The 57,232-nt window shown below is 73.2% G+C and carries 47 protein-coding genes and 1 pseudogene (2 of these 48 only partly in view); 26 read left to right on the forward strand and 22 right to left on the reverse strand.

Annotated features, from left to right (window positions below; genetic code table 11):
• From ACZ4U1_RS36665 to ACZ4U1_RS36675, 3 genes are all read left to right on the forward strand, one after another.
• A protein-coding gene (locus tag ACZ4U1_RS36665; RefSeq protein ID WP_467908493.1) for a peptidase C39 family protein crosses the window boundary here: on the forward strand, positions 1-1,136 show its 3' portion. It extends 235 nt beyond the left edge of the window; 1,136 of the gene's 1,371 nt are visible here — the last part of the coding sequence; the start codon falls outside the window, past its left edge; its stop codon occupies positions 1,134-1,136.
• A gap of 131 nt (positions 1,137-1,267) precedes the next feature.
• The gene (locus ACZ4U1_RS36670) at positions 1,268-1,408 is read left to right on the forward strand and encodes an SCO1431 family membrane protein (RefSeq protein WP_467908494.1); all 141 of its coding nucleotides are present in this window, start codon (positions 1,268-1,270) and stop codon (positions 1,406-1,408) included.
• Positions 1,409-1,486: 78 nt separating this feature from the next.
• On the forward strand, positions 1,487-2,134 hold the full coding sequence (locus tag ACZ4U1_RS36675; protein WP_467908495.1) for a TetR/AcrR family transcriptional regulator: 648 nt from the start codon (positions 1,487-1,489) through the stop codon (positions 2,132-2,134).
• Between the two features lie 6 nt (positions 2,135-2,140).
• On the opposite strand, the gene ACZ4U1_RS36680 is transcribed toward ACZ4U1_RS36675, so the two are convergent.
• Positions 2,141-3,373 (reverse strand): glycoside hydrolase family 18 protein, encoded by a 1,233-nt coding sequence (locus ACZ4U1_RS36680; protein ID WP_467908496.1) that lies wholly within the window; start codon positions 3,371-3,373, stop codon positions 2,141-2,143.
• 331 nt (positions 3,374-3,704) lie between these two features.
• Between ACZ4U1_RS36680 and ACZ4U1_RS36685 the strand changes: the two genes are divergently transcribed.
• The 3 genes from ACZ4U1_RS36685 (at position 3,705) to ACZ4U1_RS36695 (ending at position 7,437) form a co-directional block, all read left to right on the forward strand.
• On the forward strand, positions 3,705-4,877 hold the full coding sequence (locus tag ACZ4U1_RS36685) for an acyl-CoA dehydrogenase (protein WP_467908497.1): 1,173 nt from the start codon (positions 3,705-3,707) through the stop codon (positions 4,875-4,877).
• 345 nt (positions 4,878-5,222) lie between these two features.
• Entirely contained in the window at positions 5,223-6,323 is a 1,101-nt protein-coding gene (locus tag ACZ4U1_RS36690) for an Rv3169 family protein (RefSeq protein ID WP_467908498.1), read from the forward strand.
• A 16-nt stretch (positions 6,324-6,339) separates the two neighbouring features.
• The gene (locus ACZ4U1_RS36695; protein WP_467908499.1) at positions 6,340-7,437 is read left to right on the forward strand and encodes a phosphotransferase family protein; all 1,098 of its coding nucleotides are present in this window, start codon (positions 6,340-6,342) and stop codon (positions 7,435-7,437) included.
• A 6-nt stretch (positions 7,438-7,443) separates the two neighbouring features.
• On the opposite strand, the gene ACZ4U1_RS36700 is transcribed toward ACZ4U1_RS36695, so the two are convergent.
• Positions 7,444-7,878: a hypothetical protein gene (locus ACZ4U1_RS36700; RefSeq protein WP_467908500.1), complete on the reverse strand. Its 435-nt coding sequence runs from the start codon at positions 7,876-7,878 to the stop codon at positions 7,444-7,446.
• Between the two features lie 245 nt (positions 7,879-8,123).
• Here ACZ4U1_RS36700 and ACZ4U1_RS36705 point away from each other — a divergent pair, with 245 nt between their 5' ends.
• The 4 genes from ACZ4U1_RS36705 (at position 8,124) to fxsA (ending at position 12,211) form a co-directional block, all read left to right on the forward strand.
• Positions 8,124-8,564 carry an Lrp/AsnC family transcriptional regulator gene (locus ACZ4U1_RS36705; protein WP_014671472.1) on the forward strand — a complete coding sequence of 147 codons (441 nt, stop codon included), beginning with the start codon at positions 8,124-8,126 and terminating at the stop codon, positions 8,562-8,564.
• Between the two features lie 65 nt (positions 8,565-8,629).
• Positions 8,630-10,237 carry an amidohydrolase gene (locus tag ACZ4U1_RS36710; RefSeq protein WP_467908501.1) on the forward strand — a complete coding sequence of 536 codons (1,608 nt, stop codon included), beginning with the start codon at positions 8,630-8,632 and terminating at the stop codon, positions 10,235-10,237.
• A 559-nt stretch (positions 10,238-10,796) separates the two neighbouring features.
• Positions 10,797-11,591: a polyprenol monophosphomannose synthase gene (locus ACZ4U1_RS36715; protein WP_467908502.1), complete on the forward strand. Its 795-nt coding sequence runs from the start codon at positions 10,797-10,799 to the stop codon at positions 11,589-11,591.
• A gap of 62 nt (positions 11,592-11,653) precedes the next feature.
• Positions 11,654-12,211, forward strand: a complete 558-nt coding sequence (gene fxsA, locus ACZ4U1_RS36720) for an FxsA family membrane protein (protein WP_467908503.1) — start codon at positions 11,654-11,656, stop codon at positions 12,209-12,211.
• Positions 12,212-12,338: 127 nt separating this feature from the next.
• Here fxsA and ACZ4U1_RS36725 read toward each other — a convergent pair whose 3' ends face one another.
• The 4 genes from ACZ4U1_RS36725 to yczE all read right to left on the reverse strand — a co-directional run bounded on the left by ACZ4U1_RS36725 (position 12,339) and on the right by yczE (position 15,946).
• Entirely contained in the window at positions 12,339-12,713 is a 375-nt protein-coding gene (locus tag ACZ4U1_RS36725) for an RNA polymerase-binding protein RbpA (protein WP_003977404.1), read from the reverse strand.
• Between the two features lie 278 nt (positions 12,714-12,991).
• Positions 12,992-14,344: an MFS transporter gene (locus tag ACZ4U1_RS36730; RefSeq protein WP_467908504.1), complete on the reverse strand. Its 1,353-nt coding sequence runs from the start codon at positions 14,342-14,344 to the stop codon at positions 12,992-12,994.
• Positions 14,345-14,399: 55 nt separating this feature from the next.
• Positions 14,400-15,176: a glycerophosphodiester phosphodiesterase gene (locus ACZ4U1_RS36735; protein ID WP_467908505.1), complete on the reverse strand. Its 777-nt coding sequence runs from the start codon at positions 15,174-15,176 to the stop codon at positions 14,400-14,402.
• Positions 15,173-15,946 carry a membrane protein YczE gene (gene yczE / locus ACZ4U1_RS36740; RefSeq protein ID WP_467908506.1) on the reverse strand — a complete coding sequence of 258 codons (774 nt, stop codon included), beginning with the start codon at positions 15,944-15,946 and terminating at the stop codon, positions 15,173-15,175. The genes ACZ4U1_RS36735 and yczE overlap by 4 nt, the downstream gene beginning before the upstream one ends.
• Positions 15,947-16,010: 64 nt before the next feature.
• Between yczE and ACZ4U1_RS36745 the strand changes: the two genes are divergently transcribed.
• On the forward strand, positions 16,011-17,519 hold the full coding sequence (locus ACZ4U1_RS36745) for an SCO1417 family PLP biosynthesis transcription factor (protein ID WP_467908507.1): 1,509 nt from the start codon (positions 16,011-16,013) through the stop codon (positions 17,517-17,519).
• Positions 17,520-17,645: 126 nt separating this feature from the next.
• Here ACZ4U1_RS36745 and ACZ4U1_RS36750 read toward each other — a convergent pair whose 3' ends face one another.
• Both ACZ4U1_RS36750 and ACZ4U1_RS36755 read right to left on the reverse strand, forming a co-directional pair.
• Positions 17,646-19,256, reverse strand: coding sequence for an ATP-binding cassette domain-containing protein (locus ACZ4U1_RS36750; protein ID WP_467908508.1), 1,611 nt, complete (start codon positions 19,254-19,256; stop codon positions 17,646-17,648).
• A 40-nt stretch (positions 19,257-19,296) separates the two neighbouring features.
• Positions 19,297-19,491: a hypothetical protein gene (locus tag ACZ4U1_RS36755; protein ID WP_030620070.1), complete on the reverse strand. Its 195-nt coding sequence runs from the start codon at positions 19,489-19,491 to the stop codon at positions 19,297-19,299.
• A 283-nt stretch (positions 19,492-19,774) separates the two neighbouring features.
• Here ACZ4U1_RS36755 and ACZ4U1_RS36760 point away from each other — a divergent pair, with 283 nt between their 5' ends.
• From ACZ4U1_RS36760 to ACZ4U1_RS36780, 5 genes and pseudogenes are all read left to right on the forward strand, one after another.
• Complete coding sequence (locus tag ACZ4U1_RS36760; protein WP_059248174.1) at positions 19,775-20,167, forward strand: ankyrin repeat domain-containing protein; 393 nt, start codon at positions 19,775-19,777, stop codon at positions 20,165-20,167.
• 300 nt (positions 20,168-20,467) lie between these two features.
• Positions 20,468-21,886 (forward strand): HEAT repeat domain-containing protein, encoded by a 1,419-nt coding sequence (locus ACZ4U1_RS36765; RefSeq protein WP_467908509.1) that lies wholly within the window; start codon positions 20,468-20,470, stop codon positions 21,884-21,886.
• Positions 21,887-22,085: 199 nt separating this feature from the next.
• Positions 22,086-23,213 carry a glycosyltransferase family 4 protein gene (locus ACZ4U1_RS36770; RefSeq protein ID WP_467908510.1) on the forward strand — a complete coding sequence of 376 codons (1,128 nt, stop codon included), beginning with the start codon at positions 22,086-22,088 and terminating at the stop codon, positions 23,211-23,213.
• On the forward strand, positions 23,210-24,385 hold the full coding sequence (locus ACZ4U1_RS36775) for a glycosyltransferase (RefSeq protein WP_467908511.1): 1,176 nt from the start codon (positions 23,210-23,212) through the stop codon (positions 24,383-24,385). Before ACZ4U1_RS36770 ends, ACZ4U1_RS36775 begins: the two co-directional genes overlap by 4 nt.
• Positions 24,382-25,242, forward strand: a pseudogene (locus ACZ4U1_RS36780) (SGNH/GDSL hydrolase family protein); the annotation flags it as partial. The gene ACZ4U1_RS36775 and the pseudogene ACZ4U1_RS36780, both read left to right, overlap by 4 nt.
• 365 nt (positions 25,243-25,607) lie before the next feature.
• Here the strand turns inward: ACZ4U1_RS36780 and ACZ4U1_RS36785 are convergent.
• From ACZ4U1_RS36785 to ACZ4U1_RS36805, 5 genes are all read right to left on the reverse strand, one after another.
• A complete protein-coding gene (locus ACZ4U1_RS36785) occupies positions 25,608-26,477 on the reverse strand; it encodes a 5-oxoprolinase subunit C family protein (protein WP_467908512.1) in 870 nt (289 codons plus the stop codon).
• Positions 26,478-26,538: 61 nt separating this feature from the next.
• Complete coding sequence (locus ACZ4U1_RS36790) at positions 26,539-27,156, reverse strand: 5-oxoprolinase subunit B family protein (protein WP_467908513.1); 618 nt, start codon at positions 27,154-27,156, stop codon at positions 26,539-26,541.
• The gene (locus tag ACZ4U1_RS36795) at positions 27,153-27,911 is read right to left on the reverse strand and encodes a LamB/YcsF family protein (protein ID WP_467908514.1); all 759 of its coding nucleotides are present in this window, start codon (positions 27,909-27,911) and stop codon (positions 27,153-27,155) included. The genes ACZ4U1_RS36790 and ACZ4U1_RS36795 overlap by 4 nt, the downstream gene beginning before the upstream one ends.
• Before the next feature lie 63 nt (positions 27,912-27,974).
• On the reverse strand, positions 27,975-28,814 hold the full coding sequence (locus ACZ4U1_RS36800; protein ID WP_467908515.1) for a putative hydro-lyase: 840 nt from the start codon (positions 28,812-28,814) through the stop codon (positions 27,975-27,977).
• Complete coding sequence (locus ACZ4U1_RS36805) at positions 28,811-30,133, reverse strand: MFS transporter (protein WP_467908516.1); 1,323 nt, start codon at positions 30,131-30,133, stop codon at positions 28,811-28,813. The genes ACZ4U1_RS36800 and ACZ4U1_RS36805 overlap by 4 nt, the downstream gene beginning before the upstream one ends.
• 126 nt (positions 30,134-30,259) lie before the next feature.
• On the opposite strand from ACZ4U1_RS36805, the gene ACZ4U1_RS36810 reads away from it, so the two are divergent.
• From ACZ4U1_RS36810 to ACZ4U1_RS36825, 4 genes are all read left to right on the forward strand, one after another.
• The gene (locus ACZ4U1_RS36810; protein WP_467908517.1) at positions 30,260-30,961 is read left to right on the forward strand and encodes a GntR family transcriptional regulator; all 702 of its coding nucleotides are present in this window, start codon (positions 30,260-30,262) and stop codon (positions 30,959-30,961) included.
• Between the two features lie 127 nt (positions 30,962-31,088).
• Entirely contained in the window at positions 31,089-32,618 is a 1,530-nt protein-coding gene (locus ACZ4U1_RS36815) for a hypothetical protein (RefSeq protein WP_467908518.1), read from the forward strand.
• 31 nt (positions 32,619-32,649) lie between these two features.
• Positions 32,650-33,528 carry a hypothetical protein gene (locus ACZ4U1_RS36820; RefSeq protein WP_467908519.1) on the forward strand — a complete coding sequence of 293 codons (879 nt, stop codon included), beginning with the start codon at positions 32,650-32,652 and terminating at the stop codon, positions 33,526-33,528.
• Positions 33,529-33,600: 72 nt separating this feature from the next.
• Entirely contained in the window at positions 33,601-38,235 is a 4,635-nt protein-coding gene (locus tag ACZ4U1_RS36825; RefSeq protein WP_467908520.1) for a coiled-coil domain-containing protein, read from the forward strand.
• A 24-nt stretch (positions 38,236-38,259) separates the two neighbouring features.
• On the opposite strand, the gene ACZ4U1_RS36830 is transcribed toward ACZ4U1_RS36825, so the two are convergent.
• The 8 genes from ACZ4U1_RS36830 to ACZ4U1_RS36865 form a co-directional block, all read right to left on the reverse strand.
• A complete protein-coding gene (locus ACZ4U1_RS36830) occupies positions 38,260-39,810 on the reverse strand; it encodes a GMC family oxidoreductase (protein WP_467908521.1) in 1,551 nt (516 codons plus the stop codon).
• Between the two features lie 51 nt (positions 39,811-39,861).
• Complete coding sequence (locus tag ACZ4U1_RS36835; RefSeq protein WP_467908522.1) at positions 39,862-41,433, reverse strand: APC family permease; 1,572 nt, start codon at positions 41,431-41,433, stop codon at positions 39,862-39,864.
• A gap of 19 nt (positions 41,434-41,452) precedes the next feature.
• Positions 41,453-42,919 carry an aldehyde dehydrogenase family protein gene (locus ACZ4U1_RS36840; protein WP_467908523.1) on the reverse strand — a complete coding sequence of 489 codons (1,467 nt, stop codon included), beginning with the start codon at positions 42,917-42,919 and terminating at the stop codon, positions 41,453-41,455.
• Complete coding sequence (locus ACZ4U1_RS36845) at positions 42,912-44,057, reverse strand: aromatic ring-hydroxylating oxygenase subunit alpha (protein ID WP_467908524.1); 1,146 nt, start codon at positions 44,055-44,057, stop codon at positions 42,912-42,914. The genes ACZ4U1_RS36840 and ACZ4U1_RS36845 overlap by 8 nt, the downstream gene beginning before the upstream one ends.
• Positions 44,058-44,127: 70 nt before the next feature.
• Positions 44,128-46,590, reverse strand: coding sequence for a GcvT family protein (locus ACZ4U1_RS36850; protein WP_467908525.1), 2,463 nt, complete (start codon positions 46,588-46,590; stop codon positions 44,128-44,130).
• Positions 46,591-46,660: 70 nt separating this feature from the next.
• Positions 46,661-47,287 (reverse strand): MBL fold metallo-hydrolase, encoded by a 627-nt coding sequence (locus ACZ4U1_RS36855; protein WP_467908526.1) that lies wholly within the window; start codon positions 47,285-47,287, stop codon positions 46,661-46,663.
• On the reverse strand, positions 47,284-48,369 hold the full coding sequence (locus ACZ4U1_RS36860) for an S-(hydroxymethyl)mycothiol dehydrogenase (protein ID WP_467908527.1): 1,086 nt from the start codon (positions 48,367-48,369) through the stop codon (positions 47,284-47,286). The genes ACZ4U1_RS36855 and ACZ4U1_RS36860 overlap by 4 nt, the downstream gene beginning before the upstream one ends.
• A 261-nt stretch (positions 48,370-48,630) precedes the next feature.
• Positions 48,631-49,470 (reverse strand): IclR family transcriptional regulator, encoded by an 840-nt coding sequence (locus ACZ4U1_RS36865; protein ID WP_467908528.1) that lies wholly within the window; start codon positions 49,468-49,470, stop codon positions 48,631-48,633.
• 301 nt (positions 49,471-49,771) lie between these two features.
• Between ACZ4U1_RS36865 and ACZ4U1_RS36870 the strand changes: the two genes are divergently transcribed.
• On the forward strand, positions 49,772-50,095 hold the full coding sequence (locus ACZ4U1_RS36870) for a bifunctional 3-phenylpropionate/cinnamic acid dioxygenase ferredoxin subunit (protein WP_467908529.1): 324 nt from the start codon (positions 49,772-49,774) through the stop codon (positions 50,093-50,095).
• A 115-nt stretch (positions 50,096-50,210) separates the two neighbouring features.
• Complete coding sequence (locus ACZ4U1_RS36875) at positions 50,211-51,416, forward strand: NAD(P)/FAD-dependent oxidoreductase (RefSeq protein WP_467908530.1); 1,206 nt, start codon at positions 50,211-50,213, stop codon at positions 51,414-51,416.
• A gap of 133 nt (positions 51,417-51,549) precedes the next feature.
• Here the strand turns inward: ACZ4U1_RS36875 and ACZ4U1_RS36880 are convergent, their stop codons facing one another.
• Complete coding sequence (locus tag ACZ4U1_RS36880) at positions 51,550-52,083, reverse strand: hypothetical protein (protein ID WP_467908531.1); 534 nt, start codon at positions 52,081-52,083, stop codon at positions 51,550-51,552.
• Positions 52,084-52,503: 420 nt separating this feature from the next.
• Between ACZ4U1_RS36880 and ACZ4U1_RS36885 the strand changes: the two genes are divergently transcribed.
• The 4 genes in view from ACZ4U1_RS36885 to ACZ4U1_RS36900 are tightly spaced (at most 24 nt apart) and all read left to right on the forward strand, a layout consistent with a single transcriptional unit that may run on beyond the window.
• Complete coding sequence (locus ACZ4U1_RS36885; protein ID WP_467908532.1) at positions 52,504-55,314, forward strand: sensor histidine kinase; 2,811 nt, start codon at positions 52,504-52,506, stop codon at positions 55,312-55,314.
• Positions 55,311-55,745 carry a roadblock/LC7 domain-containing protein gene (locus ACZ4U1_RS36890; RefSeq protein WP_467908533.1) on the forward strand — a complete coding sequence of 145 codons (435 nt, stop codon included), beginning with the start codon at positions 55,311-55,313 and terminating at the stop codon, positions 55,743-55,745. The genes ACZ4U1_RS36885 and ACZ4U1_RS36890 overlap by 4 nt, the downstream gene beginning before the upstream one ends.
• 9 nt (positions 55,746-55,754) lie before the next feature.
• Positions 55,755-56,150 carry a DUF742 domain-containing protein gene (locus ACZ4U1_RS36895; protein WP_467908534.1) on the forward strand — a complete coding sequence of 132 codons (396 nt, stop codon included), beginning with the start codon at positions 55,755-55,757 and terminating at the stop codon, positions 56,148-56,150.
• Positions 56,151-56,174: 24 nt separating this feature from the next.
• Positions 56,175-57,232: the 5' portion of a hydantoinase B/oxoprolinase family protein gene (locus ACZ4U1_RS36900; RefSeq protein WP_467908535.1), read on the forward strand. It continues 2,581 nt past the right edge of the window; only the first 1,058 of its 3,639 coding nucleotides appear in the window; it begins with the start codon at positions 56,175-56,177; the stop codon falls past the right edge of the window.

Here is a 57,232-nt window from a genome sequence, read left to right on the forward strand (position 1 = left end):
TCGTGATCGGCGCCCCCGTCGGCCGTACCGACTACCGGGACCCGCACACCGGCACCACCGCCACCTGGGAGTACGCCACCTGGACCTCCCCGGTGCACCGGCTCACCGTGCCCGCGACCGAGGTCATCGCCTCGTGGAACGCGCACACCCCCGACGGCACCTGGCTCCAGGCCGAGCTGCAGGGCACGTACTCCGACGGCACCGACACGCCCTGGTACGTGATGGGCCGCTGGGCGGCCGGCGACCAGGACATCAAGCGGACCTCGGTGGACGACCAGACCGACGGCAAGAGCACGATCTGGACGGACACCTTCGCCATCGACGACGCGAGCACCGGCCTGCGGCTGGCGTCCTACCGGCTGCGCCTCACCCTCTACCGCCGGCCCGGCACGCGGCTCACCCCGACCGTCTGGCGGCTCGGCGCGATGGGCTCCGACATCCCCGAGCGGTTCACCGTCCCGGCCTCCGCCCCCGGCCTCGCCCAGGAACTGGCCGTACCGCGCTACTCGCAGGAGATCCACAAGGGCCAGTACCCGGAGTACGACAACGGCGGCGAGGCCTGGTGCAGCCCCACCTCCTCGCAGATGATCATCGAGTACTGGGGCGGCCGGCTCACCCCCGAGCAGCTGTCCTGGGTGGACCCGTCCTACGCCGACCCGCAGGTGTGCCACGCGGCCCGCTTCACCTACGACCACCAGTACCAGGGCTGCGGCAACTGGCCCTTCAACGCCGCCTACGCGGCCACCTTCGAGGGCCTGCAGGGCGTGGTCACCCGGCTCGCCTCGCTCACCGACCTGGAGACGCTGATCGCGGCCGGCATCCCGGCCATAACGTCCCAGTCGTTCCTCAAGGACGAGCTGACGGGCGCCGGTTACGGCACCTCCGGCCACCTGATGACCGTCATCGGCTTCACCGCCGACGGGGACGTGATCGCGAACGATCCCGCCTCGCCGAGCGACGAGGCGGTGCGGCGCGTCTACAAGCGGCGCGAGTGGGAGAACATCTGGCTCAGGACCAAGCGGTACAACGCCTCCGGCAAGGTCGTCTCCGGCACCGGCGGGGTCTGCTACCTCTACTTCCCGGCCCACCCGACCCCGCACCAGCGCAAGGCGCTCGCCTCGGTGGGCGTGCACTGAGGTCGTGTGACGAAGGGTGTGACAGAGGCGTGTGACCAAGCTCATCACCGCACACGCCCGCGCGGGTGGCAAGGTGGACGAATGGGTGGGGGAGTTTCGTTTCCGTACGTCCGATCTCTGCGAGTGACAGCATGACCGCACACACCGCCACCGCCCCCCGCGTCCGCACCGGCGGCCCCCAGGAAGACGGCCCGAAGATCGTCGAGCACGTCATGGGCTGGGTCCTCGTCGCGGTGTTCGCGATGCTCGTGACCCAGCTCGGACTGCTCTGAACCGACCGCTCACGCGTGCGGCTTGTTCTGACATACTGCGGATGTCCCGTCGCGCCTAGACCAGGGTGGATCTTGAACATGCCGCAGCAGCGTGCCGCCACCCAGGTGCGGGGCACCGAGCGCTCCGTGGCGCGCCGCGCCGAACTCATCGCCATCGGGCGGAAGTTGTTCGCCGACACGTCCTACGACGCGCTGTCCATGGACGACATCGCCCGCCAGGCGCAGGTCGCCAAGGGACTGATCTACTACTACTTCCGGTCCAAGCGCGGCTACTACCTGGCGATCATCCAGGACTCCGTCGCCGACCTGGTCACCTCCGCCGCCGGCGGCCTCCGGCTGCCCGCCGTGGACCGCGTGCACCGCACGATCGACGGCTATCTGCGCTACGCCGAACACCACCAGGCCGCCTACCGCACCATCGTCAGCGGCGGCGTCGGCTTCGACACCGAGGTGCACGCGATCCGGGACGGCGTGCGCGAGGCGATCATCGCCACGATCGCCGAGGGGGCCTACGGCCGCGAGGACATCTCCCCGCTGGCCCGGATGGGCCTGCTGTCCTGGGTGTGCAGTGTGGAGGGCGCCACCCTGGACTGGATCGACCGCCCCCGGCTGTCCCGCGACACCATGCGCGAGCTGCTCGTGAAGACGCTCGGCGGGGCCCTGCGCGCCATCGAGGAGCTGGACCCCGCCCACCCCGCCCCGCCGCCCGCCCGCCGGGACGGCTGACCGGCGCTAGTTGATCGCCCTGATCAGCTCACCGTTCGTGGTGTCGCCGCTCAGCTCCCAGAAGAAGGTGCCGCCGAGGCCCTGCTGGTTCTTGTACGACATCTTCGTGGCGATGGTGGCAGGGGTGTCGTAACTCCACCAGTCACTGCCGCACTTGGCGTAGGCGGTGCCGCCGACGGTGCCGTTCGCCGGGCACTTGATCTTGAGCACCTTGTAGTCCTCGATGCCCTGCTCGTACGTTCCGGCAGCCGGACCCGTGGCCGTACCGCCGGGGGCCGTCTGGGTGACGCCGGTCCAGCCGCGGCCGTAGAAGCCGATGCCGAGCAGCAGCTTCGAGGCCGGGATGCCGAGGCCCTTGAGCTTGGCGATGGTCGCCGAGGTGTGGTAGTTGGCCTTGGGAATGCCCGAGTAGGAGTTCAGGGGGGAGTGCGGGGCGGTCGGGCCGGTCGTGTCCCAGGCGCCGAAGTAGTCGTAGGTCATCGGGTTGTACCAGTCGACGTACTGTGCGGCGCCCGCGTAGTCGGCGGCGTCGATCTTGCCGCCGCTGGTGGCGTCGGCGGTGATCGCGGCGGTCACCAGGTTCCCGGAACCGAACTTCGACCGCAGGGCCGCCACCAGGTTCCTGAACGCCTCCCGCCCGCTGGTGTCGCAGGTGTTGCCGCAGGCGTTCGGGTACTCCCAGTCGATGTCGATGCCGTCGAAGAGGCCCGCCCACTTGGAGTTCTTCACCAGGTCGTAGCAGGACTGGGCGAAGGCGGCCGGGTTCTTCGCGGCCTCGCCGAAGCCGCCGGACCAGGTCCAGCCGCCGAAGGACCACAGGATCTTCAGGCCGGGGTGCTTCTTCTTCAGCTTCAGCAGCTGGTTGAAGTTGCCCCGCAACGGCTGGTCCCAGGTGTCGGCGACTCCGTCGACGGACTCGGCGGCGGTGTAGGCCCGGTCGGTGGCCGCGTAGGAGTCGCCCATCGCGCACTTGCCGCCGGTGACGTTGCCGAAGGCGTAGTTGATGTGGGTCAGCTTGGCGCCGGAGCCCGAGGTCTCGATGTTCTTGACGTAGTACTTGCGGTCGTAGGTGCCCCATTCGGTGAAGTAGCCGACGACCTTGGAGCCGGCCGTCAGCTGCGGGGCGCCGGGTGCCGCCGCGGTCGCCGTGCCGGTGCCGGCCATGAGTCCGGCGCCCAGGGCGGCGGTACAGGCGGCCGAGACGAGCGCCCGGACGCGGGAGCGGTGGGGAGTGTGCATCGGGTGTCTCCTCGTGGGGGAGAGGGGATCGCGCGCCGATTGGCATGAACGCGGTAAAGCGTTGGTCATGCACAGTAGGAGGACTAGACCACTAGGTCAATGGTTCGGACCAATTCGAGGCCCCGGGGAAGCCTGGACTGGACTCCTGAAGTAAGCGGTCGTTAACTGGTGACGGGAGGTCGCTGATCGGGCATACTCACAGCGCATGCCGCAGGTCAGCAGCTTCCGAGACCCGGGAGCGGGTGCCTCCGGTCCAGCGCAACCATCAGGCGGAGCCGCCCCCCACCCCGGGCCGGACCGCCGGTGCCCGAACAGGGAGGAGCCCGACGCCATGTCCGACCGCGACCCGCAGCCGGTGGAGCGTCAACTGCCCACGGAAGAGGCGAGGGACCTGCTCGCCCTCGTCCGGGACATCGCCCAGCGCGAGATCGCGCCGAAGGCCTCGGAGGAGGAGGACGCGGGACGCTTCCCGCGCGAGATCTTCACCCTGCTCTCCGGGTCCGGCCTGCTGGGCCTGCCGTACTCCGTCGACTACGGCGGCGGCGAGCAGCCCTACGAGGTCTACCTCCAGGTCCTGGAGGAGCTGGCCACCGCCCGCCTCACCGTCGGCCTCGGCGTCAGCGTCCACACGCTCGCGTCCTACGCGCTCGCCTCCTACGGCACCAAGCAGCAGAAGGTCGAGCACCTGCCCGCCATGCTCGGCGGCGGCCTGCTCGGCGCGTACTGCCTGTCCGAGCCGTCCTCCGGCTCCGACGCGGCCTCCCTGCGCACCAAGGCCGTCCGGGAGGGCGACACCTGGGTGATCGACGGGACCAAGGCCTGGATCACGCACGGCGGGATCGCCGACTTCTACACCGTGATGGCCCGCACCGGCGAGGACGGCCCGCGCGGGATCACCGCCTTCCTCGTGCCCGGCGACGCGCCCGGTGTGAGCGGCGCGGCGCCCGAGAAGAAGATGGGCATGAAGGGCTCGCCCACCGCGCAGGTGCACTTCGACGGCGTCCGCGTCCCGGACGACCGGCGCCTCGGCGAGGAGGGCCAGGGCTTCTCCATCGCCCTGTCGGCGCTCGACTCCGGCCGGCTCGGCATCGCCGCCTGTGCCGTCGGCCTCGCCCAGGCCGCGCTGGACGAGGCGGTCCGCTACGCCACCCAGCGCCGCCAGTTCGGCCGGCCCATCGCCGACTTCCAGGGCCTGCGCTTCATGCTCGCCGACATGGCCACCCAGATCGAGGCGGGCCGTGCGCTGTACCTCGCCGCGGCCCGGCTGCGGGACGCGGGCCGGCCCTTCGCCAAGCAGGCCGCCATGGCCAAGCTGCACTGCACCGACACGGCCATGAAGGTCACCACGGACGCCGTGCAGATACTCGGCGGCTACGGCTACACCGCCGACTTCCCGGTCGAGCGCTATATGCGCGAGGCCAAGGTCCTGCAGATCGTCGAGGGCACCAACCAGATCCAGCGGATGGTCATCGCCCGTCACCTGGCCGGGCCAGAAGGTCGCTGAACTGGCCCGTGAGGACCGTCGGGGCCGCCAGCCTGACCCACTCCGGGTCGTGGCGGCCCGGCAGGGTGCGGCCCCGGTCGGCCCAGGTCCGCATGAGATCGCGGTAGATGGGCGGGTCCTGCGGCGGCGCGGCCGGCGGAACCGATTCTGCCGGGCGCGGGACGAAGATACGGCGCTGACGCCCGGTCGCCGAGTACGTGGGGGTCATACCCGGGCAACGCGGAGAGGGCGGGACAGGTCACCCCCCGGCGGATTCGAGCGTCAGTCCACTCCCGTCCCGTCACCGCTCTGGCCACCTCCGGCGGACTGACGTACCGTCAGCTGACCATCGCCCAGGGGGTGTCCGTGGCCGACGACCGTCCCGTACCGCTCGACGAGTACCCGGTGCACCAGGCGCCGCTCTCCATGAAGCACGTGGCGACCGGCGACCGGAACGCCTACGACCGCTGCATCTTCCACGTCTTCGACCACACCGGCCGCGCCCTGCTCATCCTCGGCCTCGGCGTCTACCCCAACCTGGGCGTGATCGACGCCTACGCCACCCTGCGCACCGGCGACACCCTGCACGCCGTGCGTGCCTCGGACGCCCTCGGCGAGGACCGGATGCGGCTCGCCGTCGGCCCGCTGCGCATCGAGGTGGTACGACCGCTCCAGCGCCTGCGCCTCGTCTGCACGGACGAACAGCTGTCGTACGACCTCACCTGGACCGCTGCCTTCCCGGCCCTGTGGGAGCCGCACCACCTCCAGCGCCGGGGCGACCGGCTCACCCTGGAGGGCCGCCGCTTCGTCCAGGCCGGGCGGGTGACGGGCGTGATCCGGGCGGCCGGCACGGAGTTCGCCGTCTCGGCGGAGGGCTGGACCGGCACCCGGGACCGCAGCTGGGGCGTGCGCCCGGTCCCCGGCGAGGACGGCGGCCGGCTCGCCGCCGACCACCCCACCGAGGGCTTCCACTGGATCTGGTGCCCGGTCCGCTTCGAGGACCGCTTCCTGATGGTCATCACCCAGGAGGACGCCGACGGCTACCGCTCCCTGAACGAGGCCACCCTGGTCCGCCCCGGCCACCGCGACCGCCAACTCGGCTGGCCGCGGGCCGAGATCGGCTACCGCTCCGGCAGCCGGCACCCCGAGCGGGCGGTCGTCCACCTCGGCGATCCGCGCAAGCCGGAGGAGCTGGAGGTGGAGATCCTGGCCTCCTCCCCGCTCGCCGTCGGCGCGGGCTACCCGCCGGCCGACGACTGGCAGCACGGGACCTGGCAGGGCAGGGGCTGGGTGGACCGCCGTACCTACGACCTGTCCGCACCGCACCCGCTCGCCGCCTACGGCGTCACCGACCACTCCGCACGCTTCCGCATGGACGGCCGGACCGGGTACGGCATCTTCGAGCACGGCTGCTTCGGCCGGCACGACCCGAGCGGCTTCACCGACTTCGACTCCACGGCGCCGTAAGGAGGCTGCCCGCGTCATGGCCACGGCACCGCGCCCCCGCACCACCACCCGCGACCCCGGGGAAGTCACCCGCCGCCTCACCGCCTGGCTCGGCACCCGGCTGCCCGGCGCCAAGGCGGCCGGCGTCACCGTCCCGGCCTCCAACGGCATGTCCAGCGAGACCCTGCTGTTCGAGATCGACCATCCGCGTCCGCCGGTCCGCTCCTGCGTGCTGCGGCTGGCGGCGGACCCGTCGGCGTACACCGTCTTCCCGGAGTACGACATGGCCCGCCAGTACCGCACCCTCGAGCTCGTGGCCGAGCGCACGGACGTGCCGGTGCCCCGGGTTCTGTGGCTGGAGGAGGACCCGGGCCCGCTCGGAGCGCCGTTCCTCGTCATGGCACGGGTGGCCGGACGCGTCCCCCCGGACGTCATGCCGTACACCTACGAGGGCAGCTGGCTGCACGCGGCGAGCGACGCCGAACGCGAGCACCTGGAGGCGGCCACGGTCGGGCTGCTGGCCCGGCTGCACGACCAAGTACCGCTGTCGGACGCCGAGTTCCTCGCCCTGCCGGGCCCGGGGGACGCGCTGCGCCGGCATGTGACGGCCCAACGCGCCTACTACGCCTGGGTGATCGACGGCCTCGCCCGCTCACCCCTCATCGAGGCCGCGTTCGACCGGCTGGAGCAGCTGTGGCCGCGCGAGCCCGGCGAACCCGTCCTCACCTGGGGAGACGCGCGCATCGGGAACGTCGTCTACGACGGCTTCGAGCCCGTCGCCGTCCTGGACTGGGAGATGGCGGCGCCCGCCCCGCGCGAGGTGGACCTCGGCTGGACGGTCTATCTGCACCGGTTCTTCCAGGACCTCGCGACCGGCTCCGGGCAGCGCGGGCTGCCGGACCTCCTGCGCCGCGACCGCGTCGAGGCCCGCTACGCGCGCCTGACCGGGCACACCCCGCGGGACATGGACTTCTACACCCTGTACGCCGCCCTGCGGCACGCGATCGTCATGCTGCGCATCGCCTACCGCCAGGTGTACTTCGGGGAGGTCGCCGTCCCGGCGGACCCGGACACGCTGATCCTGCACCACGACAGCCTGCGTGCCATGGTGCAGGGCACGTACGGGATGGGGTGAGCCGGCTCAGGCGGCCTGGCGGCGCATCACCGGCACGCGCATCGGGCGCGAACCCGGGCCGCCGACGTGCGAGAAGGGCTGCGTCCGCCAGTCCAGACCCTGGGGGAGCGTCAGCAGCAGGGCCGTGTCCTGCTCCTGCGGTTCGAAGGACTCGTCCGCGGGGCGGGCGTCGGCCGCCGCACGGCCCGTACCCGCGCACACCGTGAGCCCGAACGGGTTCCACGGCGAGGCGCACAGCGCGTGCTCCGGCAGGAACTCCTCGTCCGCCAGCAGCGCGATGGGCTGCGCGCAGTCCGGGCAGATCACCCGGTACATCTCGAAGGTGTCGTAGGCGTCCAGTTCCTCGTCGAGGGCGTCGGGTTCGACGCCCTCCGGCTCGGGCTCGGCGACCGGCTGCCGGTGCGCGGACGTGGAACGACCAGGGCGATGGGCACTCTGCATGGGATTCTCCCCCTAAGGCTGGGCCGTGAAGGCGCTGCGGCCTCGACCACAGCAAGCACTTCCCGTCCGGTCTCGGCGGTAATCACGAGAACATCACGGAGCCCGTTCGAGGGGTGTGGCGTTCGTCACATGCCCCGCGCAGGTGCCCGTCCCGATGCCGTCCCGGTGCTTTTTCCGCGGAACAGGGAATGACCTGCGCCTCTCAGGTATCCGCGGAGATCACGCGCACTGTAGGTTTTGGCGGCATGGAGGAGCTGGACCGTCAGATCGTGCAGCTGCTCGTCAAGGACGGGCGGATGAGCTACACAGACCTGGGCAAGGCCACGGGCCTGTCCACGTCGGCCGTGCACCAGCGGGTGCGCCGGCTGGAACAGCGTGGCGTCATCCGCGGCTACGCCGCGGTGGTCGACCCCGAGGCCGTCGGGCTGCCGCTGACCGCTTTCATCTCGGTGAAACCGTTCGACCCCAGCGCCCCCGACGACATCGCGGACCGCCTCGCCGGCGTCCCCGAGATCGAGGCCTGCCACAGCGTGGCCGGCGACGAGAACTACATCCTCAAGGTGCGCGTCTCCACCCCGCACGAACTGGAGGAACTCCTGGCCCGGCTGCGCTCGCTGGCCGGGGTCTCGACGCGGACCACGGTGGTCCTCTCGACACCGTACGAGGCCCGGCCGCCGAAGATCTGACGGCGCCGGGGCCGTGCGGGTGCCCCGGGTGCGGCCCGGGCCGGCCGAGGCGGGAAACTGTCGGCATGAGCAACCGCACCGCCGAGCCCCCCAAGACCGTCCTGCTCCGCCGTGGCGAGGTGCACAGCCCCGCGGACCCCTTCGCCACCGCGATGGTGGTGGAGCGCGGCCATGTCGCGTGGGTCGGCTCCGAGGGGGCCGCCGATGCCTTCGCCGACGGCGTGGACGAGGTGGTCGACCTCGACGGCGCCCTGGTCACCCCGGCCTTCACCGACGCCCATGTGCACACCACCGCCACCGGCCTCGCCCTGACCGGCCTCGACCTGTCCGACGCCCCCTCCCTGGAGGCGGCCCTCGCCCGGATCCGCGAGTTCGCCGCCGCCCGCCCCGGCGACCGGGTCCTGCTGGGCCACGGCTGGGACGCCGCCCGCTGGCCCGGCGGCCGGCCGCCGACCCGCGCAGAGCTGGACGAGGCCACCGGCGGACGCCCCCTGTACCTGTCCCGCATCGACGTGCACTCGGCGGTCGTCAGCACCGCCCTGCTGGACCTGGTCCCCGGCGACGTGCCCCGCGAGGACACCCCGCTCACCAAGGACGCCCACCACGCCGTCCGCGCGGCCGCCCTCGCCGCCATCACCCCCGCCCAGCGCGAGGAGGCCCAGCGCGCAGCCCTCGCGCACGCCGTCTCCCTCGGCATCGGCACCGTGCACGAGTGCGGCGGCCCGCAGATCTCCTCCGAGGACGACTTCACCGGGCTGCTGAAGCTCGCCGCCGAGGCACTCGGGCCCCGTGTCGTCGGCTACTGGGCCGAACAGAACGTCGAGAAGGCGCGGGAGCTGGGGGCCGTGGGCGCCGCGGGCGACCTCTTCGCCGACGGCGCCCTCGGCTCGCACACCGCCTGCCTGCACGAGCCGTACGCCGACGCCGGCCACACCGGCACCGCCTACCTGGACGCCGACGCCGTCGCCGCCCACGTCGTGGCCTGCACCGAGGCGGGCCTGCAGGCCGGCTTCCACGCCATCGGCGACGCCGCCGTGGCCGCCGTGGTCGAGGGCGTGCGCGCCGCCTCCGAGAAGGTGGGCCTCGCCCGGATCCGCGCCGCCCGGCACCGCGTCGAGCACGCCGAGATGCTCACCCCCGAGACCATCGCCGGCTTCGCCGAGCTGGGCCTGATCGCCTCCGTCCAGCCCGCCTTCGACGCGCTGTGGGGCGGCGAGGACGGCATGTACGCCCGACGGCTGGGCGCCGAGCGGGCCCGTACCCTCAACCCCTTCGCCGCGCTGCTCCGCGCCGGTGTCCCGCTCGCGTTCGGCTCCGACAGCCCGGTCACCCCGCTCGACCCGTGGGGCACGGTCCGCGCCGCCGCCTTCCACCACACGCCCGAGCACCGGGTCTCCGTCCGCGCCGCGTTCACCGCGCACACCCGCGGCGGCTGGCGGGCCGTCGGCCGCGACGACGCGGGCGTCCTGGTCCCGGGCGCACCCGCCGACTACGCCGTCTGGCGCACCGACGAGCTGGTCGTCCAGGCGCCCGACGACCGGGTCGCCCGCTGGTCCACCGACCCGCGCTCCGGCACCCCCGGTCTGCCCGACCTCACCCCGGGCCGTGACCTGCCGGTCTGCCTGCGCACCGTGGTGGGCGGACGGACGGTGTTCGTACGGCCGGGCGAGTGATCTCCCGGGGTGGCGCACCGGCCGCCGGCCGCCGGGGCCCCGCCGCCCGACCTGCGCATCCTCCCGCGCCGGCCGGGACACCGGTGCCGTCGGCCCTGGTCGGAGGGGGGTTTGACAGTCTCCGGCCGGGGGCCGGTAGGTTCGTCCGAGTCCACCACCGGACGCCCGACCGGGGGACGTTCAGCCGACTCGTCGCAGCGCCGCTGGGTCAGGGACGGTGTGCCGCACCGGGGCACCGCCACTGGGAGCCAGGCTCAGCGCCCGCGCCGACGAGGGGACGTCCAGGCTGGTCGGCCAGGTGTGACCCGGGTGGGGCCCGGGCGCTCAGTAGACAACGGCTTTCGGTCGACCCGCAGCCAGCGGGTCCCAGGTCGGCCCGAAGGGCGCCGGGCCCCCATCCGCCGAGGTACGAAGGTGCCCGCAGGCGGCCGGAAGGTGCCGAAAAGCATCACTCTTACCCCGCTCTTGGGGAATCGACACCACGATACGCACGCGCTGTCACGTCTTCCCAGGCGGCGGCCACTATGGTGGACCCTGCGTACGAGATGAAGGGGCAGCAGTGAACGACGGCGACGGGACCCTCGCGGCCAAGGCCCAGGGGAGGCAGTTCGGTCCGCTCGGCACGGCCTTGGTGATCATTCCGACCTACAACGAGGCGGAGAACATCAAGACCATCGTCGGCCGGGTACGCAAGGCCGTCCCCGAGGCGCACGTACTCATCGCGGACGACAACAGTCCCGACGGCACCGGCAAGCTCGCCGACGAGCTGGCCGCCGAGGACGACCACGTCCACGTGCTGCACCGCAAAGGCAAGGAGGGCCTCGGCGCCGCCTACCTCGCGGGCTTCCGCTGGGGCCTGGAGCGGGACTACGGCGTGCTGATCGAGATGGACGCCGACGGCTCCCACCAGCCCGAGGAACTGCCCCGGCTGCTCACCGCCCTCAAGGGCGCCGACCTGGTCCTCGGCTCCCGCTGGGTGCCCGGCGGCCGGGTGGTGAACTGGCCCAAGTCCCGTGAGTTCATCTCCCGCGGCGGCAGCCTCTACTCCCGCCTCGCCCTGGATCTGCCGCTGCGCGACATCACCGGCGGCTACCGCGCCTTCCGCCGCGAGACGCTGGAGGGGCTGGGGCTGTCCGAGGTCGCCTCGCAGGGCTACTGCTTCCAGGTCGACCTGGCCCGCCGCGCGATCAAGGCCGGCTACCACGTGATCGAGGTCCCGATCACCTTCGTGGAGCGCGAACTGGGCGACTCCAAGATGAGCCGCGACATCCTGGTCGAGGCGCTGTGGCGGGTCACCGCCTGGGGCGTCGGAGACCGCGTCGGCAAGCTCACCGGCAAGGACAAGCACGTCTAGGACAGCGCCGGGTGATCAGGCCCTTATCCCGCGCTGAGCCGCGCCCGGGCACACTGGGGAGCATGACGACTGGCGCTCCGACCTCTCCGTACACCGCCCGCCGCCGGCCTTCCCGGCTGCGCAGGTATCTGCCGCTGGGCCTGGCCGCGTGGCTGGTGCTGGAGATCTGGCTGCTGACCGTGGTCGCGGGCGCGGCGGGCGGACTCACGGTGTTCCTGCTGCTCGTCGCGGGAGTCGTGGCCGGCTCGGTGGTCATCAAGCGGGCAGGCCGCCGCGCCTTCCAGAGCCTGAACGAGGCACTGCAGCAGGGCGGCTCGCCGGCGCGCGGCGGCGGCAACGGCCTGATGATGCTCGGCGGCCTGCTGCTGATGATCCCCGGCCTGGTCTCGGACGCGGCGGGCCTGCTCCTGCTGCTCCCGCCGGTCCAGAAGGCGGTGAGCCGCTTCGCGGAGAACGCCCTGGAGCGCAGCCTGCGCAAGGCCGCCCCGGGCAGCCTGGGCGACGCCTTCCAGCAGGCCCGCATGCACCGGCCCGACGGCAAGGTGGTGCGGGGCGAGGTCATCCGGGACGACCGGCCGCACGGTACCGCGCAGGAGCCCCGCCCGCCGCTGACACGCTGACCCGGCTGACACGCTGACCCGTGAAAAGACGCTGACGACAAAGACTGCGGGCGCCGTACGTGGAGATCACGTACGGCGCCCGCAGTCGGATACGTTGCGCTGTGGACCGGCGGAAGCCCCGCTGGGACTAGGCGCTCTTGCGGCTGTCCCGGGGATGGACGGCGATGTTCATCGCCCCCGAGCGCAGAACCGCCAGACGCTCCTCGAGGACCTCTTCGAGCTCCTCGCGGGTGCGCCGCTCCATCAGCATGTCCCAATGGGTACGTGCGGGCTTGGCCTTCTTCTCCTCAGGGCCGTCGCCGTCCACCAGGAGTGCCTGGGCGCCGCAGACCTTGCACTCCCACTCCGGCGGGATCTCCGCCTCGACCGAGAAGGGCATCTCAAAACGGTGCCCCTTCTCACATGCGTACTCCACGGCCTGGCGCGGGGCCAGGTCGATGCCGCGGTCCGTCTCGTAGCTGGTCACCACGAGGCGCGTACCGCGAAGAGCTCGCTCACTCATGAATCGTGCCTCCCGGGCTTGTCGCCCACAGGACAGGTGTCGCTGTCGTCGTCATCCGGTCAACGTCCGGTCGGCGGTAAAGATTCCCGTTCCGAGTCCCGTTCCGGGTCATGCGTCGCCGTCGTAGCCGCCCCTTGTTCTACCCACAGGCGCCCGGTTTGTCACATCTGCTAGCAGATGTCACCCAGCGTTTCGGCATCTTTGACGCGCAGTAACGGTACGCCTGGCAGGCCAAACGCGTACACTACCGCCCTTTCACGCCGAGTGCTAAATCGACGCTAGATCTTTTCCGGAACCGGGTTCCCCGCCTCGCGGATCGCCCGCCGTACCGGGACCCGTGCGAGCAGGGCGAAACCCAGGACGAAGAAGGCCACCAGGGAGAAGATCGCGGACCGGTAGCTTCCGGTCAGCTGGTAGGTGAGGCCGAACAGCAGCGGGCCGAGCCAGCTCATCCCGCGGTCGCTCATCTCGTACGCGGAGAAGTACTCGGCCTCCTTGCCCGGCGGCACGAGATGCGAGAACAGCGACCGGGACAGCGCCTGGCTGCCGCCGAGGACCAGGCCGATCCCGGCGGCCAGCGCGAAGAACCACACCGGCGCCCGCGCGGGCAGGAACCAGCCCGCCGCCAGCGTGAGCGTCCACGCCACCAGCGAGCCGAGGATCGTGCGCTGCGCGCCGTACGTCCGCGCCAGCCGGCCCATCACCAGCGCGCCCGCCACGGCCAGCACCTGCACCAGGAGCACGGCCCCGATGAGCGTCGACTGCCCGAGTCCCAGCTCCTTCGAGCCGTAGACCGAGGCCTGGGTGATCACCGTCTGGATGCCGTCGTTGTAGACGAGGTACGCCAGCAGGAACGCCAGGGTCAGCGGATGCCGGCGCATGTCCCGCACCGTCGCCGCCAGCTGCCGCGGCCCCGGAGCGGTGGCGTTCTCCCGCTCCGCGCGCGCGTGGCGGTCGCGCAGCCTGCGCAGGGGTACGAGGGTGAAGGCGCCCCACCACAGACCGGCCGAGGCCAGGCAGATACGGACCGCCGCCGTCTCGGAGAGGCCGAAGGAGTCGTGCGCCGAGTAGAGCACCAGGTCGGCGACGAGCACCAGGGAGCCCGCCGCGTAGCCGAAGGCCCAGCCCCGGGAGGAGACCGCGTCACGCTGCTCGGGCGGGGCGATCTGCGGCAGGTAGGAGTTGTAGAGCATCATCCCGACCGACTGCGCCGCGTTGGCCACGACGAGGAGCACCCCGCCGAGCAGATAGCGGTCGCCGTCCAGGAAGAACATCCCGGTGGTCGCCGCCGCGCCGGTGTACGCCGCCGCGGCGAGCAGCGGCTTCTTGCGGCCCGTGCGGTCGGCCACGCTGCCCACCAGCGGCATCAGGACGACCGCCACGATCACCGACAGGGACACCGAGTAGGCGAAGAAGGAGCCCGCGCGGACCGGGACGCCCAGCGGGTGCACATAGCCGTCGCCGTCCGCGGCCCGCTCGGCGACCGAGGTGAGGTAGGGGCCGAGGAACACCGTGAGGACGCTCGTCGAGTAGACCGAGCACGCCCAGTCGTAGACGTACCAGCCGCGCTGCTCGCGCCGGAGGCCGACGGCTTCGTCCGCCGCCCCGGTCCGCACGGTGTCGGTGCTCACCCGTGCCCTCGCTTCCCCGTGCTCCTGCGAAGGCTCGGTCCCGGCGGCAGGGCGGTCAGACCCAGACGCCGCGGTCCTCCATGACCTTGCGCAACATGTCGATGTGATCGGTCATGATGCCATCAACCCCGAGGTCCAGGAGCCGGTGCATCCGGTCCGCCTCGTTGACCGTCCACACGTGCACCTGCAGCCCGCGCGCGTGGGCGGCGCGGACGAAGCGGTGGTCGACCACGGGCACGCCCGACTGGGCCTCGGGCACCTGCGCGGCCACGGCCGAGCGGCGCACCGCGGCCGGCAGCCCCCAGGAGCGCAGCCGCAGGTTCAGCACCCCGCGCGTGCCGAACGAGGTGGCCAGCCGCGGCCCGGCCAGCCGCTGCGCCCGCAGCACACGCGCCTCGGAGAAGGAGCCCACGCAGACCCGGTCCCAGGCGTTCGTGCGCTCGATCAGCTCCAGCAGGGGCCGCAGCGCGGGCTCCGCCTTGATGTCGACGTTCCAGCGGGTCTCGGGGAACGTCTCCAGCAGCTCCTCGAACAGCGGCACCGGTTCCCGGCCGCCCACGCGCGCGTGCCGTATGTCCGCCCACGGCAGGTCGGCGATCCGGCCCGCGCCGTCGGTGACCCGGTCCAGGGTCTCGTCGTGGAACGCGACCAGCCGGCCGTCCGCCGAGGCGTGCACATCGGTCTCGATGTACCGGTAGCCCAGCTCCACCGCGCGCCGGAACTGGGCCACGGTGTTCTCCAGGCCGTCGGCGGCCCCGCCCCGGTGGGCGAAGGCGATCGGCCCCGGGTGGTCCAGGTACGGGTGGCGCAGGGGCGGTGTCGTGAGGGTCACGCACGCAGTATCGCTCGTTCGGGTGTCGCACCGGCAACGACCGTGCTGCCCGCCGATGCCGCCGGGACGGCGAACACCCGCAGGAACGTTTGCACCAGCGGGCCGATCGACACCGCGTACAGCACGGTGCCCACCCCGATGGTGCCGCCCAGGAGGACCCCGGTGATCACCACCGCCACCTCGACCGCCGTCCGTATCAGCCGGACGGACCGGCCGGTGCGCCGGTGCAGCCCCGTCATCAGCCCGTCGCGCGGACCCGGCCCGAACCGCGCCGCGATGTACAGGCCGGTCGCCACGCCGTTCAACACGATCCCCGCCAGCATCAGCGGGACGCGCACGGCGAGGGAACGGGCGTCCGGGAGCAGCGCGAGCGTGCCGTCCATGGCGAGGCCGATCACGACGACGTTGGAGACCGTGCCGAGCCCGGGTCGCTGGCGCAGCGGGACCCACAGCAGCAGCACCGCCGCGCCCACGACGATCAACACGGCCCCGATGCTCAGCCCGGTCAGCTCCGCGAGCCCCTGGTGCAGCACGTTCCACGGCTCCAGCCCGAGCCCGGCCGCCACGAGCAGCGCGGAACTGGCGCCGTAGAGGGTGAGTCCGGCGTACAGCTGGACCAGCCGGCGGGGGAGGTGGCGGCTGGGAGGGGAGACGCCCGAGACGCTGGGCGTGGAGGCGTCGGCGGTCTCGGGAGGGGAGGCGTCGGCTGTGGCGGTGTCGGGAGTGGACACGGGAATTCCCCCCTGGGTGGTGGCGGTGGCCTGACGCATGACACTCTGTGGCTTGGGATGAATCGCCATCCATGGCCAATTCGGGGAAGGTGGACTGATCTTCATGGCGCAGTGGACCTCGGCTGTGGGGGCCGCGCAGCTAGCCCGGCTCCTCAACTCCCAGCAGGACCGCCCGGCCGGCCCCGGCACCCGGCGTCCCCCCGCCTACCGCGCCCTCGCCGACGGCATCCGGCTGCTCGTGCTGGAGGGCCGCGTGCCGGTGGCCGCGCGCCTGCCCGCCGAACGCGAACTGGCCCTGGCCCTGTCCGTCAGCCGCACCACCGTCGCGGCGGCCTACGAGGCGCTGCGCGGCGAGGGCTTCCTGGAGTCCCGGCGCGGAGCCGGCAGCTGGACCGCCGTACCGGCCGGCAATCCGATCCCGGCCCGCGGCCTGGAACCCCTGCCCCCCGAGGCCCTCGGCTCGGTGATCGACCTGGGCTGCGCCTCGCTCCCGGCCCCCGAGCCGTGGCTGACCCGGGCCGTGCAGGGCGCGCTGGAGGAACTGCCGCCGTACGCCCACACCCACGGGGACTACCCGGCCGGACTGCCCGCGCTGCGCTCGATGATCGCCGAGCGCTACACCGCGCGCGGGATACCCACCATGCCGGAGCAGATCATGGTGACGACCGGTGCGATGGGCGCCATCGACGCGATCTGCCACCTCTTCGCGGGCCGCGGCGAGCGGATCGCCGTGGAGTCCCCGTCCTACGCCAACATCCTCCAGCTGATGCGCGAGGCGGGCGCCCGCCTGGTCCCCGTCGCGATGGCCGAGGGCCTGTCCGGCTGGGACATGGACCGCTGGCGCCAGGTGCTGCGCGAGGCCGCACCGCGGATGGCCTACGTGGTCGCCGACTTCCACAACCCCACCGGCGCGCTCGCCGACGAGGACCAGCGGCGCCGGCTGGTGGACGCGGCCCGTTCGGCCGGTACGGTGCTCGTCGCCGACGAGACGATGACCGAGCTGTGGCTGGACGAGGAGTTCCGCGACGGCGGCATGCCCCGGCCGGTGTGCGCCTTCGACCCGGCCGGCTCCACGGTGATCACGGTCGGTTCGGCCAGCAAGGCGTTCTGGGCGGGGATGCGGATCGGGTGGGTGCGGGCGGCGCCGGACGTCATCCGCAGCCTGGTCGCTGCCCGGGCCTACGCCGACCTGGGCACGCCGGTGCTGGAGCAGCTGGCCGTGAACTGGCTCTTCAGCACCGGGGGCTGGGAGCAGGCGGTCGAGCTGCGCCGGGCACAGGCCCTGGAGAACCGGGACGCGCTGGTGACCGCGATCCGGCGGGAGCTGCCGGACTGGGAGTTCGAGGTGCCGCAAGGGGGCCTGACCCTCTGGGTCCGCGCCGGCGGCCTCTCCGGCTCCCGCCTCGCGGAGGCGGGCGAACGGACCGGCGTCCGCGTCCCCTCCGGTCCCCGCTTCGGCGTCGACGGCGCCTTCGAAGGCTATGTCCGCCTTCCGTTCACCGTCGGGGGAGCGGTGGCGGAGGAAGCCGCGGTACGGCTCGCCGCCGCGGCTCGCCTGGTGGAGTCGGGGGCGACGGGGGGCACGGAGGCACCGCGCACGTTTGTGGCGTAGGCGGGGCGGGGGCGGGCGGGGGCGCCCGGGGTGTGTCTCCGGCCGCGGGTCCGTCGCGGCCGGTCGCGCAGTTCCCCGCGCCCCTGGGGAACGGCAGCGCCGTCGGCTGCGCCCCAGGGTGCCCGTTCAGCTCTCGGCTGCCACAGCCTCCGCGGCCACCGGATCCTTTTCCACTGTCGGCTTCGACAGATCCGTCGGCTCCGCTGCCACGGCAGTGGCCCGCGCCGGCAGCAGTTCCAGCACCGCCTGCCGGTCGGCATCGCTCGTGGCGTCGTCGTAGGGGTCAGGGGTCCGCGGTACCTGCAACCGGTGCACCGGACCGGACCCCAGCCGGGCGTACCCCCGTCCGGGCGGCACATGGGCCATCGGCGTCGTGTGCGGCGGCACGCCCAGTACCGTCTCCACCTGCTGCGGCGCCGCCGTCCCGAGCACGACACGCGCGCGCGTGTGCTGCCGTACCGCGTCGCTCAACGCCTCCGCGCTGTCGAACTGCTCCGCCACGACCACGGTCACGTTCGCCGCGCGGCCGTGCCGCAGCGGCACCTGGAGCAGCGCCTGAGGGTCCTTGCGGCCGTCCGTGGCCGCGAGGTGCGCGAAGACGCTGGGGCGGTCCAGCAGGATCCACAGCGGGCGCCGGGTGTCCTCGGGCGGCGGGTCGCCCGCCTGCCGCGCCAGGTTGATCGCGATGAGCCGCCGCTCGGTCTCCTGCGCGGCCCACTCCAGGCTGGCCAGCGCCCCGGGCAGGGCGCACTCCACGCCGAGGACGCCCTCCCGGCCGGTCAGACAGGCGTACTCGCCGGTGCCGCCGCCGTCGACGATCAGCACATCGCCGTACTGCAGGGTCTGCAGCGCGATGGACCGCAGCAGGGTGGACGTGCCGCTGCCGGGGTGGCCCATGGCCAGCAGGTGCGGCTCGGTGGAGCGGATACCGGTGCGCCAGACGACCGGCGGGACGTCGATCCGTTCCTCACCGTAGGAGAGGGGGAGCGTGCGCGGGACCTCGCTGGGGTCGGTGAAGCCGAGCACGGTCTCGCCGGGCGCGGTGACGAAGCGCTGGGCGGGGATGTCGGCTGGCAGCGGGGGGAGGACGGTGACGGTGAGCTGGTTGCCCTCCTCGTCCCACGCGAAGTGGTACTCACGGCTCCGCCCGGCCTTCGCGGCGAGCAACTGCTCGATCCGCGCGCGGGCCTGGGGCTCGCCGTCCGGGAAGTACGCGGGGTAGCGGATCACGAGGTGTCCGATGCGCCCGGCGTCGTCGAACTCGTGCGCCGCGAACGCCTTCTCCCACGCGCCGCCGTGCGCGTACAGCGGGGCCGGGTCGTCGGCACCGGAGAAGTACGGCACCAGGGCCTCGTACAGCGCCTGGAGCCGTTCGGTCTGGGACTCGTCGGGCCCTTCGGGCGCCGGCGGGGTGCGGTCGCGGCCGTGCCAGGCCGCTGCCGCCATCACGGTGATGACGGCGAGCAGCGGTCCGTACGGCATCAGGGCCACCAGCAGGAACACGGCGGCCACGAAGAACAGCAGCGGCCCGCGCTTGTCCTTGGGTGTGTCCGCCCACCTGCGCCGGCCGGCCGAGGCCAGCAGGCGCAGCCCGCGCGTGACGGTGATCAGCGGGTGGAGGACGTCGGTGGCGCTGTCGGCCGCCGTCCGGGCCAGCTCCCTGCTCCGGGCGATCTGCGTCCGGGCGATCTGGGCGCTGTCCTTGCTCAGAATGCGGGGGAGAGGGCGCCGGGCCACTGCTGACTCCTGTCGATGCGTGCGGGCGGGACGGGCAGGGTCAGAACTTGATGCCGCCCAGGAGGCTGGCCAGGCTCTCTCCTCCGGCTTTGATGCTCGGGGCGATGCCTGTGGTCGACAGGTAGAAGCCGAACAGGGCCGACACCGTGGCGTGCGAGCCCTTCAGTCCGTCCTTGCGGAAGAACAGGAAGACGACGATGCCGAGCAGCAGCACGCCTGAGAGGGAGAGGATCATTTCGGGCCTCCTGGTGTCGAAGGTGGGGGACAGTCACCATGAGTTCTTCCAGGATCACAGGATGTATCCATACGATTAAAGGTGCAACTGGGTGAAAATCGGTTGATTTCCCCCGCCCGGAGGAGCCGGTCAAGGCCCGGTTGACCAGGTGGGGTGCCTCGGGCGGGGGCTGCTGCTGATCTTTACCTCGGGCACATCGGGTCATGTGCCACGCGAGCCAGTACGCTGGCGATTCACTCGTACGAAGCAGTCCCCGAATCAGCATGGAGAGGCGGTCCGGCCGATGAGTGAAGCCCCCGACCCCGAGGTCGTGGAGCTGGCGACCAAGATCTTCGATCTGGCCCGGCAGGGTCAGACCGAGGCGCTCGTGGCGTACGTCGACGCGGGTGTTCCGGCCAACCTCACCAACGACCGCGGCGACTCCCTCGTGATGCTCGCCGCCTATCACGGCCACGCCGACGCGGTGCGCGCGCTGCTCGCCCGCGGCGCGGCGGCGGACCAGGTCAACGACCGGGGTCAGACCCCGCTCGCAGGTGCCGTCTTCAAGGGTGAGACGGACGTGATCAAGGCCCTCCTGGAGGGCGGAGCCGACCCTTCCGCAGGCACGCCGTCGGCCGTCGACACGGCCCGGATGTTCGGCAAGACGGAGCTTTTGGAACTGTTCGGCGTCCACTGACGCCGACGCGCTGACCAGGTACGACACGGAAAACGGGGGAGGCGGTACAGGGCCGCCGGAAATACGGTCGCGGCAGCTCACAGCGCGGGTCATCATGACGTCGTGATTCACGGACGCGCTGGCTGGGCAGGTGTTGCCGCACCGCGCGGGCCGTGATGCGGTCCGCATGGGCCACCGACGAGAGGCAGAGAGAGATGGTCTACAGCAAGCAAGAGACGGCGGGCGCTCCGACGTTGTGTCACGCGGCCAGGTAATGCGTGTTCCCCGGTTGCGTCGACGCTTGATGTGAGGCTGTTTCCCATGTTCGATCCGGTCATAGCGCCCAGCGGTACGCTGCTCGGCCTCCTGCAGAGGGGCCGCGGCGACGGCACGCTGCACGCGCTCACCGCCCCGCGCGCCGAAGCGCTCGCGGCCCTGAACCACTGTGTGCTGCGCGACCCCCGCCACGACTGGCAGGTGGAGAACCGCTCCCTGTACTACGCCCGGCTCTACCTCGACCTGAACGGCGAGCTGGACGCCGTGGAGGCGCACCTCTTCGACCCCGAGGACATCCTCGACACCGACGAGTCCCGCACCGGCCTGGCCCTGGCCGTCCTCGGCCACCTCGCCTCCTACGGCCGGCGGGACGCCCTGGAACTGCTGCGCAGGTACGCCGCGCACGGCTCCAACTGGGCCTGGGCCCTGGACGAGCTGGCCCTCCGGGACGACGACGCGGGCCTGCGCGCCCTCGCCGCCCCCGTCCTCGCCCGCTTCGGCACCGATCCCGAGGGCGAGGCCGAGCTGGCCGCCGCCGTACGCGACGCCTTCGAGCCACGGCCCTGGCGGCTGTGGGCCGAGGATCCGCGCGAATCGATCGCCACGCGTGTGCGTGCCGCGCAGGAGACCGGCTGCTTCGACCGCTGGCAGCGGCAGATGCGACCGACGGGGCCAAGGCCGGGGTGGAGCGTGGCCGCCGTCTTCGAGTGGGCCCAGCAGGGCATGGAGCGCGGTGCCGCCCTCCATGTGCCCGCCGCCCGCTGCCTGGCCGCCGTGGCCGGCCCCGAGGACCGGCCCGAAATCCTCCAGGCCGCCCGGACCGGCACCGACGGAGCCCGCTGCACCGCACTGCGCTACCTCGCCGACAGCAACGACCGGGACGCGCTCGACCTGATCGAGGCAGCGGTCAGCGACGGGACGGCGCCCGTCGTGGAGGCCGCTCTCGACGCCTTCGAACGGATGCGCAGTGTCGCCGCCGTCGACCGCGCGCGCGGCTGGGCCCAGCGTCCCGACGCGCTCGGCGCCGCCGCCGGCCGCATGCTCGCCTGCCGCGGCGGCACCCAGGACCGCGATCTCGTCCTCGGCGCCCTCCGCGAGGCCGTACGCGGCGAGGGGCCGGACGCGCCCACCCTGTGGACCCTCGTCGACGGCGCCGGACGCCTCGGCATCGCCTGTGCGGCCCCCGTCCTGCGCCACGTCTACCGCGAGACGGCCTCCTCCCACCTCCGCGGCCGTGCCGCCCGGGCACTGGCCGCCACCGACCCCTCCTTCGCCACCGGCTTCGCCGTCGAATGCCTGTGGGACTGCGAGGAGACCACCCGCGAACTCGCCGCCCGGCACGCCGAGACCGGTGACGCCCGGGTCGTGGAGCGCCTGCGCCGCCTGGCAGCCGATCCGGCCGAGGAGGACGAGGTGCAGACCGCGGTACGCAGCCGCTTCGGGCCCGACGCGGCCCTCGGCTGAGCCCCCCGGCCCGGCCCCTGCCCGGACATCCGTCCCGGCGGACGACCGCCCGCCGGGTGAACACCGGGTGACCCGCGGGTCAGGCGGCCATGACGGCCGTCCGACCCGCTCGGGTGTGCAGCCCAACGCTCATGGGACGTTCCCCGCGCCGAAAGATCGAAGTTGACGCGGGCACGTCCGGCGCGGCGACAACACCCGTATGCGTGTCGTCATCGTGACCGAATCCTTTCCCCCCGATGTGAACGGCGTGGCCCACTGCGCGCTCCAGACCGCCCGGCACCTCGTAGATCGCGGTCACCACCCGCTCGTCGTCGCCCCCGCTCCGGCGCCCGGCACCGGCCCGGACACGAACGCCCCGTGCCCGGTCGTCCGGATCCCCTCCCTCCCGCTCCCCGGCTACCCCCAGGTCCGCGTCGCGCTGCCCAGCCGGCGCCTCGCCGCGGCCCTCGTCTCCCACCGCCCCGACGTCGTCCACCTGGCCAGCCCCTTCGTCCTCGGCGTCCGCGGCATGGCCGCCGCCGCCCGGCTCGGCATCCCCGCCGTCGCCGTCTACCAGACCGACCTGGCCGGTTACGCCCGTACCTACATGGGCGCCGGAGAGGCCGCCGCCTGGCGGCGGATCCGCTCCGTGCACGCCGCCGCCGACCGCACCCTGGCCCCCTCCAGCGCCGCCCGGTCCGACCTGGAGCAGCACGGCGTACCGCGGGTACGGCTGTGGCCGCGCGGGGTGGACACCGTACGTTTCCGGCCAGAGCACCGGGACGAGGCGCTGCGCCGCGAACTCGCCCCGGACGGAGAACTGATCGTCGGCTACGTCGGCAGGCTCGCCCCCGAGAAGCACGTCGAACTCCTCGGCGGAGTCTGCGGGCTGGCCGGCGTGCGGGTCGTGGTCGTCGGCGACGGACCCAGCCGGGTCCACCTCACCGAGGCCCTGCCCGGCGCCGTCTTCCTCGGCCGCCGTACCGGCGCCGAACTGGCCCGCGTCTTCGCCTCGCTCGACCTGTTCGTGCACACCGGTCCCTTCGAAACGTTCTGCCAGACCGTCCAGGAGGCCATGGCCAGCGGTGTCCCGGTCGTCGCGCCCGCCGCCGGCGGCCCGCTCGACCTGGTCGACCACGGCCGCACCGGCCTGCTCGTCCCGCCGCGCGACGCCACCGCCGTACAGGAGGCCGTCCGCGCCCTGGCCGCCGATCCCGCGCGCCGGGCCGCGTACGGCGCCGCCGCCCGCGCGACGGTCGAGGGCCGCACCTGGGCCGCCGTGGGCGACCAGCTGCTCGTCCACTACGACGACGTCCTCGCGGACCGGACGACGGCGGTGGCGGCATGACCGGCCAGTCCCTGCGCATCGTCCGCCTCGCCAACTTCGTCGCCCCCGCCTCCGGCGGCCTGCGCACCGCCCTGCGCGAACTCGGCAAGGGCTTGCGGGCCGCGGGCCACGAACCGGTCCTGGTCGTGCCCGGCGAACGGCACACCGACCGCGACACCGAGCAGGGCCGGGTCATCACCCTGCCCGGCCCGCCGCTGCCCGGCACCGGCGGCTACCGCGTCCTCACCGACAAGCGGCGCGTGGCCGCCCTCCTGGAGGAGCTGGCCCCCGACCGGCTGGAGGTGTCCGACCGGACCACCCTGCGCTGGACCGGCCGCTGGGCCCGCCGCGCGCGCGTGCCCGCCGTGATGGTCTCCCACGAGACCACGGACGGCGTGCTGCGCACCTGGGGCCTGCCCGAGCAGCTCGCCCGGCGCGCCGCCGACTCCCTCAACACCCGGACCGCGCACGTCTACTCGCGGGTGGTGTGCACCACCGAGTTCGCCGAGCGCGAGTTCATACGCATCGGCGCGCGCAACGTCGTACGCGCCCCCCTGGGCGTCGACCTGATGGAACGCCACCCCACGCTGCGCGACCCCGGGCTGCGTGCCCGCCACGCGCGCGTGGACGAGGCGCTGCTCGTGATGGCCTCCCGGCTGTCCGTGGAGAAGCGCCCCGGAACGGCCCTGGACACCCTGGAGGCGTTGTTGCGGCGCGGGCGGCGGGCGGTGCTCGTGGTGGCGGGGGACGGGCCGCTGCGGGCCCGGCTGGAGCAGCGCGCGCGGGACCGCGGGCTCCCGGTGGCCTTCCTCGGGCACGTCTCCGACCGGATGGCCCTGGGTGCGCTCCAGGCGTCCGCCGACGTGTGCCTCGCGCCCGGGCCCGCCGAGACCTTCGGACTGGCCGCGCTGGAGGCCATGGCGTGCGGCACACCGGTGGTGGCGAGCGCGTCGTCCGCGCTCCCCGAGATCGTCGGGTCCGCCGGAGCCACCGCCGCCGACGGCGGAGAGGCCTTCGCGGACGCCGTGGAACTGCTCCTGGAGCGCGGCGAGCCCGCGCGGCGGGAAGCCGCACGCGCGCGTGCGGAGTGCTTCGGCTGGGGAACCGCTGTGGAGGCCTTCCTGGCGGCCCACGACGCGGAGGTGCTGCGCCCCGCCGGTACCCGGCCCGCCGTGCCGGGAGGCGTGGCATGAGAGCCGGTGCCGCACGACAGCGGAGCAGAGCCGTCCGCTTCGTCGCCCTCGGGGACTCGCTGACCGAGGGCGTGGGCGACCCGGTCGGTAGCGGGTGGCGGGGCTGGGCCGCGCTGCTGGCGGCCTCCCTCGCCGAGGAGGGCGAGCACGTGCGGTTCACCAACCTCGCGGTCAGCGGGGCGCAGACCCGGGACGTACTGGAGAAGCAGACGCCGGCCGCCCTGGAGCTGCGGCCCGACCTGGTGTCCGTGGTCATCGGCGTCAACGACACGCTGCGCCACACCTTCGACATCCACGCCGTGGCCGCCCGTCTCGACCAGGTCTACGCGTCCTTCGCCCGGCAGGGCGCCACCCTGCTCACCGCCTGTCTCCCCGACCCCGGCGCGATGCTCCGGCTCCCGGACGCCCTGGCCCGCCCGCTGGCCCGCCGGCAACGGGCGGTCAACACGGTCGTCCACGCGCTGTCCGACCGGTACGGCGCCGTCCACCTGCACGCCGCGGACGACGGCTGGATCACCGACCGGAGCCTGTGGAGCGCGGACCGGCTGCACCCGGCCGAGCGCGGCCACCGGCAGCTCGCCGTCCGCTGCCACGCCCTGCTCGCCGAGACCGGCCACGCCACCGGCCGGCCGCCCTCGCCCGAGCCGGAGTTCCCGGCGCCGACCCGCACGGCGAGCCTGTGGTGGCTGGCCACGGCCGGCACCGGCTGGGTACTCCGGCGCTGCAACGACCTGCTGCCACAGCTGCTGCGCCTCGCCGCCGACGAACTCCACCACCGCGCCCGGGGCGCCAGCACCCGCCTCGACCTGCGCGCGTCGGCGGAGGTCTCGTCCGCCTTGGCGTCTGTGGAACGCGCGGCCAGCGGCGACTGGGCGGAGGCGGCGGGGAGCCTTGAGGCGAGGACGACTGGGGCGGTCACGGCCGACGAGAGCGCGGCCGGCGGGGCGGTGGGCCGTACCGGGGCCGTTGCGGGTGTTGAGCCGGTGGGTGCTGCTGGGTCGGTGGCGGTTGTTGAGCCGGTGGGCCTGGCCGGCGCGGTGACGGGGGCTGACGCGGTGGGCCCGGTCGGTGGGGTGGGGGTCGATGCCGGCCGTGCTGGGTCGGTCGGGGCGGTGACGGCTGTTGAGGCTCTGTCGGGTGGGGCGGCCGTAGAGGCGGTTGGTGCTGTGGGGGTCGCCCCGGAGGCGTACCCCGGCCGGGGTACGCCTCCGGGCGGTGAGGCTCAGCGGCGTCGTACCGGTACGAACCGGACGGGGGTGCCCGGGAGTGCCTGGGCGGCGGCCGGTAGGTCGGCGGTGCGGACCACCGCGATCACCGGGTAGCCGCCGGTGGTCGGATGGTCCGCGAGGAAGACCACCGGGCGCCCGTCCGGCGGGACCTGCACCGCGCCGAGGACCATGCCCTCGCTGGGCAGTTCACCGGGCCGGGCCCGCTCCAGGGCGGGCCCCTCGGTGCGCAGGCCGATGCGGTTGCTCGCCGCGGACACCCGGTACGCGCGCGTGGCGAGGTCCCGGACCGCCCGCGCCGTGAACCAGTCGTCGCGTGGCCCCGGGGTCACCCGGAGGACGAGTTCGGCCGGCGGACGCGGCTGCGGCGCGCCGTCCACGCGCGCGGGAGGGCCGGCCGGGGCCCCCAGCGGCAGCACCATGCCGTCCGTCAGCGGGGCCGGGCCCAGGCCGGACAGCAGGTCGGTGGCGCGGCTGCCGAGGACCGGCTCGACGGCGATGCCGCCGCCGACGGCGAGGTAGCCGCGGACGCCGGCCGTGGCGGTACCCACCTCCAGCAGCTCGCCCGCCGGCACCACGACCGGAGCACCCCACGCGGCCGGGCGGCCGCCCACCGCCACCGGGCAGGGCGCACCGCCGACCGCGACGGTGACCGTCGAACGCGGGCGCAGCGCACAGCCGTTGAGCGTGGTCTCCAGTACGGCGGCGTCCGGCGGATTGCCGACGAGCCGGTTCACCAGCGCCGCAGCCGGCGGGTCGAGCGCGCCGGACCGGGGCACGCCCAGATGCGCGTACCCCGGCCGCCCGCGGTCCTGCACGGTGGTCAGCGCCCCGGCGCGCACCACGACGAGCGCACGATCGGTCATACGCCCACCCCGGGTACCGCGCTCCCCGCCGGTACGGCGCCCACGCGCGCGTAGGAGGCCCTCATGCGCCCTCCACAGGAACGAACCGGACGCGCGCCCCCGGCGCCAGCAGTGCGGCCGGTACGCGCGTGTGGTCCCACAGCACCGCGTCCGTCGTGCCGATCAGCTGCCAGCCGCCCGGCGAGGAGCGCGGGTACACACCGGTGTACGGCCCGGCCAGGGCCACCGCACCGGCGGGGACGGACGTGCGCGGGGTGGCGCGGCGCGGGACGTGGTAGCGGTCCGGAAGGCCGGTGAGATAGCCGAAGCCGGGCGCGAAACCGCAGAAGGCCACCGTGAACTCGGTGCCGGCGTGGATCCGGGCCGCCTCCCGCTCGGCCACCCCCCAGCGCTCGGCGACCGCCGCGAGGTCCGGGCCGTCGTACCGTACGGGCAGTTCGATCAGCTCGCGCGCGTGGGAGGGCACCGTCGGCACCCGCGCGGTGGTCAGCTCCGCCGCCCAGCGGGCCGGATCGGCCAGCCCGTCGAGCAGGACCGTACGGGCCGCCGGAACGATCTCGCGGACCGTCAGCGTGCCGTCCGCACGGCGCCGTACCAGCTCCGCGTGCAGGGCCTGGGCCTCCTCCCCCGAGGACACCTCGACCAGCAGTGCGTCGTCGCCGACGGGAAGCGCCCTCACGCGAACGCCTCCACCCGCACACCCGCCGCCACCAGCCGCTCGCGCACCCGGCGGGCCAGACCGACCGCGCCCGGAGTGTCGCCGTGCAGACACAGCGACCGGGCGCGCACCTGGATCCGCGCGCCCGAGTGGGCGATCACCGCGCCGGAGCGCGCGAGGCTCACCGAGCGCTCCACGACGGCGTCCGGGTCGGTCACCACGGCGCCGTCCCGGTCGCGCGGCACCAGCGTGCCCTCGTCGGTGTACGCGCGGTCCGCGAAGGCCTCGGTGACGGCCGGCAGGCCCGCCTCGGCGGCCAGCGCCAGCAGGCGCGAGCCGGGCAGGCCCAGCACCGGCAGCGAGCCGTCCGCCAGCCGCACGCCGTCGATCACCGCGCGGGCCTGCTCCTCGTCGTGCACGACCCGGTTGTAGAGCGCGCCGTGCGGTTTGACGTACGCCACGCGCGCCCCCGCGGCCCGTGCGAACACCTCAAGAGCGCCGATCTGGTAGGCCACCTCGGCCGCCAGTTCGGCGGGCGGCACATCCATCGCGCGCCGCCCGAAACCCGCCAGGTCCCGGTAGGAGACCTGCGCGCCGATCGTCACCCCGCGCTCGGCCGCCCGTTCGCACACCCGGCGCATGGTGGCCGCGTCCCCGGCGTGGAAGCCGCAGGCCACGTTGGCGCTGGTGACGACGGACAGCAGCTCTTCGTCGTCGGTCAGCCGCCAGCGGCCGAAGCCCTCGCCGAGGTCGGCGTTCAGATCGATCGCGGTCATGGTGTTCTCGTGTCTCCGGTTCTCGTGGAGTTTCCTTGTACGCGGGTTCCGGTACGGCCGGCCTCAGTCGATGCCGACCAGCCGGTACTGCTCGTCGCGGGCGTCGGTCAGGAACATCTGGCCCGGCGCGTGCGTGATCGCGAACGGCGGCCGGGAGGCCGTCACGGCCGCCTGGGGGGTCACCCCGCAGGCCCAGAACACCGGGATCTCGCCGTCGGCGACGGTCACCGGATCGCCGAAGTCGGGCCGGCCGAGGTCCTCGATGCCGAGAGCCGCGGGATCCCCGCAGTGCACCGGACCGCCGTGCACGGCCGGCAGCAGGCTGCTCTCCCGGATCGCCGCCCGCAGGTGTTCCGGCGGCACCGGCCGCATGGACACCACCATCGGCCCGCGCAGCCGGCCCGCCGCCCGGCACTCCCGGCCGGTCACGTACATCGGCACGTTCCGGCCCTCCTCGACGTGCCGGATCGGCACGCCCGCGCGGGCCAGCGCCCACTCGAAGGTGAAACTGCACCCGAGCAGGAACGACACCAGGTCGTCGCGCCAGTACGCGCGCGCGTCCGTGGGCTCGTCCACCAGCTCGCCGTCCTGCCACACCCGGTAGCGCGGCAGGTCGGTCCGCAGATCGGCGCCCTCGGCCAGGACGGTCGTCGGGGACCCCGCGTCCGTGACGTCGAGCACGGGACAGGGCCTGGGGTTGCGCTGGCAGAACAGCAGCATGTCGTAGGCCCAGTCGGCGGGCACGGCGATCAGGTTGGCCTGCGTGTGCCCCGCCGCCACTCCGGCGGTGGGTCCGGCCAGGCCCTCGCGGAAGCGGGCCCGCGCGGCTTTCGGGCTCCACGCGTGCGCGTGCGCGTCGACCGTGGTGACGGGACGGTCCCCGGTACGGTTCACCCGCGTCATGCCAGCTCCTTCCCGCGCGTCTCCGGCAGCCCGAGCAGCGCCAGTGCCGCGAGGCCGTAGCCGATCGCGCCGAAGACCAGCGCGCCGCCGACGCCCCAGCTGTCCGCGAGGAAGCCCACGAGGGTCGGGAACACCGCGCCCACCGCGCGGCCCGTGTTGTACGTGAAGCCCTGGCCGGTGCCGCGGACCGCCGTCGGGTACAGCTCGCTCAGATAGGAGCCGAAGCCGCTGAAGATGGCCGACATGCAGAAGCCGAGCGGGAAACCGAGCACCAGCAGCAGGGTGTTGGCGCCGGACGGGATGTTCGCGTACGCCAGGATGCACAGCGCCGACAGCAGAGCGAACAGCCAGATGTTGTTGCGCCGGCCGAGCCGGTCGGTCAGGTGGCCGCCGGTCAGATAGCCGAGGAAGGCGCCGGAGATCAGGAAGGTCAGATAGCCGCCGGTGCCGACGACCGACAGGCCCCGCTCGGACTTCAGGTACGTCGGCACCCAGGTCGCCAGCGTGTAGTAGCCGCCCTGCACGCCGGTGGACAGCAGGCCCGCGAAGACCGTGGTGCGCAGCAGGCCCGGGGCGCCGTCCCGGCCCGGCCGGAAGATCGCCCCGAAAGAGCCACGCCCCGGGTCCTGTTCGCGGGCCGCCGTCGCCGTGGGAGCGTCGTGCACCTTCCGTCGCAGCCACACCACGAGCAGCGCCGGCAGCGCGCCGGTCCAGAACATCACCCGCCAGGCCAGGTCGTCGCCGGCGAAGGAGAAGACCAGCGTGTAGACGATCGCCGCCAGTCCCCAGCCGACCGCCCAGGAGCTCTGGACCGCGCCGAGCGTACGGCCGCGGTGGCGCGCGCTCGCGTACTCGGCGACCAGGATCGCGCCGACCGCCCACTCGCCGCCGAAGCCCAGGCCCTGCAGGGCGCGGAAGACCAGCAGCGTCTCGTAGGTGGGCGCGAAGCCGCAGGCGACGGTGAAGACGGCGTACGTGAGCACCGTGATCATCAGGGCCCGGACCCGGCCCACGCGGTCCGCGATCACGCCCGCCGCGGCGCCGCCGACCGCCGAGACCACCAGCGTGACCGTGGTGAACAGGCCGGTCTGGCCGCTGTCGAGACCGAAGTACGCCGCGAGCGCCACCATGCTCAGCGGCAGGGTGAAGTAGTCGTAGGAGTCCAGGGCGTATCCGCCGAAAGCACCGGCGAAGGCGCGCCGGCCGCGCGGGCCGAGGGCGTGCAGCCAGCCGAACGCGCCGTCCTCGGCGGTGTGTTCGGCCGCTGCCGGGCGTACGCCGGCGGAGGGGGCGGACCGGGGCGGTGGAGTCGTGCTCATGGGCACCTCGCAGAGAGGGACGGAGGGTGCTGGGAAGTGAGCCGTGCGGAGCACCGTAGAGGATCGTTCAACGATCCTTCAATACCCGCGTTGTCTCGTCCTGGTGTCTGCGATTGAATTCCGGGCATGGCAGAGCAGCTGACGGGACTGGCCGGCGACCGGGTCCTCCTGGGCCGTACCAGCACCGCGGAACGGGTTTCGGACATCCTCAGGAGCCGCATCGCCGAGGGCTACTTCCCGCCCGGCACCCGACTGTCGGAGGACAGCATCGGCGGGGCGCTCGGCGTCTCCCGCAACACCCTGCGCGAGGCGTTCCGGCTGCTCACGCATGAGCGCCTGCTGATCCACGAACTCAACCGAGGCGTGTTCGTGCGGGTCCTGACCGTCGAGGACGTGGAGGACATCTACCGCACGCGTGCCCTCGTCGAGTGCGCCGTCGTCCGCGGGCTGGGCGGCCCCCCGTACCGGCTTGGCGGGCTCATCGCGGCGGTCGAGGAGGGGCGGACGGCGGCCGCGGAGAACGACTGGAAAGGGCTGGGTACGGCCAACATCCACTTCCACCGGGAACTCGTCTCCCTCGCCGGCAGCGAACGCACCGACGAGCTGATGCGCAGCGTCTTCGCCGAGCTGCGCCTCGCCTTCCACGTCGTGGACGACCCGCGCCGCCTGCACGAGCCGTACCTCGCCCGCAACGCCCAGATCCTGCAGGCGCTGCAGGCCGGGGACCGGCGCGGCGCGGAACGGATGCTGGAGACCTATCTCGCGGACTCGCTGGAGCGCGTGGTGGAGGTCTACCGGCGCAGGGTGGGCGAGGAAAGCGCCCCGTAGGGGCGCGGGGAACTGAGCGGCCCGCCCCGGACGGTCCGTGCCCGGACGACGACCCGCAGCCATGCCGGCCGAACCGGCGGAGCTGTCGTTTGGGACGATGTCAGACCCAGGACCTAGTCTGTGCACCGTGACTTCGCCTGCATCGACGGACCGTGTTCCGCCCCAGCTCAGCGCGGGGCCGCGCCCGGCTCCGGGCCCGGCCGCCGACGAGGGGCTGGCGCGCCGGCTGCGCGCGCTCGCCTGCACCGCGCCACTGCACGACCTGGACGCGCGCAAGGCCAACCTGGCCGGCGAGTACTCGGTGTACGGGATGGCCGAGGTGGCGCTGGCCGCCATCGACCTGGTCACGCTGAACATGGACTTCGACACCGGCGCCGACCACGAGCAGATCGTGGCCCGGCTGATCCCGCGCATCGCCGCCCAGGCCCCGCACCGGCCCGCCGCCGAGCACGAGCGCGTGGCCCGCTGGGTCCTGGAGAACCTGATCAACGTCGGCAGCGTGGACCGCGGCTTCCGCGCGGTCTACGGCACCTTCGCGCCGGACGGCACCTACGTCCGCCGTGACTACGACTTCAAGCTGATCGAGGAGGTCCCGGGCCCCGGCGGCACGGTCTACCTGCGGACCACGGACGAGGCGGTCAACGTCCTGGTCGGCGCCCTCGACACCGACGTCACCAGCGCCCAGATCGCCGCCGAGGTCAAGCTGGAGGTGCTGATCAACCGCGGCCGGCTCGCCGACGCCCAGCTCGCCGCCGAGCAGGCCCGCTACCGCACGGTGCAGTACTCCGAGACGCTCCGCCGTGCCCTGGACGCCACCCGGCGCAACGTCCGCGCGGTCGACTGGCTCCACTCCGTGCCCGACATGATCGCCGAGGCCCTGGACCACGTGGCCGAGCGCTACCGCCACGAGAACGCCATCCTCACCAACATCCGCAAGGCCCGCGACGAGACCGAGGAGCCCGAGCACAAGCGCCGCGCCGCCGAACTGGTCGACATCGTCAAGGACTGCATCCGCCGCCACACCCAGCTCCAGTCGCGCCTGCTGGAGGCCGGCCCGCTGTTCCGCGCGGAACAGGACCGGCAGGCCTTCGCCGCACCGGCGGCCACGTCCGGGATAGACCTCTACGGCCATCTCGTCGCCCCCGTCCTGCCGCTGCCCCTGGAGCAGGCGATCCGGGTCACGGACGCGTTCTTCGCGCGCGGCACCGGCCTGCGCACACCGGTGTCCGTCCGAGTCGGGGACCTCGTCGACATACTGCTGACCCCGCCCGTCGAACGGGAGCACCTGGGCGCGGAGATGCCCGAACCCGACCTGATCGCGACGCCGGACGACAGCCGGTTCAGCGAGGAGCAGCTGGCCGCCGCGACGGAGCTGCTCGACCTGCCGGCCGACGCGCCGCGCAGACTCTCCGGACTGCTCGCCGAGGCCCGCCGGACCGGTGACCCGGACCTGGCGTACCTGGTGGCGCTGCTGGCGGTCCACGCGGCCAGCCCGGCCGTCGGCACCGCCTACCGGCAGGGCGAGGAGAAGCTGCTGTTCGCCGTGGACGACGGGACCGAACTGGACGATCCCGAGTTCGGCGGGGCGGACCTGATCGTGGGAACCGCCCTGCTCGACGCGGCCGGAATGGCCGCGGACCGGACGGAAGCAGCATGAGTGGACAAGAGCACGACAAGGAGCCGAACCCGTGACCGAGCACGTCGACCGGAGTGAACCCGAGCCTGCCGCCGCGCCGGCGGGCTCCGCCGTCACCCCCGCCGACGCCGCCGACGCGGCGCGGCTCGTCGCCTTCGGACTCCAGCCCAAGCTGGCGCCCGCACGCGACCAGGAGTACACCGACCTGCTGCGCCGCTACCGCGAGGACCCGGCGTTCGCCCGGCTCGCGGACGCCGTCGCCGCCGGTCTGGGCCTCGTCGTGCTGGAGGTGTCCCCGCGCGCGGGCATGGCCGTGACCGCCGCCGAGGACTCCGTCTTCGCCGTCCGCATGGGTGACTACGCGCGTCGCACCGCCGCCGACTCCGGCGACCGCTTCCTGCACGGACTCGCCCATCTCGCGGTCGCCGCGCTGGCGTTCCCGCGCCCCGAGGACCTGTCCGACGACTCCTACATCGGCCGGGTCACCGTCAATGGCGTCGACGCCTTCGTCCGGCAGGCCTGCCGCCGCCTGGAGGAGCGCGCCGAGGAGCAGGGCGAGAACACCGACCCGGCGACCGGCGCGCCCGGCCTGGAGGCCGCCTGGCGGATCTGGGCCAGACGCAGCGCCACCGGCGCCACCAAGGACGCCCGCCGGCCGGCCGCCTCCACCACCGGCATCGTGGCGAAGGCCCTGGCCTTCCTCACCGACTCGGGCTTCCTGCAGCGCACCGGCGACGACAACGGCGGCACCTACCGCACCACCGCCCGCTACCAGCTCCAGGTCCGCGACATGGCCGGCAGCGCCGCCCTGGCCGAACTGCTGGAGCTGGGCGTCGTCCCGATCACCGACGGCACGGCCACGCTGCTGCCCGCCGAGGACACCGACGACCTGGACCTGGTGGCCGACGCCGGGCTCCCGTTCCACTCCTGACGTCCTGAAGCTCCCGCAGCTCCAGGAACCCCCGAACCACCGCACCTTTCATCAGACTTACGAGAGTCCGCCATGTACGAGCTGTCCCGGGTCCGCCTCTACTCCATCGGTCCGGCCGGTGCGCGCTACGCCGACACCGTGCTGGACCTGCGGGGTGTCGGCGAGCCCGTGCCCGACCCGGCGCCCACGCAGGCGGAGTTCTTCGAGGAGGAGCCGTCCGGCCCGCCGCGCCGGCCCGCGCCCGCGGGCGTGCTGTTCCTGGAGAACGGCGGCGGCAAGTCCGTCCTGCTCAAGCTGATCTTCTCGGTGATGCTGCCGGGCCACCGCAACACCCTCGGCGGCGCCAGCTCCGGCGTGCTGCGCAAGTTCCTGCTCGCCGACGACTGCGGCCATGTGGCCCTGGAGTGGCAGCACGTGCAGACCGGCGAGTGCGTGGTCGTCGGCAAGGTCAGCGAGTGGCGCGGCCGGCAGGTCTCCAACGACCCGCGCAAGTTCGCCGAGGCCTGGTACTCCTTCCGGCCCGGCCCCGGCCTCAGCCTGGACAGCCTGCCCGTCGCCGAGGCCACCGCCGTACGGCCGCCCGCCGAGGGCACCTCCGGCGCGCACGGCCGCCGCCGCACCATGAAGGGCTTCCGCGACGCCCTCATGGAGGCCGGCAAGGCCTACCCGCACCTGGAGGTGCACTGGGAGGAGATCCACGACCGCTGGATCGAGCACCTCGGCGACCTCGGTCTCGACCCCGAACTCTTCCGCTACCAGCGCGAGATGAACGCCGACGAGGGCGAGGCGGCCGGCCTCTTCGCGGTCAAGAAGGACTCCGACTTCACCGACCTGCTGCTGCGCGCGGTCACCGACACCCGCGACACCGACGGCCTCGCCGACCTCGTCAGCGGCTTCGGCAACAAGCTCGGCCGGCGCGCCGAACTGATCGCCGAACGGGACTTCACCGCCGGCTCCGTCGACCTGCTCGGCCGGATCGTGGAGGCCGCCGAGGCACGTGCACGCGCGCGTGACGTCCACGCGGGCGCCGAGCGCCGCACCCGCACGCTGGCCCGGCGGCTGTCCGCGCGGGCCGTGCAGGAGCGGATCCGGGCCGCCGACCTCGCCCAGCGGGTGACGGCCGCCGCGTACGCCGTCACCCACTCCGAGGGCGCCCGCGAGCGCAGCGCCCTCATCGCCGCCGAACTCGCCTACCGGCACGCCTCGCTGGCGCTGGCCGCCGCCGAGAAGTCCGCCGCCGCGCAGAAGCGCGAGCTGGCCGACGCTCGCACCCTGCACTCCGCCTGGCAGGCCGCCGAGGCCGTGCTGCGCCACCGGGCCGCCGCCGACCGCGTCGCGCGCGTGTCCGCCGCCATCCAGGAGGCCGAACGGGACGCGGCCCCCGCCCTCGCCGCCCGTGCCAAGGCCGCCGTGGACCTCGTACGGGCCCTGCACGCCGCCGCCGAGAGCGCCGAAACCCTCGCCAACGAGGAGGAGGAGCGGTCCGCCGCCCTCCAGGAGGTCAGCGACTCCGCCTACCGCGACTCCACCACCGCCGCCACCGAGGCGCAGCGCGCCCGCAGCGAGGCCGGGCACCTGCGCCAGCGGCTCGCCGAGGTCGAGCAGGAGACCGCCGAGGCCGTCCGCGCGGGCTGGCTGGACGACAGCGCCCCGGACGCCGACCCGGCGCGGGCCGCGCTCGCCGCCAGCGACGCCGAGAAGACCGCCGTGGCCGCCTGGGACGCGGCCCGCGAGGCCGCCCGCAAGGCCACCGAGCAGGCGCGCGAGACCGCCTCCGCCGAGTCCCGCGCGGAGCTGACCGCGGCCCGCGCGGCGGACGCGGCGACCGCCGCCGAGCGGGCCTACGAGGCCGAGCGCCGGCTCGCCGAGTCGCTGGCCGCCGAGGAGCGGCTCGCGGAGCTGCTGAGCCTGCCGGGCGCGCCGACGGCGGCCCGCGCGGCCGTGCCCGGCCCCCGCAGCGGAGCGGACGACGCCGTCCCGGCCCCCCGTGCCGTCGGCGAGGGAACGCTCAGCCCCGAGGAACTCGACCGCTTCGCCGACGAGTTGCGCGCACTCCTCGACGACGCCGTGGCGACCGCCGAACGGCACCTGTTCGACCTGCGTACGGCCGCCGCCGACGACGCCCGCATCCTCGGCGCCCTCGGTGACGGCGGACTGCTGCCGCCCGGCCCGGACGTGCTGGCCACCGTCGAGTTCCTCGGCGAGCACGGCATCCCGGCGCTGCCCGGCTGGCGCTACCTCGCGCAGGCCGTCGACCCCGCCGACCACGCGCGCGTGCTCGCCGCCCGCCCCGAACTGGTCGACGGTGTGATCATCACCGACCCCGACACGCACGCGCGTGCCCGCGAGGCGCTCGGCGACGCCGCCCTGCTGCCCCGTTCCGCCGTCGCCGTCGGCACCGCGGCCGCCCTGCTCGCCCCGGCCCCCGCCGGCGACGCCGCCCCGGGCGACGTCTTCCTCGTGCCGCCGAACCCGGCCATGCACGACGAGCACGCCGCCGACGAGGAACGCCAGGCCCTGCGCGCCCGGGCCACCGAGCGCGACGAGGAGATCCGCGCCCTCGCCGCCCGCCTCGGCAAGGACCGCGAACTGGCCGCACGGCTCGCCTCCTGGCGCACCGGCTGCCCCGCCGGGCGCCTCACCGAGCTGGCCCGGACCGCCGAGGAGGCCCGCGCCTTCGCCGAGGAGGCCGAGGCCGAACTCGCCGAGGCGCGCACCGCGCGCGCGGAGGCCGAGGAGACCGCCGCCGAAGCCGTCCAGCTCCGCGACGAACGGCAGGAGGCCGCGCAGAAGGCCCGGCGCGCCGCCGACGCCCTCGCCGGACTCGCCTTCCGGCTCCGCGAGCGCGCCGGCTGGCAGGTGAAGCTGCGCGAACTCGCCGACGAGGCCGCCGAGTCCGAGGCCCGCGCCCAGGCCTGCCTGGAGCGCGCCCGCGCCGCCGACGAGGACCGCCGTGCCGCCCAGCGCGCCGCCGACGACGCCCGCCGCACCGCGCGCGCCCTGCGCGCCGAGCGCTCCGAGATCGCCGGCGCCCCCGACGACGTACCCGTCGAGGACGCGGACGCCCCGAAGGCGTCCCTGCCCGCCCTCCGCGAGGCCTACCGGGCCGCCTCCCAGGTGTACGAGAAGGTCGGCGTCGGCGCCGACCTGCGCGCCGAGCAGGCCCGCGCGGAGAGCGACGAGAGCGCCGCCCGTGCCGAACTCGACCGGCTCAGCAACAAGGTCCGCACCCGAGCCGAGCAGCTGCTGCAGTCTCCCGACGGCTCCGACGGGCCCTCCCGGCAGGCCGCCGCCGCGCGCGCGGAGGAGCTGGTGCAGCTCCTGGAGACCCGTATGTCGACCGCGAGCGAGCAGCTCGGCCGGCTGCGCGGCGAGGCCGAGCGGCACGCGCCCGAGGACGGCGAGGCGCACACCGAGCTGCCCGAGGAACTCGTCCCGCGCGACGCCGAGCACGCCCAGTCGCTGCTGCGCACCGCCACGGCCGAACTCGCCGCCCGCACCGAGGCGCTGGCCGAGGCCCGCGAGGCGCACGCGGAGCTGCTGGACGCCCACCGCGCAGCCGAGGACGCGGCCGGCGGCTTCGACGAGATCGCCGCGATGCTCCGCGACCTGCTGCGCGAACACACCGCCGAGGAGGAGCAGGAGGAGCCGGAGCCCTACCCGGGCACTCTGGAGGAGGCCCGGCACTCCGCCGCCGAGGCCCGCCGCTCGCTGCGGGGATGCGCCGCCGACCTGTCCGCCGCCGAGGCGGCCGTGCGCGAGGCGAGCGACGTCCTCGTCCGGCACGCCAACTCCACGCGCTACGAGCAGGTCCGCACCCCGGCCCGGCAGCAGATCCGCGAACTCCCCGCCTCCGCGCTGCCCGAGCACGCCCAGAAGTGGGCGGACGCGTTCGCGCCCCGGCTGCGCGTCCTGACGGACGAACTGGCCCAGCTGGAGCGCAACCGGGACTCGATCGTGGACCGGCTGCGCGGCCTCGTGGAGTCGGCCCTGGCGACCCTGCGGTCCGCCCAGCGGCTCTCCCGGCTGCCCGAGGGGCTCGGCGAGTGGTCCGGGCAGGAGTTCCTGCGCATCCGCTTCGAGGAGCCCGACCAGGCCACGCTCACCGAACGCCTGGGCGAGGTCATCGACGACGCCACGCGCGCGGCCGTCAAGAAGAACTCCGACCTGCGCCGCGACGGCATGTCGCTGCTGCTGCGGGGCGTCGCGGCGGCCCTGCAGCCGAAGGGCGTGGCCGTCGAGATCCTCAAACCCGACGCCGTCCTGCGCGCCGAGCGCGTCCCCGTCGGCCAGATGGGCGACGTGTTCTCGGGCGGTCAGCTGCTCACCGCGGCCATCGCCCTGTACTGCACGATGGCCGCGCTGCGCTCCAACGACCGGGGGCGGGACAAGCACCGGCACGCCGGCACGCTGTTCCTGGACAACCCGATCGGCCGTGCCAACGCGACCTACCTGCTGGAGCTCCAGCGGGCCGTCTCCGACGCGCTGGGCGTCCAGCTGCTGTACACCACCGGCCTGTTCGACACGACCGCGCTCGCCGAGTTCCCGCTGGTCATCCGCCTGCGCAACGACGCCGACCTCAGGGCGGGCCTGAAGTACATCAGCGTGGAGGAGCACCTCCGGCCTGGTCTTCCCCAGCCGCCCCAGGCCGGAGAGACGGTGCACAGCGAGATCACGGCGACGCGGATGTACAAGAAGCCGGCTTGATCAATGGGTTGACCGACCCATTGATCAGGCGTCCTCCTTGATCAAGTCGGCGCATTTCTCGCCGATCATCATCGTCGTGATGCACGGGTTGACCGCGATCAGGTCCGGCATCACCGAACCGTCGGCGACCCGCAGCCCCTCGACCCCCTTGACCCGCAGCCGCGCGTCGAGCGGGGCCGAGGGATCGTCGTCGGCGCCCATCTTCACCGTGCAGGACGGGTGGTAGACGGTGTTGTGCGTCTTGTGGATGTAGTCCAGCAGCTCGTCGTCCGTCCGCACGTCCGGCCCCGGCGCCAGCTCGGCGCCCGCCCAGCCGCTCAGCGCCGGCTGGGCGGCGATCCGGCGGGCCAGCCTCAGCCCGTACGTCATCACCCGCACGTCGTGCTCGTGCGTGAAGTACCGCGGATCCACCTTCGGCTTGTCCCGGTGGTCCCGCGTCCGCAGCCGTACCGTGCCGCGCGACTTCGCCTTGGTCACATTGGGGGTCAGGCAGAACGCGTTCTCCGAGGTCGGGTAGCCCCAGCGCACGGTGTTCATGTCGAACGGCACCGAGCCGTAGTGGAACATCAGGTCGGGCCGGTCCAGGCCGGGCTCGGTGTCGTAGAAGACGCCCGCCTCCCACCACTGGCTGGACGTGGTGGTCATCGGCTGCTTCGCCTCCCACATGATCACGCCCTCGGGGTGGTCCTGGAGGTTCTCGCCGACGCCGGGGGAGTCCACCAGCACCTCGACGCCGACCTCGCGCAGGTGCCCGGCCGGGCCGATGCCGGACAGCATGAGCAGCTTCGGTGAGTCGATCGAGCCGCACGAGACGATCACCTCGCGGCGGGCCCGTACCGTGCGCGTGTGCACCAGGTCGGGGTCCAGGTACTGCGCCCCCACGCACCGCCGCCCCTCCAGCACCAGCTTCTTGGCCCGCACCCCGGTCCGGACGGCGAGGTTCGGGCGCTTGCCCAGGACCGGGTGGAGATAGGCCACGGACGAGGACTGGCGGATGTTGTTCTCGTCGGAGTTGATCTGGAACCAGTTGGCCCCGCGCACCACCGTCTTCCCGGTGTTGAACGGGACCGTCGGTATGCCGGCCTGCGCACACGCCTCCAGCAGGGCGGCGCCGCACGGGTCCCCGCCCTTCAGCGTGCGCAGCTTCACCGGGCCGGTGCGGCCGTGGTGGTCGCCGGGCGCGTCGTTGTTCTCCAGCCGCCGGTAGAGCGGGAACAGGTCGGCCGCGCTCCAGCCCGTACAGCCCCGGGCCGCCCAGTCGTCCAGGTCCTCCGCGGGCGCCCAGAAGGCGATACAGGAGTTGTGCGACGAACAGCCGCCCAGCACCTTCGCGCGCGCGTGCCGCATGAAGCTGTTGCCGCTGGTCTGCGGCTCGACCGGGTAGTCCCAGTCGTAACCGGACTCCAGCAGCCCCATCCAGCGCTCCAGTTTCAGGACGTCGTCGTCACCGACGTCGCTGGGGCCCGCCTCCAGCACGCACACCGTCACCGAGGGGTCCTCGGAGAGCCGCGCGGCCACCACGTTGCCCGCGGTGCCGCCGCCGACCACGACGTAGTCGAACTCATCGAAGCTCATGTGACCTCCTGGCCAGTCCGGATCAGTCGGGATCAGTCGTGATCAGGGGAATCACTCGGCCGTCGGGGCGGCGAGGGGAGCGGTCGGGGCGGTGGTCGCGGCGTCCAGACGGTGCTCGGCGAGCACCCCGGTGCGGTGCCGCTGGACGAACCAGTAGTAGGCGAAGCCCCCGCCCGCGATGACCGCGACGAAGAGGACCGCGCCCCAGCGCAGGTACCAGTGGTACGGCGCGGACGCGTTGTAGACCGAGGCGCGCGGCCAGATCAGGTTGACCGTCATGGCCACGCCCCACACCACCGCGACGAGGTTGACGAGCAGTCCCCAGCGGCCCAGCGAGAACCTGCCCTCGCCCGCCGGCTGCCACTTTCCGCGCAGCCGGGCCACCAGCATCGGCACGGTGACGCCCAGGTAGGCGAGGTAGATCATGACGATGCCGATGCTGGTGACGACCGTGATGATCTGCGGCTGGCGGATGTTGACCACGAGGATCGCCAGCGCCAGCACGCCGATGATCACGGCCGGCAGGACCGGGGTCTGGAAACGGGGGCTGACCCGGGCCAGCAGCGAGGACGCCGGCAGGTTGTTGTCCCGGGCCATCGCGAACGCCAGCCGGATCGCCGCCGTGTGCACGGCGAGGGCGCACACCGTGACCGCGATCAGCACGCACCACAGCATGGCCTTGCCGGCCGTCGGACCGAGCACGTCGAGCACGACGTACTGCAGGCCGTCGGTGGACAGCTTGTCGCCCTTGAGGCTGGACACGCTCATGAGCGCCAGCAGCAGCACCAGGCCGCCCAGGACGAACGAGGCGACGATCGCGCGGATGATCGCGCGCGGGGCGTTCCGGGACGGGTCCAGGCACTCCTCGCCGAGGGAGGAGGCGGTGTCGAAGCCGTACATGACGTACGCGGACGCCAGCGAGGCCACCAGGAAGGCGCCGAGGTAACCCGTTGAGTATCCCGATCCCGTGTGGTTCGTCTGCACGACGACTTGAGGGCCCCGGGTGATGTGGACGGCGAAGAGGATGATCAATACAACGGTCGCGATCAACTCGATGAAGACGCCCGCCGTGTTGATCGTGGCCATCAGCTTGACGCCGAACGCATTGATCAACGTGGTGAAGAGGATCAACACGGCGGCGAGGACGACCGCGTTGGTCGCCACGTCGTACGTGCCCGTGCCGTCTCCCACGAGCTGGAACGCCGACGAGATCTGCGGCAGCGTCAGCTGATAGGCCAGCGCGACCGCCGAGACGGACACGATGGACGCGATCAGCATCAGCCACCCGGCGAGCCAGCCGACATGCGGATTGCCGATCTTCTTCGACCAGTTGTAGACCGAGCCGGCCACCGGGTAGCGGGCGGCCAGTTCGGCGAAGCACAGGGCCACCGTGAACTGGCCGGCGAACACCATCGGCCACGACCACCAGTAGGCCGGACCGCCGCTGCCGTAGCCGAAGTAGAAGAGCTGGAAGGTGCCGGTCAGGATCGAGATGTAGCTGATCCCGGCGGCGAAGGTGTGGAAGTTGCCCAGGGTGCGCTTGAGTTCGGGCCGGTAGCCGAACTCGGCGAGTTCGGCGTCGTCGTGGTGGTGGGGGCCTGGCGATTGCTCGGTGGTCGTCATGAGCGGACTCCTCTGGCTGTCAGTCGAACCAGCCCTGCGGTGCCGGCGCGGTGTTGCGCCAGACGTGCTTGGTCTCGCGGTACTCGGCGAGTCCCGCCGGTCCGAGTTCGCGCCCGGAACCGGACTGCTTGTAACCACCCCACTCGGCCTGTGGCACGTACGGGTGGTAGTCGTTGATCCAGACCGTGCCGAGCCGCAGCCGTGCGGCGACCCGCGCGGCCCTGGCCTCGTCGCCGGTCCACACGGCGCCCGCGAGGCCGTAGACCGTGTCGTTGGCGAGCCGGACGGCCTCCTCCTCGGTGGTGAACCGCTCGACGGTCAGCACCGGGCCGAAGGACTCCTCCCGGACGACGGACATGCCGCTCGCGCACTCGTCCAGGACGGTCGGCAGATAGTAGAAGCCCTCGTCGTAGCCGGGGCCGGAGGGCCGGGCGCCGCCGCAGCGCAGCACCGCGCCCTCCGCCAGCCCCCGCGCGACGTACGCCTCGACCTTGGCCCGGTGCGCGGCCGAGATCAGCGGCCCGGTCCGCGCCCGCTCGTCGAACGGCCCGCCGAGCCGGATCCGCCGGGCCCGCCGGACGACCTCGGCCACGAACCGGTCGTGCAGCGCGTCCTCGACCAGCAGCCGGGCCCCGGCCGAGCAGACCTGCCCGGAGTGCAGGAAGACGGCGGTCAGCGCCATGTCGACGGCCGCCTCGAAGCCGGCGTCCGCGAAGACGATGTTGGGGTTCTTGCCGCCCAGTTCGAGCGCGACCTTCTTCACCGTGCCGGCCGCCGCCGCCATCAGCCGGCGGCCGGTCTGCAGGCCGCCGGTGAAGGAGACCAGGTCGACGTCCGGGTGGTCGGCGAGCGGGGCGCCCGCCTCCGGTCCGGCGCCCAGCACCAGGTTGGCCACGCCCGGCGGGAGACCCGCCTCCGCCAGCAGCCGGACCAGGTGGATCGCGGTGTGCGGGGTCAGTTCGCTGGGTTTGAGGACGAAGGTGTTGCCGGCCGCGAGCGCGGGGGCGACCTTCCACGCGGTCTGCAGCAGCGGGTAGTTCCAGGGTGTGATCAGGGCGCAGACGCCGACCGGCTCGTACACCACCCGGCTGTCCACGTCCGCCCGCCCGGTGTCGATCACCCGGCCGGTCTCGCTCGCGGCCAGCCGCCCGAAGTAGCGGAAGCAGTCGACGACATCGTCGATGTCGTACGCGCTCTCCACCAGCCGCTTGCCCGTGTCCAGGGACTCGGCGCGGGCCAGGGCGTCCTTGTCCCGGGCGAGGAGGCCGGCGACCCGCAGCAGCAGGTCACCGCGCTCGGCGGCCGGCGTACCCGGCCAGGGGCCGGTGTCGAAGGCGCGGCGGGCCGCCGCGACGGCCTCCACGGTGTCCTTTCCGCCGGCCTCGTCCACGACCCCGACCAGGGAGCCGTCGGCGGGACAGCGGATCTCCCGGGTGCGTCCGTCCAGCGCGCCCCGCCACTCACCGTCGATGAACAGGTCAGGCACGGTCGTCCCCCAGACGGTCCAGCAGCCAGTCGTGGAAGAGGCCGATGTGGTGCTCGTTCGGCACCAGCACCCCGCCCCTGCGGTACGCGCGCGAGGACATCGCCGGCTGGGTGCGCTCGCACGCCTCGAAGTCCTGGACGTTGACGCGGTGGAACAGCTCCACGGACTTCGACACGTCCGCGCCCGAGGCCACCACCTCCGGCGCGTACAGCCAGTCGCACTCCACCGCCGTGCGGTCCTCGGCCAGCGGGAACATGCGGTGCAGGATCACGTGGTCGGGGACGAGGTTGACGAACACGGTCGGCTTGACCGTGATGGCGTAGTAGCGGCGGTCCTGGTCGGCGGTCACCTCGGGGAGCCTGCCGAAGCCCGCGCTGCCGTCCACCGTGAAGCCCTTGATCTCCGCGCCGAACTCCGCGCCGTGGCCGACGTAGTACTGGGCCGCGTAGCCGTCGGCGAACTCCGGGAGCACCTCGGTGAGTTCGGGGTGGATCGTCGCGCAGTGGTAGCACTCCATGAAGTTCTCGACGATCAGCTTCCAGTTGGCCCGCACGTCGTAGGTGACGCGCCTGCCGAGCGCCAGCCGCTCGGTGCCGTAGTGCTCGATGGCGGCGGCGTCGCCGAGCCGTTCCACGGCCGCGTGCATCACCGTGTCCTCGAAGGAGGGCGGTTCGTCGGCGAGGCACACCCAGGCGTAGCCGAGCCACTCGCGCAGAGCCACCTTGATCAACCCGTACTCGACCCGGTCGACATCGGGCATCTTGATCAAGTTGGGCGCTGCGATCAATGTGCCGTCAAGGTCGTACGTCCATGCGTGGTACGGGCACTGGAGGGTGCGCCGCACCTCGCCGGACTGCTCGGTGCACAGCCGCGCTCCCCGGTGCCGGCACACGTTGAGGAAGGCGCGCAGCTCGCCGGCGCGGTTCCGGGTGATGATGACGTTCTCGCGGCCCACCTGGACCGTGCGGAACGCACCCGGCTTGTCCAGATCGGCGCTGCGCACCGCGCAGAACCACAGGGACTCGAAGATCCTTTCCTGTTCCTGCCGGAACACCTCCGGGTCGGTGTAGTAGTGGCCCGGCAGGGTCGCGATGAGGCTCGGGGAGATCGGGCTCCGGGAGATGGGGGTCGTCGTCACGGGCGGACTCCTCAGGCGGGCGTGGCGGCGGAGAGGCGGGCGGGGTCCAAAGACGGTGACACGGCGCCTCCTAGCGGCGGATGCGGGTCATCTCCCGGTCGAACAGCGGCTCGTCGGCCACGGTCGCCGGAACCTTCTCGCCGAAGTACTCGATGTGCACGCCGGTACCGGTGGCGAGCCCGGCCGGCAGCCAGGCGTAGGCGACACAGCGGCCCAGCGTGTAGCCGTACGACGCGCTGGTCACATAGCCGGCCGGCGAACCGTCGACGAACACGGGTTCCTTGCCGAGGACCACGGCGGCGGGGTCGTCCAGGAGCAGCGGGGTGAGCCGGCGCGCGGGCTCCCCGGCCCGCTGGAGCGCCGCCTTGCCGACGAAGTCCTCCTTGTCCATGCGGACGGCGAAGCCGAGGCCCGCCTCGAAGGGGGTGTGCTCGTCGGTCATGTCGGTGCCCCAGGCCCGGTACCCCTTCTCCAGCCGCAGGGAGTTGAAGGCGGAGCGGCCCGCGGCGACCACGCCCAGCTCCTGCCCGGCCTCCCACAGTGTGTCCCAGAGCCTGAGGCCGAGGTCGGCCGTGGTGTACAGCTCCCAGCCCAGTTCGCCGACGTAGCTCAGACGCATCGCCGTCACCGGCACATGTCCGAGGTACGTCTGCTTGGCCCGGAAGTAGCCGAAGCCCTCGTGGGAGAAGTCGTCGCTGGTCAGGGGCTGGACGAGGGCGCGGGCGAGGGGGCCCCAGACACCGATGCAGCAGGTGCCGGAGGTGATGTCCCGGATCTGGACGCCGTCGGGTGCGTGGCGGAGGAGCCAGTCGAGGTCGGCGGGGGAGTTGGCGCCGACCTGGAAGCGGTCGGGGGTGAGGCGGGCGACAGTGAGATCGGAGCGGATGCCTCCGGTCTCGTCCAGGAGCAGGGTGTAGGTGACCGCGCCGGGCTTCTTGCGGAGGTTGTTGCTGGTCATGCGGTCGAGGAAGGCGAGGGCGCCGGGGCCGGTGACCTCCAGGCGGCGCAGCGGGGTCATGTCGTACAGGGCGACCTTCTCGCGGGTGGCCCTGGCCTCGGCGGCGGCGACGGGGGACCAGTAGCGGGCCGACCAGGCGTCGCGTTCGGGGAGGTCGCCGAGGGCGTCCACGAGCGGGGCGTTCGCCTCGTACCAGTGCGGGCGCTCCCAGCCGGTGCCCTCCAGGAAGAAGGCGCCGAGCTGCTGCTGACGGGCGTAGAAGGGGCTGACGCGGAGGGGGCGGGGCTGCTCCATCGGCTGGAGCGGGTGGAGAACGTCGTACACCTCCACGAACTGCTGTGAACCGCGTTCACGGACATACGACGGTGAACGCTGCGCTTCCTCGAAGCGCGTGACGTCGCACTCGTGCACATCGGCGGACGGCCGCCCGTTCACCATCCACTCGGCCACCGCCCTGGCGACACCCGCGGAATGGGTCACCCAGACCGCCTCGGCCAGCCAGAAGCCCCGCAGCCGCCGCGACTCCCCGAGCACCGGCATACCGTCCGGCGTGAAGGAGAACACCCCGTTGAACCCGGTCTCGATCTCGGACGCGCGCAGCGCGGGCAGCAGCCGCCGGCAGTCCTCCCAGCTCGGCGCCCAGTCCTCGGCGGTGAAGGGGTACGAGGACGGCATCTCCATGTTCCGGGCGCGTGCCGCGTCGTACGCCGGGACCGCGAACGGGTCCACCGGCATCGGCCGGTGCGCGTACGAGCCGATCCCGATGCGGTCGGCGTGCTCACGGAAGTACAGGTCACGGTCCTGGAAGCGGAGGATGGGCCGCGTGGCCTCGGCCGTGGCACCGCTCAGCTCCGGCAGCGGCCCGGTCTTCGCGTACTGGTGCGCGAGGGGCTGCAGCGGTACGTCGATGCCCGCCATGCGGCCGATCACCGGGCCCCAGAAACCGGCCGCCGAGACGACGCGGTCGGCCGGGAAGACACCCCGGTCGGTGACGACCGCGGTGACCCGGCCGCCCTGCCGCTCGATGCCGGTGACCGTGTGCCGGTCGAGGAAGCGGGCGCCGCGCGCCGTGGCGCGGTCCATCTGGGCGCGGGCCGCGAGGAGGGCCCGGGCCAGGCCGTCGTCCGGGGTGTGGAAGCCGCCGAGGACCACCGACTCGTCCAGCAGGGGCCACAGTTCCTTGCACCGGGCCGTGCTCACGACCTCACCGCGGATGCCCCAGGAGGCGGCGTAGCCGGCCCGGCGGTGCAGCTCCGCCAGGCGTTCGGGGGTGGTGGCCAGTTCGAGGCCGCCGACCTGGTGGAAGCAGGAGACACCGTCGACCTCGAGGCCACGGAACTTCTCGACGGTGTACCGGGCGAACTCGGCGAGGGTCTTGGACGGGCTGGTCTGGAAGACGAGGCCGGGGGCGTGCGAGGTGGATCCGCCCGGGGCGGGCAGGGGGCCCTGTTCGAGGACGGTGACGTCCGTCCAGCCGCGGGTGGTCAGCTCGTCGGCGAGGGAGCAGCCGACGATGCCGGCGCCGATGACGACGACACGGGGTCCCTGGGACGGTTCTTCGGGTGTGCTGGACATGCCCCTCCTCGTGGTGGCGGGGATGGCGGGTGCGGGGGAGTCGCGTCGGGCGGGGGAGGCCGCGGGGTGCTCAGGCGGCGGGGACGTTCGGCCGCTCGGCGGCGATCGTCGTGTCCGGGCCGTGGCCGGTGTGGACGACGGTGAGACCCGGCAGGGTCAGCAGCCGGGCGCGGAGGGAGGCCTCGATGGCCGGGCGGTCGGAGTAGGAGCGGCCGGTGGCGCCGGGGCCGCCGCGGAAGAGGGTGTCGCCGGTGAAGACGGCGTTCAGGAAGGGCGCGTGGAGCGAGCAGCTGCCCCAGGTGTGACCGGGCGTGTGGATCACGTGCAGCTCGATGCCGGCCACCGTCAGGATCCGGCCGTCGGTCAGTTCGCCGTCCGGCTTGCGGCCGGGGTGGGTGAGCGACCACAACTCGGTGTCGTCGGGGTGCAGGAGTACGGGCGCGCCGGTCAGGACGGAGAGCGCGGGCGCCGCGTCGATGTGGTCGTCGTGGGCGTGGGTGCAGACGACGGCGGTGACCCGGCGGCCGGCGGTGGCACGGTGGATCGCCCCGGCGTCGTGCGCGGCGTCGACCACCAGCACCTCCTCGTCGTCGCCGACCAGCCAGACGTTGTTGTCGACGTCGAACGTCTCACCGTCCAGGCTGAACGTGCCGGAGGTGACCACCCGTTCGACGCGTACGGCCCCGCGCACGCTCACAGGACCACCACCGAGCGCAGCACCTCACCGCGGTGCATCTTGCCGAACGCCTCCTCCACCTGGTCCAGGGCGATCGTCTCGGACACGAACGCGTTGAGGTCGAGCAGGCCGTAGAGGTACTGGTCGATGAGGAACGGGAAGTCCCGGCTGGGCAGGCAGTCGCCGTACCAGGAGGACTTGATGGCGCCGCCGCGCGAGAAGACGTCGATCAGCGGGAGCTCGACCTTCATCCCGGGTGCGGGGACGCCGACCTGGACCAGCAGACCGGCGTGGTCGCGCATGTAGAAGGCCTGGAGGAACGTCTCGGGGCGGCCGACCGCGTCGATCGCGATGTCCACGCCGTGGCCGTCGGTCAGCTCCCGGACCGCCTCGACCGGGTCGGTGCCCCGGGAGTTGACGGTGTGCGTGGCGCCGAACTTCTCCGCCTGGTCCAGCTTCTTGTCGTCGATGTCGACGGCGATCACCTTCATGGCGCCGTTCAGGCAGGCGCCCGCGATGGCCGCGTTGCCGACGCCGCCGCAGCCGATGACGGCGACCGAGTCGCCGCGGCCGACGTTGCCGGTGTTGACCGCCGCGCCGTAACCGGCCATCACCCCGCAGCCGATGAGACCGGCCGCCTCGGGCCGCGCGGCCGGGTCGATCTTCACCGCCTGGCCCGCCGCGACCAGCGTCTTCTCGGCGAAGGCACCGATGCCGAGGGCGTTGGTGAGCGGGGTGCCGTCCAGCAGTGTCATGGGCTGTGCGGCGTTACGGGAGTCGAAGCAGTACCAGGGCCGGCCACGCCGGCAGGAACGGCAGCTGCCGCACGGCGCCCGCCAGGCCAGTACGACGTAGTCGCCGGGCTGCAGATCGGTGACCCCCGGACCGACCGACTCCACCGTGCCGGCCGCCTCGTGACCCAGCAGGAACGGGAAGTCGTCGGTGATCGCGCCCTCCCGGTAGTGGAGATCCGTGTGGCACACCCCGCAGGCCTGCACGTCGACGAGCACCTCACCGGGGCCCGGATCGGGGACGAGGATCGTCCGCACCTCCACGGGTGCGCCCTTCTTCACAGCGACTACGGCACGGACCTCGTGTGGCACGACAAGCTCCTCTGCTGTTGCGCATTGCACGATGGGTTGCGCGATGGGGAACATATTGAGAACGGCGTCACCGGGCCGTCAAGGGGTGCGCGTCAACCCTCGGCCAAAGGAACCCGGGGGGGCGAAACGTGTCGGACACACGACGGCGCGGGACCGGGAACTCCCCGGCCCCGCGCCGTGGTTCGCGCCGTGCGGGGTTTCCTGCGAGGCGGCGGTGCCGGAAGGGGGGACCGGCCTGTTCCGGCCGACTGGGATCCCCGGTCAGAAGCCGTACCCCATCCGCCGGGACAGCTCGGCGCCCGCCGCGACCGTCCGCTTGGCCACCTCCGGCAGCCGGTCCGCGTTGAGCCGGTACACCGGCCCCGACACGCTGATCGCCGCGATCACCTTGCCGTCGTGCGCGCGCACCGGCGCCGCGACGGCCGCGAGTCCCAGCTCCAGCTCCTCCATCGTGACGCCGTAGCCCTGCCCGACCACGGCCTCCAGCTCGGCGCGCAGCATCGCCGCGCCGGTGATCGTACGGTCCGTGAACCGCGGCAACGGCCGTGCCAGCAGGCCCTCGCGCAGGGTCGGCGGCATGTGCGCGAGGAGCACCTTGCCGCTGGAGGTGGCGTGCAGCGGGGTGCGTCTGCCGAGCCAGTTCTGCGCGGTCACGGACGCGGTGCCGCGGGCCTGCATGATGTTGACCGCCGCGTCGTCGTCGAGCACGGCGATGTTGACCGTCTCGCCCAGCTCGTCGGCGACCTCCCGGCAGACCGGGACGCCCTCCTGGGAGATGTCGAGACGCACTGCCGCCGCCCCCGCCAGGCGCAGTACGCCGGCCCCCAGGTAGTACTTCCCGCGGTCCTTGGCCTGGGCCACCAGGCCGCGGTTCTCCAGGACGCCGAGCAGCCGGAACGCCGTGGACTTGTGGACGTCCAGCTCCTCGGCGATCTCGGTGACGCCCGCCTCGCCGTGCCGGGCGAGGATCTCCAGCACGCTCACGGCGCGGTCCACCGACTGCACCGCGCCGGCCGCTCCGCGGCCGTTCTGCCTCTCCGGGGTCCCTGCGGTCGCCGTGGTCTCCTCGCTGCGGTCAGCCTGCTTGTGCGTGCGGGTCATGGCTCAACTCTCACCACCTGTCGGCCCGGTTCGGGCCGCATCTGCGGGAAGCCCTTGACGCGACGGTCGTCCCGCCCGGATTCTGTTGCGCATAGCGCTAGATCGTGCGCCATGCGAAACATCATGTTACCGAAGCGTCCGGATCCCGGAAGGGTCCCGGACCACCCGGACCGATGGCGGTCCGCCACTCCCTTGCCGCTTCACCGGGCCGGACCGACGTGGGTCCGGGCTCCCGGCAGCATCCCTGACGCCTGCATCGAGCAGGTCCCGGACCGAGTGTCCCGGACCGAGAGGGGGGCCCGTGATTTCCGTCTGCCGCCTCGAAGACCTCCCCGAGGGGGAGTGCGTCCGCGTCGCGACCACGCCGCCGATCGCCGTGTTCCGCACCGAGGACGGCGAGTTGTACGCCATCGACGACACCTGCACCCACCAGGACGCCGCCCTCTCCGAGGGCTGGCTGGAGGGCTGCCTGGTCGAGTGCCCGCTGCACGCGGCCTCCTTCGACCTGCGTACCGGCGAACCGACCTGCCTGCCGGCCCGGCGCCCCGTGCGCACCCATCGCGTCACGGTGGAGGACGGTGTCGTGCACGTCCACCTCGGCGCCGAGGAGGGTACGGCCGCATGACCACCCCCGGGCACCGTCACCTAGCCCCTGCCGGCCCCAGCCGTCCGCCCGCTGCCGCACCGGCTCACCTCCACCGCCCCGCGACCGACACCACCGATGCCAGGAGCCGTGCCGTATGAGGACCGTGACCATCGTCGGCGCCTCCCTCGCCGGGCTCTACGCCGCCCGTGAGCTACGCGCCCAGGGCTTCGACGGCCGACTGGTGATCGTCGGCGAGGAACCCCACCACCCCTATGACCGCCCTCCTCTCTCCAAGGACTTCCTGACCGGCCGTGCCGACGAGAGCCGGCTGTCCCTCGCCGACGCCGACGACACCGCCGGACTCGACGCCGAATGGCTGCTCGGCGTCCGCGCCCGCGGGCTCGACACCCGTGGCCGCACCGTCCTCCTCGGAGACGGTCGCACGGTGACCACCGACGGCGTCGTCATCGCCACCGGCGCCGCCGCCCGCCGACTGCCCGGCGACGGCCTCGCCGGCGTCCACACCCTGCGGACCCTGGACGACGCCCGCGCCCTGCGCGCCGACCTCACCCGGGGACCGCGCCGGGTCGTCGTCATCGGCGGCGGCTTCATCGGTGCCGAGACCGCCTCCTCGTGCGCCCGGCTCGGCCACGCGGTCACGGTGGTCGAAGCCGCACCGCTGCCGCTCCTGCCCCAACTCGGCGCCCGGATGGCCGCGGTGTGCGCCGCGCTGCACCGTCGCGGCGGCGTGGAACTCCTCACCGGCACCGGCGTGGCCGCGCTCCGGGGGACCGCCACCGTCACCGGGGTCGGCCTCACCGACGGCCGCACGCTGCCCGCCGACGTGGTGATCGTCGGCATCGGCGCCGTCCCGAACACCGCCTGGCTGGCGGGCTCGCCCCTCACTCTGCACGACGGCGTGCTGTGCGACGACGGCTGTGTGACCGCCCTGCCCCAGGTGGTCGCAGCCGGCGACGTCGCCCGCGTCGGAGGCACCCGGGCCGAGCACTGGACCTCCGCCACCGAGCAGCCCCGCGTCGCGGTGACCAACCTGCTGGCCGGCCACACCCTCGCCACCGCCCGCACGGTGCCGTACTTCTGGTCCGACCAGTACGACTCCTGGATCCAATTCGCGGGCCGGTACCGCGAGGGCGACACCGTCCACGTCACCGAGGGCGAGATCACCGACGACGGGCTGCCCGGCGACTCCGGCTTCCTCGCCCGCTATGAACGGGACGGCCGCACCGTCGCTGTGCTCGGAGTGGACCGGCCCCGCGCCTTCATGCGGGCCCGGCGAGAACTCCAGCGGACGGAAGGACAGCCGGGCGAGGGGCGGACGGTGGCGCCGGCGGCGCTGTGACGCGCCGGTCGTGCCGGTGGCCCCGTGACGCGCCGGTGCGTGCATGACCGCCCGTGCTCCATCGGTCGGGTCCCGCCGGCAGCCTGTGCTGCTCGGCACCCGGTTCCGGTGGTCCGGGTCCCGGCCCCCGGGATCAGGAGTGCGACAGCTGTCCGGCGCCGCCCCTGCGGCGTATCCGCTCCTGCTCCCGCAGGCTCGTCCGCTCCTGCCGCCGGCGGGCCCGCCGCTCCCGCCGGAGGGCCCGGGCCGTGCTGCTCGGCTCGGAGAGCACGCCGTTCCGCTGGTTCCACACCTGGCGGGTCACCCACACGTCGACCACGGCCCAGGTGGCCGCCACGGTGCTCACCACGCTGCTGATCACCATGGGGAACGCCAGCCAGGACCCGGCCAGCGTGCACAGGAACGCCACCATCGCCTGAACCAGCGTCACCGCTATGACCAGGACCGCCCGCACCGCCGCCTTGCGCACCGGATCGGGCATCGGGTGCCGGCGTGCCGGCTCCTCCACCCACAACGGCCGGTAATCCTCCCGGGGTTCACCGTCGACGGACTCCTCGGCGCGCCCGGGCGCCGGAATGCCGCGATCCGGTGCCCCCCGGCCCCGCCCCGCCTGTGAGCGCTCCGCCACGCTCTCCTCGGGCGCCCTGCGCTGCTCCGCCGTGCCCATCACCGTGTCACTCCCCACCGCCAGCAGACCGCTCGCCCCCGGCGTCCGAAGACCCCGACTCCCCAGTGGCTGCCCGGCTTGCGCTGTTTTACGCCGCCGGGGTGCGGGATACGGCTCCTGTGGCCCATTCCGCCCCCATTTCCCACAGAGAAGGACGAACGAGACCCCGCAAAGATTCCCAACTGGCGAAAAATTCCGGCCAACCGCCTGTCCGTGAGCCCGCCGTCGGGCCGGGCACGGGTGTGGGATCGCGGTGACAATCTCCCCCAATGCCCGGACAACTCGTCATCTCCCGCCCCGGTTGCGGAAGTTCACCCTCCGGACATGTCTTCGAGTTAACTGTGAGGCGGTAGTAGGCTCGCGCCGTTTGTAGATGGACATGAGCACCCCCGGCCGGCGGGGGTCGAGCTGGGGGAGGCCATGCGCTTTCGCGGGAAGTCGATCCGCCGGAAGATCGTGGCGCTGCTTCTCGTGCCGCTGGTGTCCCTGACCGCCATCTGGGGCTTCACCACGGTGCTGACGGGGCGCGAAGTCGCCCGGCTGTTCCGCGTGACCGACGTCGTCGAGGAGATCGGCTACCCCGCCGAGGATACCGTCCGCGTCCTGCAGCAGGAGCGCCGCCAGACCCTCGTCTACCTCGCCGACCCGCGCGCCTCCGAAGCCCTTTCGGGACTGCACCGCACCCGCACCGCCACCGACCGGACGATCAGCACGTTCCGCAAGAACGCCAAGGACCATGATCTCCGGGCCGGCCTGGACGCGGACGACAGCGAGCACCTCACCGCAGTCCTGGACGCCCTCAACGGTCTCGACTCGCTGCGCAGCGGCGTCGAGGACGGAACCGTCACCCGCGCGCAGGCGCTCAAGTTCTACAACCACCTCGTGGACCCCTGCTACGCGCTCCTCGCGTCCCTCGACGGCATCGACGACGTCGAGGTCGACAAGCAGGCCCGCGCCCTGGTCAACATCACCCGTGCCCGCGAGCTGCTCTCCCGTGAGGACGCCCTGCTCGGCTCCTCCCTCGTCGTCGGCCGGCTCACCCGCGACGAGGCCCGTGAGATCTCCGACCTCGTCGCCCAGCGCACCCTCCTGTACGACATCAGCCTTCCGCTGCTGCCCGACGCCGAGCGCGAACGCTACGAACACTTTTGGAACAACGCCACCACCGCCCCGCTGCGGAGGGCCGAACAGACCGTCGTCGCCACGGGCTCCGGCACCCCCGGCAGTGTCACGGCGAAGAGCTGGGACTCCGCCGCGGCAGCCGTCCTGGACGAACTCGGCACCCTGGACGACGGGGTGGGCGACCGCTTCCAGGACCGCGTGCGCCCCGTCGCCGTGAAGGTCATCGCGGAGGCGGCCGTCGCGGGCGTGGTCGGACTGGTCGCGCTCCTGCTCTCCGTCGTCCTGTCCGTCCGGGTCGGCCGCGCCCTCGTCCGCGACCTGCGCCAGCTGCGCCTGGAGGCGCACGAGGCGTCCGGTGTCCGGCTGCCCAGCGTGATGCGCCGGCTCTCCGCGGGTGAACAGGTCGACGTCGAGACCGAGGTACCGCGGCTGGAGTACGACAAGACCGAGATCGGCGAGGTCGGGCAGGCCCTCAACACGCTGCAGCGCGCGGCGGTCGAAGCCGCGGTCAAGCAGGCCGAACTGCGCGCCGGTGTCTCCGAGGTCTTCGTCAACCTCGCCCGCCGCAGCCAGGTGCTGCTGCACAAGCAGCTGACGCTCCTCGACAGCATGGAGCGCCGCACCGAGGACACCGACGAACTCGCCGACCTGTTCCGCCTGGACCACCTCACCACCCGTATGCGCCGGCACGCCGAGGGCCTGGTGATCCTCTCCGGCGCCGCGCCCTCCCGGCAGTGGCGCCGGCCCGTGCAGCTGATGGACGTCGTCCGCGCCGCGGTCGCCGAGGTCGAGGACTACGAGCGCATCGAGGTCCGGCGGCTGCCGCGGGTCGCCGTCACCGGTCCCGCCGTCGCCGACCTCACCCACCTCGTGGCCGAACTCCTGGAGAACGCCACCGTCTTCTCGCCCCCGCACACCGCCGTCCAGGTCGTCGGCGAGCGGGTCGCCAACGGGTTCACCCTGGAGATCCACGACCGGGGCCTCGGTATGACCGCCGAGGCACTGCTGGACGCCAATCTGCGCCTCGCCGAAACACCCGAGTTCGAACTCTCCGACACCGACCGGCTCGGCCTGTTCGTGGTCAGCCGCCTCGCCCAGCGCCAGAACGTCCGGGTCTCCCTCCAGCCGTCGCCGTACGGCGGCACCACCGCGGTGGTGTTCATCCCCGACGCGCTGCTGAGCGACGACGTCCCGGACACCAACGGCATCGGCTTCCGGCTCGACCGGGACCGTCCGGCGAAGGGCAGCGAGCAGGCGCTGGGCCGTACCGCCGGGCGGTCCCCGGCACCGCTGCAGCTGCCCGGTCTGCCGACCTCCCTGCTGGACGGCCCGGTCGAGCTGGAGGCGCCCGTCGATCTCGACGCGCTGGACGACTTCCCCGGCGCCCTCCCGGACGTGGACAGCGAGCGCGGTGGCCTGTTCCTCCCGCGCCGGTCCCGTCCGGACGGCGACGAGCAGCCGTCCGCCCCGCAGGCGGACCGGCCCTCCCGTGACGAGACCGGCGACCACGGGCCCGTACCTCTGCCCCGACGGCAGACCCCCAAGCTGGTGAGCTCGCACGGCGAGCCCGTCAGTGACCAGCGGCCCCGCCGAGGTGAACCGGGCCCCGGGTCCTCCACCGGTCCGCGTCGCTCCGACACGGGCGGACTGGCCCCGCTGCCCGCCCGCCGCCGAGGCACCGCCTCCCGGCGCCCCGCCGGGCCCACCGACCGGACGGAGGACCGCGCCGCGAGCCCGGCCGAGGACGCGGGCACGACGTCCGAGGCTCCGGCCCTGCCCCGGCGCACCCGGCCCAGGGCACCCGGCACCGGCGGCCCGGCGGACACGGCCGCGCCCCGCGGCGGCACAGCCGGCGACACGGGCCCCGAGCCGGGCGCCGGAGCGCTGCCCCGGCGCGTACGCCAGGCGAGCCTGGCCCCCCAGCTCAAGCACGACACCGAACGGCGCGCCGAGAGCGCGGCGCCGCCCGCCGACCGCGATGCCGACGAGGTCCGCAGCCGGATGGCCTCGCTCCAGCGAGGCTGGCAGCGCGGCCGGGAGGAGAACGCCGCGGGCGACGGGGCCCGGAACGGCACAGCACAAGGAACGACTAAGGGGGACGGTCGATGACCGCACCGAAGGCGACCGGCCACACGGCAACCGGCAAGGGGGAGCTGAACTGGCTCCTGGACGACCTGGTCGACCGGGTCGCCAGCATCCGCAAGGCCGTCATCCTGTCCGGCGACGGACTGCCGACGGGCGTTTCCAAGGACCTGACCAGGGAGGACAGCGAGCATCTGGCTGCCGTGGCGTCCGGCTTCCACAGCCTCGCCAAAGGCGTGGGCCGCCATTTCGACGCGGGCAGCGTCCGGCAGACGGTGGTCGAGCTGGACGACGCCTTCCTCTTCGTCACCGCCGCCGGGGACGGCAGCTGCCTCGCCGTCCTCTCGGACGCCGACTCGGACATCGGGCAGGTCGCCTACGAGATGACGCTCCTGGTCAAGCGGGTCGGCGTGCATCTGGGCACCGCCCCGCGCACCGATCTGCCCACAGGCGGGTAGTGGGATGGCATGAGCGCAGACGGTCAGGGAAGAAACCACTGGTTCGACGACGAGGCCGGGCCGGTCGTCCGTCCGTACGCCATGACGCGTGGCCGCACCACGAGTGCGGCCCAGCACCGCCTCGACCTGATCGCGGTGGTGGTCACGGAGCCCGGCACCGGCGACCCGGAATCGGACCCGACACTGTCCCCCGAACACGTGGAGATCGTCGGACTCTGCCGGGACGCACCGCAGTCGGTCGCCGAACTCGCCGCGGAACTCGATCTGCCCATCGGAGTCGTCCGCGTCCTCATCGGCGACCTGGTGCACGCGGAACTCGTCCATGTGAACCGCCCGGTCCCCCCGGCCGAGCTGCCGGACGAGAGTATTCTGCGCGACGTGATCAACGGCCTCCGGGCGCTGTGACCGGCGCGGAAGCGGGGTAGTGACGTGACTGGCTGGCAGTTCTGGGTCGACCGAGGCGGCACCTTCACCGACATCGTCGCGCGTCGCCCGGACGGCCGCCTGCTCACGCACAAACTGCTGTCCGACAACCCGGCCCGGTACGCCGACGCGGCCGTGGCCGGCGTGCGCGAACTCCTCGGTGCTTCCCCGGAGCCGGTCGAAGCCGTCCGCATGGGCACCACGGTCGCCACCAACGCCCTGCTGGAACGCAAGGGCGAACGCACCCTCCTCGTCGTCACCCGCGGCTTCCGCGACGCCCTGCGCATCGCCTACCAGAACCGCCCCCGCATCTTCGCCCGCCGCATCGAGCTGCCCGAGCTGCTCCACGAACGGGTCCTGGAGGTGGACGAACGCGTCGCCGCCGACGGCACCGTCCTGCGCGCCCCCGACCTGGACGCCCTGGCCGGCCCGCTCCGGGAGGCGTACGACGACGGGATCCGCGCGATCGCCGTCGTCTGCCTGCACAGCCACCTCCACCCCGGCCACGAACGCGCCGTCGGCGAACTCGCCGCCCGTGTCGGCTTCCCGCAGATCTCGCTGTCCAGCGAGGTCAGCCCGCTGATGAAGCTGGTCCCGCGCGGGGACACCGCCGTCGTGGACGCCTACCTCTCGCCCGTGCTGCGCCGCTACGTGCGGCACATCGCCGACGAACTGCGGGGCGTCCGGCTGATGTTCATGCAGTCCAACGGCGGGCTGACGGAGGCCGGACAGTTCCGTGGCAAGGACGCCGTCCTCTCCGGTCCGGCCGGCGGCATCGTCGGCATGGCCCGCATGTCGCAGCGCGCCGGCTTCGACCGTGTCATCGGCTTCGACATGGGCGGCACCTCCACCGACGTCTCCCACTTCGCCGGCGAGTACGAGCGGGTCTTCACCACGCAGATCGCGGGTGTCCGGCTGCGCGCCCCCATGCTCGACATCCACACCGTCGCCGCCGGCGGCGGCTCCGTCCTGCACTTCGACGGCTCCCGCTACCGGGTCGGCCCCGACTCGGCCGGCGCCGACCCCGGCCCCGCCTGCTACCGCGCCGGCGGCCCGCTCACCGT

The organism is Streptomyces sp. NPDC028928, assembly GCF_055564915.1.

What these genes read in the sequence shown, in the direction of transcription:
- ACZ4U1_RS36670 (WP_467908494.1), top strand. Translation starts at nt 1,268, where the DNA reads ATGACCGCACACACCGCCACCGCCCCCCGCGTCCGCACCGGCGGCCCC.
- ACZ4U1_RS36675 (WP_467908495.1), top strand. Translation starts at nt 1,487, where the DNA reads ATGCCGCAGCAGCGTGCCGCCACCCAGGTGCGGGGCACCGAGCGCTCC.
- ACZ4U1_RS36680 (WP_467908496.1), bottom strand. Translation starts at nt 3,373, where the DNA reads ATGCACACTCCCCACCGCTCCCGCGTCCGGGCGCTCGTCTCGGCCGCC.
- ACZ4U1_RS36685 (WP_467908497.1), top strand. Translation starts at nt 3,705, where the DNA reads ATGTCCGACCGCGACCCGCAGCCGGTGGAGCGTCAACTGCCCACGGAA.
- ACZ4U1_RS36695 (WP_467908499.1), top strand. Translation starts at nt 6,340, where the DNA reads ATGGCCACGGCACCGCGCCCCCGCACCACCACCCGCGACCCCGGGGAA.
- ACZ4U1_RS36700 (WP_467908500.1), bottom strand. Translation starts at nt 7,878, where the DNA reads ATGCAGAGTGCCCATCGCCCTGGTCGTTCCACGTCCGCGCACCGGCAG.
- ACZ4U1_RS36705 (WP_014671472.1), top strand. Translation starts at nt 8,124, where the DNA reads ATGGAGGAGCTGGACCGTCAGATCGTGCAGCTGCTCGTCAAGGACGGG.
- ACZ4U1_RS36710 (WP_467908501.1), top strand. Translation starts at nt 8,630, where the DNA reads ATGAGCAACCGCACCGCCGAGCCCCCCAAGACCGTCCTGCTCCGCCGT.
- fxsA (WP_467908503.1), top strand. Translation starts at nt 11,654, where the DNA reads ATGACGACTGGCGCTCCGACCTCTCCGTACACCGCCCGCCGCCGGCCT.
- ACZ4U1_RS36725 (WP_003977404.1), bottom strand. Translation starts at nt 12,713, where the DNA reads ATGAGTGAGCGAGCTCTTCGCGGTACGCGCCTCGTGGTGACCAGCTAC.
- yczE (WP_467908506.1), bottom strand. Translation starts at nt 15,946, where the DNA reads ATGCGTCAGGCCACCGCCACCACCCAGGGGGGAATTCCCGTGTCCACT.
- ACZ4U1_RS36745 (WP_467908507.1), top strand. Translation starts at nt 16,011, where the DNA reads ATGGCGCAGTGGACCTCGGCTGTGGGGGCCGCGCAGCTAGCCCGGCTC.
- ACZ4U1_RS36755 (WP_030620070.1), bottom strand. Translation starts at nt 19,491, where the DNA reads ATGATCCTCTCCCTCTCAGGCGTGCTGCTGCTCGGCATCGTCGTCTTC.
- ACZ4U1_RS36760 (WP_059248174.1), top strand. Translation starts at nt 19,775, where the DNA reads ATGAGTGAAGCCCCCGACCCCGAGGTCGTGGAGCTGGCGACCAAGATC.
- ACZ4U1_RS36765 (WP_467908509.1), top strand. Translation starts at nt 20,468, where the DNA reads ATGTTCGATCCGGTCATAGCGCCCAGCGGTACGCTGCTCGGCCTCCTG.
- ACZ4U1_RS36770 (WP_467908510.1), top strand. Translation starts at nt 22,086, where the DNA reads ATGCGTGTCGTCATCGTGACCGAATCCTTTCCCCCCGATGTGAACGGC.
- ACZ4U1_RS36775 (WP_467908511.1), top strand. Translation starts at nt 23,210, where the DNA reads ATGACCGGCCAGTCCCTGCGCATCGTCCGCCTCGCCAACTTCGTCGCC.
- ACZ4U1_RS36785 (WP_467908512.1), bottom strand. Translation starts at nt 26,477, where the DNA reads ATGACCGATCGTGCGCTCGTCGTGGTGCGCGCCGGGGCGCTGACCACC.
- ACZ4U1_RS36795 (WP_467908514.1), bottom strand. Translation starts at nt 27,911, where the DNA reads ATGACCGCGATCGATCTGAACGCCGACCTCGGCGAGGGCTTCGGCCGC.
- ACZ4U1_RS36800 (WP_467908515.1), bottom strand. Translation starts at nt 28,814, where the DNA reads ATGACGCGGGTGAACCGTACCGGGGACCGTCCCGTCACCACGGTCGAC.
- ACZ4U1_RS36805 (WP_467908516.1), bottom strand. Translation starts at nt 30,133, where the DNA reads ATGAGCACGACTCCACCGCCCCGGTCCGCCCCCTCCGCCGGCGTACGC.
- ACZ4U1_RS36810 (WP_467908517.1), top strand. Translation starts at nt 30,260, where the DNA reads ATGGCAGAGCAGCTGACGGGACTGGCCGGCGACCGGGTCCTCCTGGGC.
- ACZ4U1_RS36825 (WP_467908520.1), top strand. Translation starts at nt 33,601, where the DNA reads ATGTACGAGCTGTCCCGGGTCCGCCTCTACTCCATCGGTCCGGCCGGT.
- ACZ4U1_RS36830 (WP_467908521.1), bottom strand. Translation starts at nt 39,810, where the DNA reads ATGAGCTTCGATGAGTTCGACTACGTCGTGGTCGGCGGCGGCACCGCG.
- ACZ4U1_RS36835 (WP_467908522.1), bottom strand. Translation starts at nt 41,433, where the DNA reads ATGACGACCACCGAGCAATCGCCAGGCCCCCACCACCACGACGACGCC.
- ACZ4U1_RS36850 (WP_467908525.1), bottom strand. Translation starts at nt 46,590, where the DNA reads ATGTCCAGCACACCCGAAGAACCGTCCCAGGGACCCCGTGTCGTCGTC.
- ACZ4U1_RS36865 (WP_467908528.1), bottom strand. Translation starts at nt 49,470, where the DNA reads ATGACCCGCACGCACAAGCAGGCTGACCGCAGCGAGGAGACCACGGCG.
- ACZ4U1_RS36875 (WP_467908530.1), top strand. Translation starts at nt 50,211, where the DNA reads ATGAGGACCGTGACCATCGTCGGCGCCTCCCTCGCCGGGCTCTACGCC.
- ACZ4U1_RS36880 (WP_467908531.1), bottom strand. Translation starts at nt 52,083, where the DNA reads ATGGGCACGGCGGAGCAGCGCAGGGCGCCCGAGGAGAGCGTGGCGGAG.
- ACZ4U1_RS36885 (WP_467908532.1), top strand. Translation starts at nt 52,504, where the DNA reads ATGCGCTTTCGCGGGAAGTCGATCCGCCGGAAGATCGTGGCGCTGCTT.
- ACZ4U1_RS36890 (WP_467908533.1), top strand. Translation starts at nt 55,311, where the DNA reads ATGACCGCACCGAAGGCGACCGGCCACACGGCAACCGGCAAGGGGGAG.
- ACZ4U1_RS36895 (WP_467908534.1), top strand. Translation starts at nt 55,755, where the DNA reads ATGAGCGCAGACGGTCAGGGAAGAAACCACTGGTTCGACGACGAGGCC.